Raw genomic sequence first — 57,671 nt, forward strand, 5'->3', positions numbered from 1 at the left:
TTCTCCGATAAGCAGAGAAACAAAAACGAGCGGATAGATGCCAAGAAAGCTGAAAATCATCAATAGGAAAGGATCAGGATCATCCATGGTCATTAATTGTTGGAGATATCCGTGACTACCTTCAGGAGCTAGAAAAATGGCGTACAGTACAAAAGCAATCCAACCGATTACAAATATTCTTTGGCGCAAGCTCATTTACCTTCACCCGTCCTTCTTTTAAATGGAAAGAGCATTGAAATTTGTTCCCATACTTAGAAGTTAAAACAACTACTCTACGCATTACCCCGCTACAAAAATTCCAAAAAATGCGCAGCACCCATCTGCGAATGCTGCGCTGTTCTCTAATTATCCAAATAAGCGTTGCTTTGAACATCTTATCCGAAAAACAGGAACCAACAGGTTCTGCTCAAAACCGGACTCCCTGCTAATTCTGCCAAGGCTCTCATCTAGTATCTGAATCCATCTCAATAACTTTCTCCTAAGACGGATTTAGTATTTCAAATAAACTTTACACAAACAGGTTCCGGAACATGAACATCCGATTGAACGAGGGAAAGCTTCCCTGTCTCTTTGTCTCTTTCAAACAATGTCATCGTGTTTGATTTCTGATTCGTAGCAATTAAGAATTCTTCCGTAGGATCCAACACAAAGTCACGCGGCCAGTTCCCTTCTGTGGACGTCCATTCAACAAAGGTCAACTGACCCGTGTCTTGATCGACTTTATAGGAAGCAATGGAGTTATGTCCGCGATTTCCGGCATACACGAATTGTCCATCTGAAGAAATATGGATGGCACTTCCGTCATTGGTTTCGTTAAAACCATCCGGAATCGTTTTAATCGCTTGGTGTTCTGTAAAGCTACCATCTTTCTCGTCATAATGAAGCACGAGCACTTCTGAACTCAGCTCGGTCATCACATAAGCGTATTTTTGATTCGGGTGGAAGGTGATATGTCTAGGTCCACTGCCAGGAGCTGTATTGAACACTTGGACTTGAGTTAAATCCCCTTGATCAGCGGCGTATGTGATCACGCGGTCACTTCCAAGGTCAATCGCGATCACATATTTTTCATCCGGAGTAAAACCTGCGTAATGCATGTGTGGTTTCTCCTGTCGTTCATGTGGGCCCGTACCCTCATGTTCCACGACGGCAGTTGCTGGATTCAGAGATCCATCTTCCTTTGTTAAGTAAGAGACAATATTCGTTGTATGGTAATTCGCTGTTACTACTGTGTTGTTCTCGTGATCGACACTTACATGACACGGAGGAGATCCTGCAGCCGTTTGCGTGTTTAATTTCGTTAACTCTCCCGTTCCCTCTTGAATGGAAAAAGCCGTTACGCCGCCATTTTCTCCTTCTTTAGCCACCGCATATAGGTTCTTATGATCGTCACTCACGGTTACATAAGTCGGGTTGGCCAGCTCAGCCGCTAATTTCACATCTTTCAATTCCTTGTTATCCGTATCCAGGGTAAATTGATAGACACCTTTACTATCCTGTTTTGTATAGGTTCCTACATATCCAACAAACTTTGTCATTAAGAAAACTCCTTTATATCGGTTGTAGTGGACGATCCTAACAGACCGCCGCTTCCTTTCATTATCTCATAAACGGCTTTGCTTCTAAATCACTGCCATCTCCCTCTTTTCTATACCCGGATTCTCATCCCTTTAATGATACATCCATATCTTGTCCTTCCAGTAACGGGAACGTATGATGAACATACAAAGGTTCAACTGAACAACCAGGGAGGTTAGGAGCATGAGATATAAAAGGAAAGATTACTTCCGCTATGAGTTCAAAAAACCGATCGAGGCTTTCTTCCGCATACATAGAATAGGAAGAAAAGAGGTGCATACATCAAAAGGTGAAGCCCACATCATAGATATCAGCCCCCAGGGAATGAAGTTGAACACAAACCTGGACCTTCCTCACCAGGATGGACAAGAGGTCAAATTGTCCATCAGTTTCTACCTGAATAGCCAGCATTTCCTCCTACCTGGGACCATCGTTTGGAAGAAAAAAGTCGCCCAGTTTAATTATGGGATCTATATGGACTTGGATGAAACGGAAAGTAAAGGGCTGGTGGAAGCACTCAAAGTTTACGCCAACAATCATGATCATAGGAATGAAGTATAAACGATGACCACTTGGCCGAACAAAGTCCCCCCGTCTCAAGGGGACCATACCATTTCCTATCACACAGAATATCTTTCCCTACTCACTTTGAACAATCGTGAGAAACTCAAAAAAATCGAATGATAACTAGGACGAATAAGCGAAGGGCAAACGGACTACCGTTACCCTTCGCTTTTTTATACCTTACATACATGTAAACGTACGCTCATTTTAAAGCACTACCCATTTGTGTACAATTTTTGAACAAGAAATCGCTTACTTCTTATGTATATTGTTATTTTGTGAAATACTTCACAAAAACTATTGTATCTTCCGATGAAATATTGCACAATAAATATGTGAAATGATTCACAAACATAATGCGATTGTATGGAGGAATTCAAATGACTACAAACCGTGTAAACCGTGTGGCCTTAATTGGAGCTGGAGCTGTGGGAAGCAGTTATGCTTTTGCAATGTTGAACCAATCTGTGACGCAGGAATTCGTCATTATCGATTTGGATGAAAACAAAGCCATGGGAGATGCCATGGACCTGAATCACGGAAAAGTATTTGCTCCAAACCCAACAAAAACCTGGTACGGAAATTATGAAGATTGTAAAGATGCAGATATTGTTTGTCTATGTGCAGGCGCCAACCAAAAGCCCGGCGAAACTCGTTTGGACCTTGTGAAAAAGAACTTATCAATTTTTAAAACGATTGTGGATCAAGTGATGGCGAGTGGATTCAACGGCATTTTCCTTGTCGCAACGAACCCCGTGGATATTCTTACTTATGCAACATGGAAGTTCAGCGGACTTCCGAAAGAACGTGTGATTGGAAGTGGAACAATCCTTGATTCCGGAAGGTTCCGTTATTTGTTAGGTGAATATTTTGATGTCAATCCGACAAACGTTCATGCCAATATCATAGGAGAGCATGGAGACACAGAACTCCCTGTATGGAGTCAAGCGACGATCGGTGGAGTACCGGTACTTGAACTGGTCCGGCGCCACGAACCTTACACTATGGATGACCTTGAGGACATTTTCACAAATGTAAGGGATGCCGCGTATCAAATCATTGAGAAAAAAGGTGCTACTTATTATGGCATAGCTATGGGTCTGACACGGATTACGAAAGCCATCCTTCGTAATGAAAACAGTGTGATGACCGTCAGTGCTCACTTGAATGGGGAGTACAATCTTCAAGATGTTTATATCGGTGTCCCAGCCATCATCAATCGCCAGGGCATCCGTAATATCGTGGAGCTCAACTTAAGTGAAAAAGAACAAACGCAGCTGGAATACAGCGCGGATGTACTCCAGAATATCCTGGCCGATCATTTCGAAGTGAAACCTACTTACTAGACTGTACAGAAAGAGTGATAACGGATGTGGTTACAACAATATGATCCATTTTCAAACGTATGGCTGAGCGCTTTGGTCGCTGCGCTGCCGATTATTTTCTTCTTTTTAGCCTTGACGCGTTTCCGGATGAAGGGCATTCTCGCTGCCCTTCTCACCCTTATCTTAAGCGTCCTGTCTTCTGTACTATTCTTTGAGATGCCGGTCGGGAACGCGATAGCTGCTTCTTTTCATGGAATCGCCAATGGGCTGTGGCCCATCGGTTACATCGTCATTATGGCCGTTTGGTTATACAAAATCGCAGTGCGCACCGGAAAATTCACGGTCATCCGTTCAAGTATAGCCAACATCTCTCAGGACCAGCGCCTGCAGCTTTTGCTCATCGGATTCAGCTTTAATGCCTTTTTGGAAGGTGCAGCCGGGTTCGGTGTCCCTATTGCCATCAGTGCCGCTCTCCTTGTCGAGTTAGGTTTCCGACCTTTGAAAGCCGCCGCTTTATGTTTGATTGCAAACGCAGCTTCAGGAGCATTCGGAGCCATTGGTATTCCTGTCATTGTTGGTGCACAGATGGGGAACCTCGAAACGATGGAATTGTCCCGCACTCTTGCTTATCTTTTACCTTTGATTTCTTTCATCATTCCTTTTTTACTCGTGTTCCTTCTTAATGGAAGAAAAGGTGTCAAAGAAACCTTACCTGCACTTTTCGTCGTGAGCGGAATTTACACAGGCGTTCAGATTTTTACCATCCTGTTCCTCGGCCCTGAACTTGCCAACATTCTTGCCGCTCTTGCAAGTATGGCTGGACTCGCCTTGTTCTTACGGAAATGGCAGCCGAAAAACATTCACAGAGAAGAGAATGCTCCAGCTGTCCAGCAGACGGAAACTTACAGTATCAAAGAGATCATTAAAGCCTGGTCTCCTTTTTATATTTTAACGGCTGTCATTACCGTTTGGAGCCTTCCTGCCTTTAAAGCCTTATTCAGTGAAGGCGGGTTCCTGGCAAAAACAACACTCATGATTCCTGTTCCTTTTTTACATGAGGAAATCCAGAAGGCACCTCCGATTTCACCTGAAATCGTTCCCTTAGATGCCATCTTCCAATTAAATTTACTATCTGCAACAGGAACGGCGATATTGGTTGCTGTTCTGCTTACCGGATGGTTCAGTTCCGCGATCACACTGCCGGAAGGAATGGATTCTCTAAGAACGACCATCCAGGAACTATGGATTCCTATCCTGACGATTTGCTTTGTCATGGGATTTGCCAATCTATCAAACTTTGCCGGTTTAAGCTCTTCTATTGGACTCGCATTAGCAAAGACGGGAGATTTATTCCCTCTTGTCAGTCCAATCCTCGGCTGGCTGGGCGTGTTCATTACAGGATCTGTCGTCAGTAATAATGCTTTGTTCGGACATTTGCAAGTGGTGACAGCGAACCAGATTATGGCGAACCCAGCGCTCCTGCTTGCTGCGAACACCGCTGGCGGCGTCATGGCCAAACTCATTTCTCCGCAGTCCATCGCGATTGCGACAGCAGCTGTTAAACAGACTGGACAAGAGTCCGCTCTATTCAAAATGACATTGAAATACAGTTTGTGGTTATTGGTCTTCGTCTGCCTCGCTACCTTCGTATTATCTTTGTTTGGAATATAAGGTACGGCCGTGAAATGTTCCCCTTATTTAAAATACCTGACCTCCTGTCGTTATGGGAGGTCAGGGAAAAAAATGCAAGTGAGGCACCCTGCCGATTGGTTAAACAATCTTACCCACCTTCTTCCACTTCACATTCCAGAAAACTCCTAATGTTCGTTCATCTTCATGTAAATCATTACCAAACATATAAAAAACCACAAAAAACTCACTTAATTCGAACGTTAAATTAAAATTTTGAATTAATGTTCGTTTTTTACTTGTTTATTTAAAACGTCTTTGTTATAGTTACACCACAACCAATTACATACCGTACTCGTATATTCTCAGTAATAAGGTCTGAGCGTTTCTACCTAGTTCCCATTGAAAGAACTGGACTACGAGTTGAAGCAAGTCCATCTGCACCTAAAATGCAACATTTTTTAGTGATGCCGTTTACCCTTGTTTTAACTTTTTGTAGTCTGGAAGGTAGCTCGTTACTTTCCAGGCTTTTTTATTTGCGATAAACGATGTACAACTTGTGATTGAGTACTACATCAAGGGAGAGCTACTCATGAAAAACATTCGCAAACTCGCAATCTTACTATTCATCACTCTAACCTTTTCTCTTCTGGCAGGATGCCAGAGTTCAGCAGAGGGAGAAGCATCTGCTGAAGAAAACGACCAGCAGCCCATTCTCATACAAGGTCCAATGCCTATTGAAGCCGAAAACTTCGCAGCAAAGCTTGAGGATGTAGAAGAAGAGACTTCCGGGAACTTCGTCTTTTATAAAGGGAAAGTCGATGGTTATCCTGTGATTGTCATGAAAACAGGAAAAGGTATGGAAAATACAGCTGCCGCTACAGCGATCGCTATAGAAAAGTTTGATCCAGCTGCCATCATCAACCAGGGAACATCCGGTGGTCACGATCCTGACTTGCACGTTTTTGATATCGTCCTCGGAGAAAGAACGGTCAACATTGGTTCATTGAAAACAGGACATCTGGAAGATGGAGAAGGCATCGCTCCGAAAGAGTGGATCCCTATGGATCTAATGGCTTCAGAAGGAAGTGCTGGAGAAGACCCTGATGCTGAAAACATCCGTTATTTTGAAGGAGACAAAGACCTGCTGAAAGCTGCCAAAGCCGTCAAAGATACGCATGAAGAAGGAAAAGTCGTCGAAGGTACGATTGGTTCTACAGATGTCTGGAACAATGAAGTCGACCGCATCCAGTGGTTCCATGAGAACTTCGGAACTTCTGTCGAAGAGATGGAAGGCGCTGCCGGTGCGCAAATCGCCAAAGCCTACGATGTACCATACCTCGGCATTCGTACACTATCCAATAATAAAACGAATGGCGGAGAGTATAATCCGGACACAGCTGAAGCAAACCAGGACTATGTCTATGAAGTGGTGAAAGAGTATCTTTCTACTACAATAAACTAATGAAAAAAGCGCAACTCGTTTAGGAGTTGCGCTTTTCTAATCCATACCTTTAACTCTTCTTGTTACAGAATTATGGCTTCATCGTCTGGTAGCTTTGATATTTATGAATTGCCTGACCGGCATAAGAAGGTTCATTCTCATAAAGTTCATCTAATATTTGAAGCTGTTCATTCATATAGGCTTCCCCTTCTTCGAAGAAGGAGACCTTCTCATATGGCTCCAAATATTGAGTTTCTACTCCAAGTATGACCTTGCTATCAATTTGATTGGCATATTGGATTTCATGCTCGGTATGATACGAAATAGAATCTCTTCCTTCCGCAAAATCACGGTAAGCCATGATGGCCACACCATCAGTCACGGTATCCATGACATGATCAGAAAGAGGCTTGGTTACGCCTTTATACGTGGTTTCATATTTTTCTCCATCAAACCAGAACGGCATAGCCACCATAAACTCAAAATCACTCTTCATTTTAGGGGATTGCACGATAGAGTCGATCACGTGCAAGCCTTTCAAGTATTGGTCGATGACATCCGCTCTTTCATCTGTATCCCACTCATCCAGCAAATAGGGTTCAATATCCAATTGGATACCGTCAAACTTCTCGTCTTCTCCGGCTTTCCGGTTATAGTCCAGTACATCGAACAAACGGGATAAGGCGACATGTCTATTCTCAGCTAAAGCCCATTCCGCCGCTCCATCTAACGCGTGGACTTCAATTCCGTTGGCATGGGCAAGCTGGATAAATGCCTGGTACTGTTCGGGATGCTTTTGGATATAGGGCAGATCCTCCCTAGCACCAATATTCAAGTAAATCACGTTCACACCTTTTTCTTCTGCAAAGGAAACCATCTCTTCTCTTGATTCCTCTGTATTAATATCCTCATTCGGAAACCACGCCCACATCGCTTTGTCTTTGCCGGATGCTGTTTCTGCTGAGATGCTCCCGGGGAGAAATACGAAAACGAAAGCCATAGCACATAAACCTGTCAGCCAACCTATTCTCTTAGATAATTTCATCATCAAAACCCTCCTGTATTTTTAATACACCTGCGTCTCAAGAATCGATTTGCCAACCTTGATGATCACACCCTTCTCTATGATCTATTAAAGCGGGTTCGCCGATGCGATCCTCTGATAATCATTGCACCTGACATACCCGTTTTCCCGCGATGAAAATGGAAGCCTTGCTTCTTCGAGTTCAGGAAGGTCTGGAATGTGGCCTCTCAAATAGTCAGACAGTCTACGGATCGCTGTCCGAATCCTCGCCATTAACCCCCCATATCGAATGTCCAAAACTTCCCATCCAAAAGGCTTGTTCACTTTCATCCATTGTTCGTAATGAATGTCTCTTAACCGCTCGACCTCCAGAAATAGGTTGGGCAGAAGTTGTTCTTTCATCTGTTGCAGAGCTAGAGAATCCTTTTCCTCATAAGCGGTCTTCAACTGATGATTGAGTTCGCTTTTCAGGCTTAAGACAGCACAGATTTGACCGGGAACCTCGAGGATCCAACTCCAGGTCCCCACCTTTTTCTTAGCCTCCTCCAATTGACGATGGAGGTCTCCATAATAAGTGTTCAAAGGCAGTCCTTCCCCTTGTTTATCAAACAAACCGACGAATGGGTCCTGCCACAGCAAATATTTAGATGGATTAGCAGGCTCCAATTCCCCCTCCTCATACCCCGGAGGTTGATCCAGCTCTCCAATTTTCAGAAAAGCTTCCATATCTGCTCCTGTGCAGAAAGCAAATCGTTCCCTGACCTTCTTCCTATCCGGCTCCACGGCATAGCCATGTTCAGCAACCAGCTGCAGTCCTAGAAGACTTTGAAAAGGGTTGGTTTCCGCTCCGTTATCCCCCCAAAGGGTGGAGAAGACTTCCTGGATGCCTTCTTTTTTACAAGCGCTGTAGGAAGACTCGATGACACGGAATGTTTTTGGATAATGAATCGAAACACCATTCCAAGTCCAGATTCCGCCAGCAAACAAAGGTTTTGCCCCGAACGATTGATGCTTCTGCAGGAATGTCCGGTAAAACTCCTCATCCTCATGATAGTAATCCCAGTAGACATACTGGACATCTTTCGGCATCTCCTCGATGACATCTTCCGGGATATGTGCACCCAAATCATAGTAGTGCCCTTTCTCAGAACCTAACCGGAAGTACATATCACTCCATATCATCGGATCAAGGCCTTTCTTCCGAGTGATCTGCAAGACTTCCTTCAAATGATCATTCATGATCTCGAAGCTTGGACGATATCCGTACTTCTTCAAATATTGTCCTCTACCTAACAAATGCGCCTCATCCATACCGATATGAATACGCTTCGTCCGGAATGGCTGCATCACAGAGGTGATCATCTGCTCAATCAGTTCGTATGTTTCTCCTGCTCCTGACAGCAGGATATCGGATGTATCTTTCAATGCCTCATTCCCATCCCACCGCAAGAAGGTCGCCAGGTGAGCAAGCGTCTGAATGCTCGGAATCAATTCAATCCCGAACTGATCCGCATAATCGTCCAATTCCTTCAGTTCTTCCTTACTGTAGCGGCCGCGCCTATAGCCAAAGTACGGCTGCTCTTCGATTTCGTATGTATCTTCCATATAAAGCATCAGCATATTCAATCCCATGACGGCCATCATCCGGACCATCGTTTTGATTTGGTCCGGCTTCATGACACCATTCCTGGAACAGTCGAGCATGATTCCGTTCATGGTGAACTGTGGGGTTTCCTCAATGGTGAAAGTAGAGGTGTGAGCGGCTTTTTCCAACAAAAGACCCAATGCCCTGAAGAAATGAATCGGCTGATTGAAAAAAATAGCTCCTTCTTCTTCATTCAAGGTGACCTTCAGGTTCTTATGCTCCCACCGCTTCACCCGGATCCGCAAACCACCCTCGTTATCCAGCTTGCATCCATAAATTTCTGCAAGCTCATCCAGGGCTGCTTGAAATTCTTCAATATCGCCTTCCAACCTTATGTTCAAAGAAGTTCCTCCTTCCCTTGGAACGAATGAGATAACCGTACAGACTTCGCTTCCTGATCTGATTGATAGATGGATTCAATGACTTGAATAATAGACTTGCCGTACACCCCCGTATTTTCAATAGGAGCTTTTCCTGTAATCCCATTTACCAACTCAATCAATTGCTCTTGAAAAGGGTGGTCCTGATTGGATGCATACACTTGTTCATACTTTCCATCTTTACTGACCCACACCCCTTTTCCTATCTCCACCTTCATCATACCGTTGGTGAAAACAAATTCCGTCACCTGCTTGGGGACCGGGTTGTATCCTGATATTGAAATGCTGACGGGAATCCCTGATTCTGTCTCCAAGTGAAGCAGTCCAGCTCCCTCAATCCCTGGTGATGCATAGGATAAGTTGGATATAACTTTCGTAAACGGCTCATTCACAACCCATTGAATTTTATCAATGCAATGAGCTCCTATGTTCATAATGATGCCTCCCCCGGAGCAATCCGGATCCAGAAACCATTTCGGGCGGTCATCTGTAAAGTAGTGGAGATGACGGGTCTCATTAATAAACACCAATTCGCCCAGCTTCAGCTCCTGGATCACCCGCTTCGCCCACTTGTTTTCCTGGAAATAGTGTTGAATATGTCCGACCAGCAACTGTACGTTGTTCTCCGCTGCAGCTGTCAGAATCTCCTTACACTCTATAGAATTCAGAGCCATCGGTTTTTCAAGAAGAAGGTGACAGCCTTGCTCGGCAGAGAATAGCGCCGCCTCCTTATGTAAGTGGTGGGGCAGGGTGATGATGACAAGATCCGGCGTGGTTTCCTGAATCATTTGTTTATAATCCGTGTACCCGTTCAGCCCGAACTCCCTGGACAAAGCGTCTCTTTTAGAGGCGTCAAGCTCCGCCAATGCCACCGCTTGAAGTTCATCCAGGGATCGAATGGCTTCCAAGTGTTCTCGCGCGATTATCCCTCCACCGATGACACCGACGTTTAACATCACCTTTGCACCTCCTGCTTTTGTAGTTGTCTCTTTAAATAAGAGACGTCTTTTACCGCATGCGTATAAATCTCTTGTGGTGTCTCATCCGCTTCAGCTACTCCTTTGGTGAATTCCATCGAGAAACTTCCACGGTAATTACTGTCCTTTAGAATTTGAAGACGTTCCTGAATGAATTCAGGTTCTTCTTCCAAGGCATGAAACACATGGTTTTTAAAGAGACTTACATGAGCATGAACGATTTTTTCTTCTAAGTGATCGAACCATCCTTTCAGATCCACCTGGGCATGGAAGGGATGGATGATCGCTTTGACGTCCATTGGTCGGAGTTGTTCAAGAACATCCCGGGCAGTCTCAGGATCTTCCATGACCGTCCCTGGGTGACACTCGCATAACAGTTCGCAATCTTCAGGGAGCTGTTTCTCCCACTCTTTAAGATTACGAATATACACATCCAACGAGGCTTCCGAATCTCCAAAATTAAACTTCACCTGCTTCGGCTGTAACCGGTGAATCATGGCTGCCGCTTCCTCTCTCTCTTTATCCTGATCGTCATCAAAAGAGACATAAGAATTATAGATTTCAACCGACAATGAATGAGCTTTGAGTGCTTCTATTTCTTCGTCCGAGCTTTTCAATGCATGGTTCTCCCATAATTCAATGCCATCAAAACCATCCTCCTTCATCCTTCCCATCCACTCACTGACACTCAGGGATGGGTTGCGACCTGGCTCCCAGCGATTTCTTTCGAACAGGACGGTATTCATTAAAAATCGGCTCATCGTACACTTCCTTTCATAAACCATCCACTCACCCAAGAGCAGACAGGGAAGTCAGTCCTTCTTCAAACGATGATAAATCCACTTGATAGACATATCTCGGACGTCCTCTTCCTCCGAACTGCTCTTCTCCGATGATTTTGGCGAGACTATGGTTTTCCAGTGTTGTAAGAATACGGCGTGCACTTCTCAAGGTGATGGAGAACCCCTTCGCTAATTCTGCGGCTGTCATTTTATCTCTGCCTAAGGTTCGGCATAACCCGATCAGGCGATAGATGGTCGCTCCACTGATGCCTATATTTTTCATGTGTTTTAGTGACTTCTGACCTTCCAGCCTGTAAGGAAACGAAGGCTCCAGAGAACTCCATCGATCAACAAGTTTTTGTATTTCTGTCCGGATGCAGGAGTGGGTGGGTGTGATCAAATGGACCTCCTCCCCCATCGCCTGAAAAGCTTGGAAGACACGAGGGTGAGTGGTAATGATGTTTGTATCATGTTGATTTTCCAAACCACGCTTATGGTGAGCGATAATGTCGTTCACATTCATCTCTTTCCTATGTTCAAAGATTTCCAGGTTCTCAAGCGGAAGGTTTTCCTCCATGACCTGCATACGGATTTCTTCCCTGCTCCTATAGTCAATGCTCCACTTACCTTCTGAATCCTGGTTTTGGCTGAACAACCACTTGCTCAAGGCAGCGTTTAAAGCCATTGGAGAGCAAGTCAATTCATAAACCGTTTTTTCAGGGAACTCCCTCTTCAGGTTCTCACTTTCAAACATGGGAGTCAGAACAGCATCAAAGGTAGATAAAGAGAGGCCATCAAAGCTTGGATCTCTATCCGCCTCTTTTAAAAGAGGGGTCACCTTGAGGAGAGGAAATTCCTCAGCTACTCGTTCTACTTTATTCCAAATCTCTTTTTGTCCGACAAACAACAACCTTTTTTTCATATGAAGTCACATCCTATGAACGGGAATCGCCAAGCTTTTATTTCAGACCAGATGAACTGGCTCCGCGTACGAAGAACTTCTCCGTGAACAGGAAGACAATCAGGATAGGGATCAATGTCATCAATGCCGCGGCCACCAAGTACTGCTCCTTACCGAACCAGGCACCGGACATCGACAATACCCCAATGGGCAGCGTGAATTTGTCTTCTGAAGATAGGTAGATGACAGGGGCCATGATTTCGTTCCATTTGGTCATGAATGTGAAAATCGTCAGTGTCGCTAACTGCGGCTTACACATCGGCAGGAAGATTCTCCAATACGTTTGAAACGGAGAACATCCATCCAATTTCGCAGCCTCCTCATAACTCTTAGGGATTGATAGGAACGCCTGCCTCATCAGGAACACCCCGAACGGTTGGGCGAGCCATTCCAAAATCCATAAGGGAACGAGCGTATCTAAAAACCCCATATTCTTAAAGATGATAAATTGCGGGATGATCATAACCACCGGCGGGATCATCAAGGTACCAAGGACCATGACGAACAAAGAATTTTTAAAAGGAAAGTCCAGACGGGCAAACGCATACGCGACCATGGAACAGGAGAATAATGCACCAAGGACAGACAGCACCGTCACGACCAGACTGTTCCACCCATATTGAGCGAAGTCCGTCATCCGCCAGACTTCAATATAATTCTCCCATTTAAAAGGATTGGGAATCCATTCGACCGGTATCGCCGTATATTGTGTGTAGGATTTCAAAGAGTTCAGTGCCGCCGCCACAAATGGCGTCAGCATGATCAGCGCACTGAACGTAATGACTAGATAACTGACAATCTTCCTTTTCCTATTGGGATTTTTCATAGATAACACCTCTAGATCCTCTATTTCTCATAGTGCACCCACTTGTTCTGCAGTTTCACTTGGACGAGCGTAATGGCGAATAAGATCAGGAACAGCACCCAGGCGATGGCGGAGGCATAGCCCATCTTCAAGAAGGCGAACCCTTGCTGGAACAAATAAAGCATCAGTACCATACTTGCATTATTCGGACCACCTGCGGCCGTAATGTCACCGGAGTTCCCTGTCATGACATAGATTTGTTCAAACGCCTGGAAAGTTGTGATGGTACTCAGGACAAGAACAAGGAACGTGGTACCAGAAATCAAGGGTACCGTTACGTGCCTGAACTTTTGCAGCACCCCTGCACCTTCGATATCCGCTGCTTCGTAAAGATCTTCCGGGACGTTCTGCAACCCGGCCAGGAAAATGATCATCATATAGCCGATCCCTTTCCAAACGGCGACGGCGACCAGCACTGGAATAACAAGGGCTTCATCGTTCAACCACTGCTGCGGCTCCATTCCCAGTTTCAATAGCAGGTCATTCGCTAATCCAAAACGAGGATTAAAAATGGCATCCGCCACATACAACACGACCGTCCAGGACGAAATGACAGGAATGAAATGGGCCATCCGGTAAAGCTTCAACCCTTTCAAACTTTGATTCAAAGCCGTGGCTAAAATCAAAGCGAGGATGGTCTGAGTCGGTACAAACAGGACAGTGAAATAAATCGTGTTCCATAAGGACTTCCAGAAAACCGGATCGTTGATCAATTTGTCGTAATTATCAAGTCCGATCCATTGAGGCGCATTGAGCATATCGTACCTGGAAAAGCTGAAATATAACGACGCAATCAACGTAAAAGCAATAAAGACGATGAACTGAATGAGGTAGGGGGAAATCATGAAAAGCCCCCATTTCCCCTCATTCGTCAACCACTTCTTCTTCGGTGGTTTCGGTTTCTTCTGCTTGGCTAATGTCAACTTGGATTTCTTTTGCTTTTTCTCCCCTTGCTGCTCAGGGAATTCATTTTTCGGATTTAAGTTATCGCTCATATCAGCCACACACTTTCTTCTCTATTGGTTTTCGTAAAATTCATCCAATACTTTCTGCACTTCCTCGTCTGCGTTTTCCAGCGCTTCCTCTACACTCGTTTCATTAAGAAAAGCGCGGTTGATATTGTCACCGAATTTCTTCACCCATTCAGACCAAACGGCGTTAACATCTAATGTTCCCGCATGCTCAAAGCTGTCAAGGAATGCCTGCTTATTGGCTGGTTTATCCCCGGATCCTAAGAACAGTTCAGAGTTCGCCACAGATTTCTTCACAGGCACTGCTTCACCCAGAGCCGCCCATTCTTTTTGGACTTCATCTTCCTGGACCCAATACTTCACCCATTCCCAGGCCGCTTTCGCTTTTTCATCGGACGCACTGTCACTGATGACCCATGAGTTCGCAATGGTTGGTGAGAATCTCTCTCCATCCGGGCCTTTCGGAAGCACCGTGACATCATAATTCACGCCTGTTTCGTTAGCGGCGAGTGTCCTTGCATAAATCCCGATCCGCATCGCAGCTGTTTCACTCGGGAATGGAGACATCGGGCTTTGGAATGCCTGAAGGTCAGAAGGATCTGTGAAAATTCCCCGTTCCATTCCATCCACGATATAGTTGATCGCTTCTTTGTTTTCTTCCGAATCAATGATGGAGTTCCGTAAATCTTCCCCGAGAACTCCTCCACCATATGACTTCATCACTGGCATCCAGCCTTCGGTAATATTGAAGAACGTCAAACCGTACTGTTTCACACTATCCGGTTTGAAAGAAGCATCATCCGCTTTCTTTCCATCAGTATCAATCGTCAACTTCGCACCGGCTTCTTTCAGGTCTTCCCATGTCCAACTTTCATCCGGATAATCGACACCCGCTTGATCAAACATGTCTTTGTTGTAGAAAAGGGCACCGATTTGTATTCCTTGAGGGACGCCCCAATACTTTCCATCGGAGTCTTTATTGAAATCCAAACCATAGTATTCATCTTTGTCTAAATCTTCATTGATCCACTCCGTCAGGTCCTTCGCCGCTCCACGTTCCGCGTATTTCTGAACGAACACCCCGTCAGACAACCAGACATCAGGTGCGGTTCCTCCTGCGATTTGAGTATCCAGCTTTTGGAAGAACTGTTGATATGGAGCATTTTGTGTGTTGACCTTGATGTCCGGATGTTCTTCCTCAAATTTCTTGATCAGTTCATTCATTTTCTCATCCGCACTTCCTGAGGAATAAAACCCTAACGTGATTTCGGTTTGATCAGAATTTGCACCGGCCTCACCACCCGATTCATCCGAGCATCCTGTTAAAATGAATACAAAAGCCATAATAAGTACAGAAATCTTCAACCACTTGCCTGCCATCTTGTTTCCCCCTCTATGTTTGTTATCGCTTACAACCCTTATTCTAAAGCTGTTGGTAAAAATAAAAAATGTCATTCCATTTGAAAGTTTGTGTTTTTTTCAATAAAATTATAAATATTCAAAATATTAACGGAGGAGGGGGAGCATGAACTTTGTACTGTTGAAAAAGAACTCGATTCATACGAAGCTTTTTATGATCATTCTTGTATTTGTATGTATCCCCCTGCTGATCCTCGGTTTTTTCTGGTATGGAAAATCAACAAAAACGATTGAAAATAACGCAGTCCAAAACAGCCAGCATCTCCTCGCTCAAACGAATGAATACCTGGACTTTTACTTGAATGATTTAGAACAATCCACCGCCCCGATCGTTTCGATGTCACCGATTCAAAGATACTTGGATTTACCTCCAGGCTCCACCAGCCGTTATGAACGGTTTACATTGGATAAAGACATCAAAGAAGAGGCCTTTTCCAGTATTTTAGAAGGAAGGTCTGATATTTTCGGCATTTCCCTCATCAACCAGTTTGGAATGCAGATCAACAATTACAGCCAGGTCAATCACATCCTGAATATGGACCGGATCCGAAATAGAAACCAAGAACTTCTCAAACAAACCGAACAGTTGGACGCTTATCAAATCATGAATATCGACTTCATCTATGACACACCTGTCTTAACTGTGGTCCGTAAAGTCTACGATGTCCAAACCTTCGAGACTTCCGGTTTACTTATCATCAATCTGCGCCTCAATCAAATCGATAACATTATCAATGAAGTCACCGAAAGCCACTTCAACCGCGTCTGGATTGTCAACGAGAATCATCGAATCATCTTCCACCCTGACCAGACAGAGCTTGGCCAGACTTTTGATTACGAAGAGAATCAGACGGAAAGCCAGAACTTCCTGATCAACCAGATCGAAGACAAACGGACCCTCATGGTCATGGACCGATCCGATCAATCCAACTGGACGATGATTGCCAATGTCCCGATGCAAGCCGTCATGACCAATTTGATGAGTTTCAGAAACCTCACCATCTGGATCGGCCTTGCACTCATTGGTGTAGCTTTACTGTTTGTTGGAGGATTCTCCTTCTCTTTGACCTATTCATTGATCAACCTGCAGAAGCTTATGAAAAAAGCGCAGTCCGGCCGATTGAAATTCAATAAAATCAAACCCCTCCGCTTCTATCGGAATGATGAGGTCAGTGATTTATATGAGAGCTTTTACAACATGACAGACGAGCTTAATCGATTGATTGAAGAGGTCCACCACTCGAAATTGAAGGAAAAAGAACTGGAGATCAAAAACAGGGAATCAGAACTGAGAGCGATGCAATCGCAGATCAACCCGCACTTTCTTTACAACACACTCGAACTCATCAACTCTCATGCCATTATTGAAAATCAGTGGATGATCAGCCGGATGACGACCTCTTTAGCAGACATGTTCAGATATAATGTCAGCAATTCTAAGAAAGTCGTCACCCTGAAGGAGGAAATCCAGCAGATTCGGTCGTATCTTGATATTCAACAAGAGCGCTTCGAAGACTTGAACGTCGTCTACGATTTCAAGGAAGAGGATATCAAGGAAGTCCTGGCTGCACGCATCACTTTACAGCCGATCCTCGAGAATGCCTTCATCCATGGGTATGAAGATCATGGATTAGCTCCCTCCTTCATCGGCATTTACGGGAAAAGGAATGAATTCGGTTACTCCCTGTATATTGTAGACCATGGGAGCGGAATGGATCAGACAACAAAAGACACCTACAATCAGGCTTTCCAAACCAATGAACCCTCGGAAGAGAAGAAAACGACGAAGAGAATCGGTATGAACAATGTCCACAGACGTCTTCATGCGACTTTTGGACAACCGTATGGTTTAACGATTGAGCGATCCAATGAGAAAGGGACGGTTATCGTCATCACCCTGCCCTATTTGACTCATGAAACGAAAAAGGAGGCTTGACCATGTATCAAGCGATTACTGTAGATGATGAAAAGTTGATAAAGAAAAGCATCGCTGCGTTGATCCGCGGGAATGACACAGGATTTGAAATAGCAGGAGAAGCCAAAGATGGGCAGGAAGCGCTGCAATTGCAGGAGGAAACCACTCCGGACCTGGTTATTACGGATATCCGAATGCCGAAGATGAATGGGTTGAATTTTATAAAAGAGGTGAAGGAAAGAAACCCGCATACGAAATTCATCATCATCTCCGGATATGACGAATTCGAATATGCGCAGACAGCGATTCGCTATGGTGTGGTCGATTTCCTGCTTAAACCGATCAAGCCGGATCAGTTTTTATCTTCTTTAAGGAAGGTTTACCGGCAGCTTGAAAATGATCACACGTCCTCTAAACAGCGAAGCGAATGCCTGCTTATGATCAAATCGTATGCGGAGAGTCTAGGTGAGCACCTTTGGTTACTCGAGGAGGATCAAGTCTTCCAAACGACCGAGGAGTTATCGAAGAAGTTGAATCACCTACAGGTGGATCCGGATGTGATGCGAGGGATGTACGCAGATTTAACGGTGTACTTACAGGGGGAGCTCGAGGCTCATCATTCACCTTTTCATTCTCATCCGTTATTCACTGATGTCGATTTTTCACGGGAACGGATGGAGATGACGGCCGAACTGAATCGTTTGTGCAACAAGGTTCTCGAGGAAATCAAATCCTTCCGGAACATCGGTCATCGAAACAGCATTCGGACGGCTGTCCGATATATAGAAGCGAATTTTACAGAAAAGAACCTCACGTTAAGTGAAGTGGCGGATACGATCAATATGTCTTCCTCGTATTTCAGTATGGAATTCAAATCAGAAGTCGGTGTGAGCTTCAAGCAGTACCTGACGAATTTGAAAATAGAGAAAGCGAAAGAACTGCTCAATAACCCTTTATATAAAACCTATGAAATCGCTGAGAATCTAGGGTATAACGACTACCCTCACTTCACCAAGACCTTCAAAAAACAGTTGGGAATGACACCGACGCAGTACAGAAAAAGAAAAGGAATCAGTTGAGAATCCTGTATCGTATTGGGGTGCTTCAATCACTTCATACCATTCATGGCTCCCTCAAGCGATCCGGAAATAAAACGCCTCCTGCGGCAAAGGTGTAAGTTCGGAAAGTTTACACTAAAGCCTGCAAGAGGCGAAAGGATTCCTTTTTTAAATCAAGTTTTAGACTTTAATTATAAACGATGCTTCTGCATCACAACTGCGTTTAACCAAGAGCACATCTCCGGTCATTTGTGTATCTGCAAATTGAAAGCTCTTCGGGCCATCATGAGAGAATAACAGGACCTCGTTTTCTTCTCCCCTTTTCACTTCAAAGGCTGTAACCTCACCCTTCGACATCTTCTCTGAACGCGTGTTATAAACGTCCACTTCACGGATTTCCATATCAGGCTTTTCATGATCTCGATAAGGGTTCAGTATGGTGACGAACGTCGTCTGTCCGCTCCCTTTTTGTCGACTTACCATTTTCATAGCCTTCGATTTTTGGTTGTAGTCTCTGGAAATCCAGCAGTCTTCTTGAGTAATTGAGACATCCTGAAGATAGGTCATATCCAAATGCGCCCCTTCTCCTCCCTTGACTTGAATCTTACCTTTGGAAGAATCATAATGAAGGCTCGTATGTTCAGCGAAATGGAAGTGCTGGGCAAATTCATGGACATGCCTGGACTTGAACGTATCGACCAGCACCCAATAATGTGGCTTGACGAACAGCATCTGCCGCTTGACCTGGACAGGGTCCTCAAGCCTCAAATATCCATTGTGACCACACTGGACGTAATCGAACTCCTTATTCCCTCTCCAGAAGCTGTCCACAGGCTGTGCGACATCTTCCCAATGCCATGAATCAAAATACGTGGAAATCGAGCGCCCATCCACACTACAGGTGTTGTGCTGGAAAGACTCTTTGAAATACTGACGGTATTGATCCTCCTTGTACGTGTACCGCCCTGGATCAATGATCATATCCGATCCATGCGCAACTAAATCGAAATGGAGAAAATCATCGTGGCCATGGGCCCTGATGATATCCATTTGGCCACCATCAAAAAGGAGGTAATGCTCGTCAGGAGACCATCCATTCCGCATGATGGTATATCCACTTTGCTCCAGATGAGTCGAGCAAAAAGCTGGTTCAGCTGCATCCATTCCCTCATACACATCAAAGCCCTCTTTCCCGTAATACCAAAGGCCTTCAAAATCCAGGACGTCATAACCCTGATGCTTCAAATCACTTCTTTCATACAACAGGGCACCGCGGCTCAACACATCTCGGATGTCCGTATGGTCACTGTCACTTGTCATCGGTTGATAACCACTCGGCTTGACGAAAGAAAGCGAAGCCGTAAACATTCGATTCAGCGTATCCTCCATGATGGCAGGAATGGACCGTTGATTTTTTCTTGCCAGCAGGACCGTTTCAAATAAACAGTGCAGGACTTCATGATGATACATAGGGCTTTGTTCATTGTGCATTCCATCTTCAAAAACTTGAAGCTGACACATATTGACCATCCGCTTCACAGCTAGCTCCATCCATTGGTCTGAGCATTCAATCTGAGGAAATAACAAGGCGATTTGGAACAAGCCATTCGTCTCTAAAAATCCCCAGTTGCTTTGCTGATCATGAGCGGTATAGGCGATACTCAAATATTTTCCATGAAGAGCCAACGCCTCCTGGAACAGCTTTTCTTCGGCCTCTCCCCACTCCTCAGATTCTCTGACACAGAAATACCCCTTTATCCAGTTGCATATTCTGATGCCGCTGTCGAGTTTCCTCCAGGTATCCTTGACATTGTAATGACGGGACCGACTCTCGAGTATTTCTTTTTCTGTCAATGGGTTCTGACGGATCCAGTCTTTCATCAGGCGGATATAATGGCTCGCAAAGCTCTTTTCACCGGTTAACCAATAAGCCTGCCCGAGTTCTGCCATGAAGCGCGCGCGGTTCAAGTTCACCGTCCACTCGAAATCGTTCTGAAACTGAAACGTCCAATCGATGTTAATTGAAAAAGTGACCGGTGTTTCACAGCGTTCCATGTCCCACCGGTGAGTAAATACAAACGTGTTTTCACTAGCCAGACGAGCCCGTTCAATCACTTCATCCGATTCACCTCTCCAGTATTGGAGAGTCAGGTCCTTGATTTCATTGCGATCTTCACTTGAATAAAAAAATCGCCGTACGTCTGTGGATGGATGGATGCGTCTCTCATTTGAAAAAGTCGACATTATAAAACCCCTGATTGAATGTGATTTCTTACGAATGCATTATCATGTAAATGGGGGTAGTCTTCATGAATGCGATCGATTTCTTTTTCCTGCCCTGGGCTGAGCCGCTCGTGTTCCATTAGACATATACGTTCACGCAATAAGCCTTGGCGTCTCAATATCTCATTGATCCCGGCAATACTTCCTTTAAAACCATTCGCCGCATCAAAAATAGCCGCATTCGCATCCGTCAGTTCCGCCCCTGCCGTTAACAACTCAGCAGGAATGAGCCCGTCCTGTTTCGCTTCTTTTGCTTGCTCAAGCAGCGTAACTGCTTTAGAGGTCCAGACCGCCCATTGTCCGAGGAGCCCGCCGACAATCGGTTTCGATACAACGTTTCCTTCGACCCTAAATCGAAAAGTCGTCAAAAGATCATCCACAATATGATCATCATTCCCGGTGTACAAAGCGATGTCATCCCTTCGTTCCGAATGGCACACGGCTCTCACTACATCAATGGTTTGATATCGGTCAAAGGGAGCCAATTTGATGGCATACACACCTGGAATATCGGCGAAAGCACGCCAGAATTCATAAGAGAAAACACGCCCGCCTACAGCCGGCTGGAGATAAAAACCGAAGACCGGCATGGTCTCTGCCACGGTCTTTACTCGTTCTAAATGCTCTTCTTCACTTAAATGGGAAAGACCTCCCATGCTGACAAGCGCAAGGTCATACCCCAAACCTTTGGCTATTTTCGCTTCTTCCTGCACTTGATCCAGCTCTCCTACGACGCCAGCCACTTTAATGAACGGGCGAGTCAGCTTGGCCTTATTGATTTCTTCAATGGCCATCCGCAGCACCGTTTCGTACAAATCAATGCCTTCGTTCCTGATTTCAAATTGAGTCGTATGGACACCGACCGCGACTCCACCGGCCCCGCTTGAGATGTAGTAATTCGTCAAAGCCCGCTGCCTTTCTTCGTCCAGCGTACGATCTTTGTGCAGAGCAAGCGGGTGGGCCGGAATGACCGTCCCTTCATGAAGCAACGTACGAATGGAGGATGATAAGTTTTGTGCCATCAGTACTGCCCCTTTCGTTCTTGAAAGTGGGTCGGTTTATCCAACACCTGTCCCTGACCTTTCACCCAATCCGCCGTCCAATCCAGCATTTGACGGATGCCGATGTTCGGGTATCCGAAAACCTCATGAGCTCGAGAAGCATTGCTCAACAGGGCCGTCTCCTGCTCCTCCCCAGTAAAAACCGGCTGCTTGTGGAGCTTTTCACCAAATCTCTCTGCGAGCCATCTGACAGATAGTGTCTCAGGCCCCGTAATATTCAAGGTGGCGGGAGGAGAGTCACAATGTAAAAGGGAACGAATGGCAACCTCGTTCGCATCCCCCTGCCAAATGACATTCACATGCCCCATGTTCAAATCGATCGGAGTGCCTTCATTCACCGCCTTGGCGACTTCCAATAAAACACCGTACCGCAGATCAATCGCATAATTGAGACGGAGATGTAACAAAGGCGTTCCATATTTATGAGAAAAGTGCGTGAAGACACGCTCCCGCCCTAAAACGGATTGGCCATATTCGCCGACTGGTCCTGTGGCATGCTCCTCCGAAGCCCCGCCATGACCGACCGGAGTCTGAGGATATACATTTCCTGTGGAAAAGGAGACGATCCTGGAATTTTTGAACTTCTCCGCCACTCTCCCAGGTAAATAAGCATTCATCGCCCATGTGAAATGTTCATTGCCGGTCGTCCCAAATTTGTTCCCTGCCATGTAGATGACATTTTCTATATCAGGTAAGGCCTGAAGTTCTTCCTCTTTCAATAAATCCGCAGCAATGGTCTCAATTCCATGTTCATGAAGCTCTTCCTGCAACGTTTCATTAGAAAACCTCGAAACCCCTATCACCTTTTTCTGCACTCCTGCCTGGTCAATCGCATGTTTAGCAAGTTTCGCTAACGTAGGTCCCATTTTTCCTCCTACCCCTAAAATCAATAAATCTCCGTTGATCTTCGTAATATCTTCAACTAACGCTTCTGACGGCGTACACATGACTGATTCGAGTTCTTCTATCGTTTCCACATTGAAACCTCCTCATAATATTCAACCTCTTATAAGAAAGTTTAGATAACCGCATTTGTTAAAACAACGACTTAAATATGTCCTTTTTTATTCAATGAAGAAAGACAGGTGTGTCGTACACCAAAAGAAAACCCGTGATTCATATCATTCATGAACCACGGGTTTTCTCATACTGCTTTCCATATTCCTTCCTCATATGAAAATAATGAACAAGCCGGATTGTCGGGCGGATGAGCATTTGAATACTTCCGAGGACAAAGAGCGTCACACCCCAGGTTTTCAAATGTTCAAAGTAAAAGAAGATACTACCGATCAAGAACCATAGTCCAAGCAACACATCATTGATGGTATAAAGAATATCGTATGTTTTCTTAAAAAAGACATCATGTTTCCCTACATGAAGATCGATGTATTTCTGTTTTTCTGATTTTTGGTTCGACATCCTCACACCTCCTATTAGAACCCTTCCCTCTACCAATTTGTTTTATAACGAGAAAATCCTTCATTTGTTCATTACACACAAATGTAAGCGCTTATATTTTGTTGTTTCAACGAATGTTTATGATTGAAAACGTGATAGGGTAGAACATGGACATTATCAAAGACCGCCCTACATAGACGGTTGCAACAGGATTAGGAGGGTAATCATGCTAGAGATATTGAACCAGATCAATGATGTTCTATGGGGAACTCCCAGTTTGGTCCTGTTATTCGGGACAGGGTTGTTTTTGACCATTATGTTAAAAGGGCTGCAGTTCAGTAAGCTGTTTTATGCCTTTAAACTCGCATTTACGAAAGAGGATAAAACCGAAACCTCCAAGGATTCCCAGGGGGATATCAGTAATTTTAAAACTTTAATGACAGCGCTATCAGCAACAATCGGAAACGGAAATATCGCGGGTGTCGCTACAGCCTTGACGCTTGGTGGGCCCGGGGCAATTTTCTGGATGTGGATCGTCGGCTTGTTAGGAATGGCAACCAAATACTCGGAAGCCCTCCTTGCGATGAAGTATCGAGTGAAAAATGAAAACGGAGAGTATTCCGGTGGGCCAATGTATTATGTAGAACGAGGGATCGGCAAGAAGTGGAAGTGGCTTGCGGTCGCCTTCGCGTTATTCGGTGCCTTTGCTGCTTTAGGAATCGGAAACAGTGTGCAGTCCAATACCATCTCAGATGTTATGACGGAAAGCTTCCATATTAATGGCTGGTTTACAGGGGCTGTGCTTGCGATTTTGACGGGGCTGATTATTTTCGGGGGCATCCAGAGGATCAGTACAGTGGCCGGATTTTTTGTTCCGATCATGGCTTTTCTTTATATTGGTGGTGCTCTATTCATCATCATCGCCAATTACGAAGCGATCGTCCCTGCTTTTGAAATGATCTTCCAATACGCATTCAGCCCGGTTTCCGCCGCTGGTGGATTCGCTGGTGTTGTTGTGATGGAAGCCGTCAGAAGTGGTGTATCACGAGGGATTTTCTCAAACGAAGCTGGTTTAGGTACAGCCGCATTGATTGCTGGAAACGCCAAAACCGATCACCCAGTAAAACAAGCGCTCGTTGCCATGACAGGTACATTCATCGTGACGATCGTCGTTTGTACCATGACCGGACTTGTCCTGATCATGACTGGATTCTGGGATCCTTCCGGTGGAGCGATATCAGGAGTTCAACACGCGACCGGCCTGGACGGCGGCGCGCTCACGAGTGCAGCGTTTGGACACGCACTAGGAACTATAGGTGAATACATCGTAGCCTTTTCCGTCATCTTCTTCGGCTTTTCAACGATTGTCGGCTGGTACATGTACGGAGAGAAGTGCTTCGAATATCTCTTAGGCTTGCGCTACATCGTACCCTATCGTTTCATCTACATCACTGCAACCTTTATGGGTGCCGTTATGCAGCTTGACCTTGTATGGGCGTTTGCGAATATGGCCAATGCCTTGATGATGATTCCGAACTTAATCGCTTTATTGCTTCTTTATAAAGTGATTGTGAGTGAAACAAATGATTACTTTCATAATTATCTCCACCATCAAACGTACACGCGTTCCAAAGCAAGCTAGGTGGATATTAAAACAACCTGTCTACGGACAGGTTGTTTTTTTCTTTCTATATTAAATATTATGAAGACCCCTCTTCTACTTATCCCTTTAATCCATCTCTCCAACCAAGAGAAAAAGCAAAAGGGCATGCACCGAAGCTACGAATACCCCTGTACTACTCTTCAAAAGTAGAACCCTTCCCATTTCGTTTCTAGCATGTATCAGCAACTAGTCGGGGTGGTCCATCACCTAGATCTCAATATTAGTAGATCTTTTTGAGTGGACGCAGCACATCTCTAACTGCATCTGCTGAACGATCTAGTGAGTCTTTCTCTTCATCCTTCAGCGGCAATTCAATGACACTTTCAATGCCGTTTCCACCAAGAATCGTCGGCACGCCTAAGTAGATGTCCTCATAGCCGTATTCTCCTTCTAAGTAAGCAATCGAAGGCAGAATTCTCTTCTTATCCTTCACAATCGCTTCAGTCATTTCTACAAGAGAAGCGGCTGGTGCATAATAAGCACTTCCTTGACCGAGAAGGTTAACGATCTCTCCTCCCCCTTTTCGCGTACGTTCTACGATATCTTGGAGTTGGTCTTCTCTTAATAGTTTATCGAGTGGGATACCGCCCGCATAGGAATAACGGACAAGCGGCACCATACTGTCCCCGTGACCCCCTAGTACGAAGCCTGACACATCTTCAACAGAAACGCCTAGTTCTTGAGAGACAAAGGTGTTAAAGCGTGCCGTATCCAGGACGCCAGACTGACCGATCACGCGGTTCTTTGGAAAGCCCGTCGTCTTGTAACAGACATAGGTCATCGCATCGACAGGGTTACTCAGGACGAGAATATAACTATCGGGTGCATATTTTTTCACGTTTTCAGAGACGTCTTTCATGATTTTCGCATTGGTTTCTACAAGCTCATCCCGGCTCATTCCTGGCTTTCTTGGAATCCCTGCGGTGATGATGACCATGTCGGCATCTTGAATGTCTTTATAATCAGAGGTTCCTGTAATATTTGAATCAAACTTTTGTACAGGGGATGCTTCCAACATATCAAGCGCTTTCCCTTTGGTTGGGTTCTTCATCGATGGGATATCAACGAGGACAACGTCGCCTAATTCTTTTTGTGCAATCATGAGGGCCGCCGTGGTACCCGTATAGCCTGCTCCGACAACGGCAAATTTATATCGCTTGAATGTCATGTCTCCTGCCTCCTATCACTGTGCTTCACTTTCTTCGTTGTTTGTTTCATTCCCTTGGTCTTGGGATGTTGCTTTCTTTCTTCGCTTCGGAGCTGCCTTAGGTTTTGGCTTTGAAGATGGACTGGAAGTTTGATTTACGCTTTCCTTCCCGTCCTTTGTGAGAATCACCCCAGTTTCGTCGTCCGGATGTGGAATGACGTGATATCCTACAAGTTCCCCTACACGATTCACTGCTTCTTTTCCTGCATCGACAGCTGCCTGAACAGCACTCACATCGCCTTCAACGAGAACCGTTACCAACGCAGCATCAATTTTCTCCTGCTTCACAAGCGTGACATTGGCCGCTTTTACCATGGCATCTGCCGCCTCAATTGAACCAATGAGCCCTCTCGTCTCAATCATGCCTAAAGCTTTAGCCATTTGCTCCACCCCTTTCTACTTCGACGGAATCGATAATACCAATAATTAATGCATCAATAGGAATAGCCGGGCCCTCCTGCAAATGAGAGCTTGCACTTCCTCTTGTGACCATCACCTTATCGCCCACCCCAGCTCCAATCCGGTCAACCGCTACAAAGGTTGAAGCTTCCGGAGTGCTTGCTGGGTGATCAGGCTTCACGACTAAGAATTTGAGACCGACGAGTCCGTCTTCTTTTCTTGTCGCCCAAATATTCCCGATAACTTCTCCTACAACCATACATCCAACCTCCTAGGACTCCTCGATAGAAATGGTAAGGTTTGCTTCTCGTGCTGCATCTTTTGCTAGAGGAGTGACAATCGTTTCTTTTGAGATGTGAATGTCGTTGTAAAGCCATTCACTCACTTCCTTTTGAGTCAGCAGCTTCCCAGCGTAATAAAAGGGAGAACTTGACGTTTCCCCGGGAGGAAATAACACGTCTCCTGATGGCAATACAGAAACCCTAAACGAAAGCAAAACTTCTTTATAGGACCGCAAACGTTCAACATAAGGAGCGGGGATTCCCTCCGAAGGTGTGAAAATCCAGTCCAACGATCGATCCAATCGAAAGTGAACCGTTGTTCCGCTACTCACCAACTTCGAAAAACAACGACTTTCCGCTGTATCCGCAAGGCCGAGCGCGCTCTTCACAAACAAGTCCTGATCAACGTGAGGGAACAACGCATGAGAAGGAAAATCAAGACCTTCTACATCCTCAGGCTTTATCCAGTTCAAATGCCAGCTGGATTTCCACTCCTCTAAATCTTCCGTAACCCCTTCTGATGTAATGACATGAAGTGTGGGTTTTGAAACAGGATCATGACCTTTTTCCTTTAGAATCTCCGCCACAATTTCTTTAATCAGCTTTCGATCATACATAGGTGGGCGCACCCTTTGTGAGTATTCCTTTTTGACCAGTCTGGATTGCCCCTGCATTGGCTTCATCTGTATCGATATGCATCTCTAATTGATACTTATCCGAAACACGGATCACCGTTTTAGAAAAACGGACAGCACGTCCTTGGTTATTGACCGCAACCTCTACCACTTCCCCGTCTCTCACTTGAAAACGATCCGCATCATCTGGGTGCATATGAATGTGTGCTTGAGCTAAAATCAACCCTTCTTCGAGATACAAACTCCCTTTCGGACCTATAATTGTGAAAGGACTCGAGTTCTTTGTCTGTCCGGATTGCCTGATCGGAGGTTTCACTCCCAGCTTAAAAGCATCGGTTTGACTCACTTCAACCTGCGGTGAGCTACGTAGCGGTCCAAGAATTCTTACCTTGGCTATACTTCCTTTCGGTCCTGCGATCGTTACCGTTTCGTTGGCAGCAAATTGACCGGGTTGAGAAAGAGGAGCTTTTTCACTCAATTCATACCCTTGGCCAAACAGGGTTTCTAAACTAGCCTTGTCCAAATGACAATGTCTAGCTGAGACCCCAATCGGGACCTCGCTAGACGTATGGTTCGAATGCAAGAGTTCCTGCATCACTTCTTCTACAATCGATTCTAAGTCTTCTCGAGCCATTTTGTTTCCTCACTTTCCTTACCTATACTTAAAAATAGGTAAGTAGATGTTTGAAAATCTATTTATTGTGCGGCGTCGATTTTTGGAAGAATGCTTTCCAATTCGTTGTGTGGACGTGGGATAACGTGTACGGATAGTAACTCTCCTACTCGTTGAGCGGCTGCGCTTCCCGATTCAGTAGCCGCTTTAACGGCTCCTACATCCCCACTTACTAGAATCGTCACAATTCCTCCACCTACATGGATTTTTCCAACTAAGTTTACGTTTGCTGCTTTCACCATTGCGTCTGCTGCCTCTACGGATGCTACTAAACCTTTCGTTTCGATCATGCCTAATGCGCCATTCAATGCCATTGTAAATTCCTCCTAAGTTTTATTGATATTTTTGTAATACTTTACCTACAATTGCAGAAACCTTCTGTGGATCAACCTCTTCACTATCGACTTTCTTTAACACTTCAGAAATCACTTTCTCTAAATCATTCTCTTTAGGATCCGCTTGTTTAGGTGGCTGCACAGATTCGGATGGCTTCGGAATCTCCACATCTTTCACTCCATAAGCGAGCCTCTTGATATTTACTAAATGCCGGGCTGTAATGTTATCTGACGTGATATTCCCTCCATAAGAGCCACACCCCAGCGTCAACGAAGGTTTTAAATTCGTTGTCGCCCCGACCGCTCCTATACTGGAAAGAGTATTAACCATCAAGCGGGAAACCGGCATTTCATGTCCAAACATTTCAGCAATTTGATCATCGCTTGTATGGATGGAGAGACTGTGACCCCGCCCTCCTAAATTCAAAAGCTCGATGCATTGGGCTTTCGCCTGATCCACATCTTTCACCGTATATAAAGCAAAAACGGGCGAGAGCTTCTCTAGTGAAAAGGGGACATCTTTTCCTACTCGCGTTTCTTCTGCGATGAGCACCCTTGTATCGCTTGGGACTTTCACCCCTGCCATTTGTGCAATGGTAGTCGCCGGACGCCCAACGATTTTCGGGTTGATCTTCCCAGGTGCTGGAGAGATGACGGCCGCTACTTTTTCTTTCTCCTCACCCTCTAAAAAATAAGCCCCTTGATTCTTCAATTCTCTTACCGTCATTTCTTTAATATTTTGATCGACGACTATCGCTTGTTCGGTGGCACAGATCGTTCCATTGTCAAATGTCTTACTATCCATGACCATTTGGACCGCTTTTTTCACCTGACAGGATTTCTCCAAATATACAGGGACGTTTCCAGGACCAACCCCATAGGCTGGCTTTCCTGAACTATAGGCAGCCCTGACAAGTCCACCTCCACCTGTAGCCAAAATGACACTCGTATCTCTATGCTGAATCAACTCTGTCGTCGCCGGCATCGAAGGCTTGGAAATCCAACCAACAATGCCCTCAGGTGCGCCCGCTTGGACGGCAGCCTCATGACAGATCTTCAACGCTTCAATCGTGCATTTAACAGCGGAAGGGTGAGGGCTGACTACAATCGCGTTCCTCGTTTTTAATGAAATCAATGTTTTATAGATGGCTGTCGATGTCGGATTCGTAGTTGGGATGATCGCTGCAACGACACCAAATGGATAAGCAAACTCAGTGATTTTTTTTGCAGAGTCTTGATGGATAATCCCAACGGTCTTTTCATTTTTTATGGATTCATAGACATCTTTCGAACCAACCTGGTTCTTAATGGTTTTATGCTCGACCACCCCCATGCCCGTCTCTTCCACGGCCATTTCAGCAAGGTCTCTCGCTTTTTCGTGGGCGGCTTCCGCTACCGCGGTCACAATACGGTCGACTTGTTCCTGGGTAAACGATTCATATTCTTTTTGAGCAGCTTTCGCTCGTTTTAAAGCGGTTCTCATTCCTTGGATCGACTCTAAATCATAATCCAATTCCATAAATCCTACACTCCCTTCTGATCCTTACGTACGCTTGGGTTGGTTGGCGATTTCCAACACGGCCTGACGAAACGCGTCAGCTGCAGCCATACAGGAGGATTGTGATCCTGTGAGTAACCCGCCCCCGAAGTTGGTTTCTGTTGGCGGTCCATAAAAACAGGCCAGCTCAACATCAGAAGCTTTTAAAGCTGCATCCAGCCCGTATGTCGCTTCCAATGGCGGAGCAATGACATAAGCAAGGGCCTGTCCCTCAGGAATGCCAGCTTCTTTAGATAAGAATGTTCCTGTACTTGATACCACATGGGCAAACAAACTGTGCGTTTTTTCTTCATTCAATGCCTCAAAATAAGCTCCACCATCGATAACCTGATGAATAGCCTCCATCGCACTCTTGACTTCATCAGGATCTGGTCCAGCAACGATGCCCAAGAATTCTCCAGACAAAGGACCGGAGGCGTGATCGGCCCCTGCGTAAAAAGATCGGGCGTAGACGACATCAACCGCTGCCTTTTTCGTCGCTTCATCCAAGGCGGTCACTCCAACATCATCCATGGTGACAGTGAATAATCCGAGGCTGTTTTGTGAGGTTGATAGATTTAATTTCTTGGAAAGCTGTGGATCAACATTTGGAATCACCCGGGCTGAAAGAACTTCTGCATAGATAGGTTCTAACTTCATCGTCTCTCCTACCTTTCCTTTTTCACAAGCTCGACGCCACTTGCTTTGTAATTTAAGATCTTTTCAACGACTCCCCCTAAGTAAGCTCCCGCCTCCACCGGCGGAATGCCTCCACGGTGGATGTTTGAAACCACCTGACGTTGGGATTCGATCGTACCAACCCTTGGTTTATAGCAGAGATAAGCACTCATCGATTCTGCACTAATCAATCCAGGGCGCTCTCCAATGAGATAGACAATGACTTCTGGTTGAAGTTCTTCTCCTACATCATCCATAGCTGCCACGCGTCCTTTCTCTATGAAAAAGGGAGTCCCAACATCAAGGCCGAGGCTCTTTAAAGACTGTTGCAGCGATAAATACACATCCTCTAAGTTCTCATCAATCGCTTTTGAACTTAAACCGTCGGACACGATAATTTGAACTTCGGGATTTTTCAGGCACTTTTCTCGGATGATCTCTTTCGACTCTTCCGAAAGCTTTCGTCCATAATCCGGTCTTCGGATATAGGTTTCTTGGTCCGTCACCTTCGTGTTCACGACAAACAAATTCAGACTTTCTAACAGGCTGCGATCAACATTGCCGTAGACCGCGTCTACCGCTGCCGCATGGTCGTATCGGAAGCGAAGCCAGGTGTCCGTTTTCGGCCTTACGCCTGCCCGTCCCACGCCAATTCTGGCAGGAGTTTTACTCTTCAATTCTTTCAAGTCGTCCTTTTCATCACTTTCCGGAGTCGAAGAGGTGTCGGGTTCGGGTTTTGGCTTCTTCTTCTCTGATTGATTGGGAAACTTTGAAAGGACCGCTCTTCCTTCGACCTCATCATCAGCATCGTCTGCAGACGCTATAGACTCAAACTGGTGGTTGGCGGATGTGTGATCCCATATTTTCACTTCCGATGTTCGGGAGTAAGGTTGTGTTTTTTTATCCTTCATTTTCTCCATGACAAGCCGAGTGACTTTTTCAATGGTTTGCTGATCCATTTCCTTCACCTCCTATCGAGTGAATAACAACGGGTTACCGGCTTGGCTGGTTAAACGGCCACTTTTCATGATGCCCATCAGCTCCAGCCACTTCTCAAAACTCGGAGACGGCCTTTTGCCGAACGTTTCTCTCAAAGTCGCGACATCATGATAGCTCATCGATTGATAATTCAACATGCAATCATCTCCCATAGGAGTGGCAATGATGAAATTGACCCCGGATGTCGATAATAGGACCCCTAAGTCTTCCATATCATTTTGATCTGCTTTCATATGGTTCGTGTAGCAAATATCCACACCCATCGGAATCAAGTGCATTTTACCCATGAAATGGTCCTCAAGCCCTGCGCGAATCACCTGTTTCGTGTTATAAAGGTACTCAGGGCCGATAAAGCCGACAACCGTGTTGACAATGAAGGGGTCATAGTCCTTGGCGAAACCATAGTTTCTTGCTTCGAGCGTCATTTGATCAATGCCGTGATGCGCTTCCGCAGATAGCTCGGATCCTTGACCGGTTTCAAAATAAAGATGCTGAGGTCCTGTGCCGGTTCCTTTGCTTTTAGCTAGGTCGTTCGCTTCCCCAAGAATAGCAGCATCAATACCGAAGGAGCGGTTCGCTGTTTCTGTGCCGGCAATACTTTGAAAAATCATATCGGCCGGTGCTCCTTGCTCAATCGCCTTCATTTGGGCGGTGACGTGAGCGAGCACACAGTTTTGTGTGGGAATCTCCCATTCTTCCATGAAGTCTTTCGTCCCATGAAGAAGGCGTTTCACACTTTCAACGGATTCTTCCACAGGGTTGATGCCAATGACCGCATCCCCGATGCCATAAGAGAGTCCCTCTTTTAACGAGGCCATCATCCCATCGATATTATCCGTCGGGTGGTTCGGCTGTAAGCGGGAAGCGAGCGTTCCTTTCTGCCCAATTTCAATGTTGCATTTGGTTACAACCTCTAATTTGTCGGCGGCGTGGACAAGGTCTAAGTTTGACATCAGCTTCGCCGTTGCCGCGATCATTTCACTATTCAATCCACGGCTGATTCTTTTCAAATCTTCCCCCGTCGTTTCACTAGAAAGAATGTATTCCCGAAGTTCGGCTACAGACCAATGCTGAACCTTTTGATAAACAGGCTCATTGATCTGGCTATCAATGATTCTGGAAACCTCATCTTCTTCTGGAGAAAGCAACGGGTTTTCCCGAATGTCTTTCAACAACAGTTCACTAAGGACCGTTTTTGCCGCAATTCTTTCTTGGACACTTTCAGCCGCTACTCCAGCGAGTCGGTCGCCGGATTTTTCTTCGTTGGCTTTTGCGAAGAGTGTCTTCAAAGAAGAAAATTGATACGTATGATCTAAGTGGGTAGTCATTAGTTTCAAAGGATGCTTCCTCCTTCCTATTCATGAAATGTCAGTGTTTTGATGACGACAGGGACAACACCTGAATCAAGTTTCGATCCGATGTCCAAGTAGTCGCCATGTTCAACTTTGATTTGGTCGATACAGACCATTTCCCTTTCACCCTCCAGGACTTGAATGGCCTGCCCTAATGATTTAGCAAGGTCCCTCTCCAAAATGATCACTAACGGTTGGGCCGGACGATGCTCGTCAAAAGCGGTGACCAGGGCTTTAGCTAACCTCTGGATATCCTTGAATCCGAGAAGCGGGAGGTCTGATAAATAAATTGCCATGGTCATCCCCTCTTCATGAGGATCAAACACGCGGCTTCCTGCTAGGATATGGTCTGACATGGAGGAAAGAACGGATTCAAATTCTTCCTTAAAATCAATCATGTGAACGGGCATATCCCGGAGAGGCAGGGTTGCGTTATCTACTTGAATGGTTGCTCCACTGATTTCTGTCGTTTGAGTCCCTGCACCTAAAACAGTCGCTCTTACCGTTTCTCCAGGTCTCTTCCACTCTTTTAGCTGCAATTGAGGATTTTCAAGGAGCGATTGAGCAAGACTTATGCCAATGTCGTTATAAAGATGATTGGATGTACACCCTTCTGGATGGTAAATGCATTCGGACACCCCACCGGAAAACATGACGACATCGATCGACCTTGTCCATTGTGGAAGGTTGCCTAGCAGCAAAGGCTCATTTTCTTCAATCTCCCCATCGAGCATTTTCCGAATGACTTCTGCCATATAATCGGTGAGCTTTGAAATCGTCTTCTCCTCCGGCTGCATCCCGATGGTCAGATCTAATCCCAGTTTTTCATTCACCTTCTGAACAGCGGGTGATAGATAATGAATCGAGTCATGATCAAACTCCATCAGCTTGCCTCCGACATGAAGCGTGCACGTCCCGACAAGTTTTCCATATCGATAAACGGCTGTATTGGCGGTTCCACCTCCAATATCGATGTTAGCCACCGTTTTGTTTGTTTTCTTTGATAATTCAAAAGCTCCCGATCCTTTGGCTGCGATGATTGATTCTAGATCTGGTCCTGCCGTCGCAACTAAGAACTTACCCGCATGGTCAGAGAGATGACTGACCATTTCTTTGGCATTGGACTTGGTTGCCGTCTCTCCTGTAATAATCACCGCGCCGGTCTGGATATCCGATGCCTGTATGCCAGCCTTTTCGTACTGATCCCGGACCATGGCATCGACCTTCTCCATATCGATCTCTTTACCATCGAGCAGGGGTGTACGAAAAATTGGACTTTCATAAATCACTTCTTTATCCGTAATCTCAATCCGAGGCATGTGGGTCATCCCCGCCGTATTTCTCAGTGATAAGCGGCTGATCACAAGTTTCGTTGTACTTGTTCCAATATCGATGCCAGCACTTGTAATCACTTCTTTATTTCTCTTGTTCATGAAGCGCACCTCCACATAAAAAACAAAGCGCCTTTCTTATTCCAAATCCAAATAAAAAAAGACGCCTTACACAAACCATCCCTCTCGGATAGTTGTATAAGGCGCCTTTGCCCATGTACCATTCATTTGTAGCATTGCTCTTATTCAGAATATTAATTTATTCGACATCATTTGTAAAGGGTTTCATGGAAGATAACGTCCTCATTTTCCATTTCTTTAACCCAACATTTCATTTCATCCAGGCTGGAACAGTTAACGAGATGGCGAATGACATCCAACCCTTGCCCCTGAACAGCGGATGTAATCACAATCGGACCTTTAGGCATCACTTTCTTCAACTGTTCCACCGCTCGATCGACATCCGCCTCTTCATCATCGGCTTTCGTTACAACTCCAATCGGCATTTTATTCAACCCCTTACTGAACCCCGGGGGAAAAATGACTTTCTTTTTCGTTGCATCTTGAATAAATAAGACATGCGTCACCTCAAGGGAAGTGGCCATAATATTTTTATAGAACATCGGATTTTCTGTGTATTCTCCAGGCGTATCGACAATCCAATCTTCATAGGTAAGGGACTGGGTCTTCATCGCCTTTGCTTTGTACCCCAGTAAGGCATGGGTGAGGGTGGACTTCCCTGCTCGAATCGACCCAAGCATCATTGCACGGTTTCGCTTTGCCATAGGAGTTCCCCCTTTTTTCTTAGGATTTCGTTATTTTTGAAGGGGTATAACCGAGCGTCTCTGAAAGAAAGCGGTTCACTTCAATCATCGATTGTTCCACTTCAGAAACACTTCCAACTATGACAAGGCTTCCAGTAAAGCGGTCCAAAAAACCAATGCCGACATGAGCCGCTTTCGTTGCATAATCCCCTGCAATAATGACCGTTTCACTCGGCGTTAATGTTAAGATTCCCAAGGCTCCGGATTTTTCAATGCCCAACATTTCAAACATGTCTGGATCTGGGTTAGCGATAAGGTGACTGAGAGTCAGTTGTTTCCCTGGTACAAATTCTTGTATAAATCGCTTTTTCTCCTCATGCATTCGGTATCCCTCCTGATCGTTGTCTTCTTCTTACGCTTCCTTCTGTTGGTCAGAGGCCACGACATCCCCTTCGAACGCTTCTTCCTCTAAGTATTCATCTTTACCAATAACGCCGTTCTCACGATCGATTTGTTCAAGTTCCCTCGCTTTTGGAACGGACAGCCAATAAGCGAAGCCAATGGCTATGACTCCTGCCGATAATTTTCCGACGATAATCGGCAAAATCAAAGTGGGTTGGAAGTTCGCAGTAAATGACAAGTGATCGCCGAGTAAGAAGGCTGCACAGACGGCAAACGCAATGTTGATGACTTTATCTTTTGGAGGCATGTGACGCACGAGCTTGAACATGGCAAGGATATTAGCAATCGTCGCTACTAGTCCGGCACTACCTACAGAGCTTAATCCAAGCTTTTTGCCAAGTGCCTCAAGTGGAGTTGCCGCATATTTCCTCAGCAAGTACACCATTGGGAAGGCACCCGCCAGCATAATTCCGATATACCCGGCGGTTTCAAGCGCACGGAATTGATCGTCGGCATCTGCCATAATCGGATCGAATCCCCACGCTCCAAAAACATTAGTAAACACCCCAGTAAAGATCTCCACAATGGAAAAGACGAGTACGAGTTTAATCGCAGCATCCAGGATCGTCCCAAACCACATGAAGCCTTTGATCATAATATCTGGTAAGAAATAAAGACCAGCAGCTAAGATCACGACAAAAATCAATAATGGCGTAAGGTTCATAAAGATTTGCAAATAACTTAACGTGAATTCGTACGTCGACTCCGTATTCGTAGCCACAACGTCTCTTACTTTCGAGTTTGTCAGCGTAATGATGACACTGGAAATGAGCACGCCTATGGGGATCGTAAGCAGCCCTGACATAATTCCAAGAGCCATGAACTTATGGTCCCGCTTATCCAACATCGCAAGTCCCATCGGAATGGAGAAAACGATGGTCGCCCCAGCCATAAATCCGACAATCAGAGCCATAATCCAGCCCTCATAAGATTCTTGCAGCGCTTCGGCTAATTGATAGCCCCCCATATCAGAAGCAAGAATCGTCGTCGCCGCAATTGCAGGATCCGCTCCAATTTTCTCAAAGAACGGACCGACGAATTTGTCAATCGACCAGGATAAATAAGGAATGGAGGCCATAATACCTGCCGCCGGAACGAAGATGTGTCCAATGGAGTGAACCCCTTCCATGAACTGTCCCCCAATCCCATCTTCACTGTTTTTGATGGAGGCGATCGCACCGATGACTGCACAAATCATAATGATATAAATAACAATATTACCTACTAACACCATTCTGCATCCCTACCTTTTTTTATTGTGATCATCAAACTTTTCTATAAAAAAAGATGCTAGAAAAACAGTAAGGCACCCTCACTGCTCTTCTAGCATCTTTGCTAGTTCTATTCACTTGGAAGTGGTCATCGGCTCTTGCGAATATTTCTTCAGGATCTTTGTCGCCACTTTCTCGAGCGGCCATTGCTTGTTCATGCTAATTTCTCTCATCTTCTTATACGAGACCTCATCCGTATAACCGAATTGATCCATAAGGAGCCCCTTGGCCCTCTCCACAACTTTCCGCTTCTTCAGACGATTGTCCGCTTCTTTCACTTTGACACGGTATCTTTCAGAAACCACCCCTTGATGAAGAGCGATTTCTACTGCCGGAATCAAACGATCTTCTGATATCGGTTTAACGATATACCCAACAATATTTGCTTCCTTCGCTTTCTCGATGAATTCCTGCTGACTATAAGCGGTGAGCAATAAGATCGGAATATTAAATTTCTGTGAAATCACCTTGCTTGCTTTCAACCCATCCATCTTCGGCATTTTGATATCCATGATGATTAAGTCGGGCTGTAATTCATAAGCGAGTTCAATCGCTTTCTCGCCATCCCCTGCTTCACCAACAATGTCAAATCCGCTGTCCTGCAAAAGTAGGGCAATATCCATCCGCACAATGGACTCATCCTCCACAAGCAGTATCCTCTTACCCATTTAACCCCTTCTTTCTCTTGGGAATGTCAGTTTCGCTTCTGTACCTTTCTTCATTCCTTCAATTTCAAAGACTCCAGACAAATCATGTTCCACCATGCGGCGCACAATATCGAGTCCAAGAGAAGATGTATTCTTTTTCTTATAACCGATTCCATCATCACGGACGATGACTTCCATGACGTCCATCCGATGTTCGAAGATGACATCAATATGACCGCGCTGTCTTTCTAAAAAAGCATGATTGACACAATTTTGAATGAGTTCGTTAATAATCAATGCGATGGAAACCGCACGATCGGACTCCATATTCAAGCGGTCTCCTGTGTAATTGATGGTAATCTTCGTGTTGGAGAGCCCCGTATAAACAAGCATATCCCCAATCCGTTCGGCCAAGTCAAAAATGTCGACTTCATCGATACTACTGTTGGATAATATGACCTCATAAACGGATGCAATACTCAATATCCGGTTCAAACTCTCTGTAAAATGGATTTTGCTTTCTTCCGGTATGCCCCGCCTCATCTGAAGGCGAAGAAGACTGGCTACCGTCTGTAAATTATTTTTCACACGATGATGGATTTCCTTAATGGCGACAGATTTGATAATCAATTCTTTTTCCTTTTCTCTCAAATCGGTCAAATCCCGTAAGATGATGAACATGCCATTGTACTTGTCATTCAGTGGCAGGCGGATTTTTTTAATTTTGAATGATTTATCGAACGCTTCCACTTCTGTCACGAGCAGCTCTTCTTTTTGCTCCACAATCTCAGTCAATATAGGCAGGTGATCAAGGATATTCTCTCCATAATCACACGTTTCCCCGATGAGTTCGTCGAGTAAATTAATCGCCGCCGGGTTTGAATAGAGCAACTCCCCCTCAAGCCCTACAAAAAATAAAGCTTCCTCCATCAGTTCAGGCACTATAGGCTGGCGATCGGAATGGCTTAATAATAGTCCACTAAGTGACTCCGTGGTTTTCGAAAGGGTTTCGATTTCTTCTTTCTTTTCTAGTTGATCGCTGATGTCTTTTTCCATAATCAAGACACCGACCACTTTCTCCTCGTTCCAAATCGGAACGACGCTCTGCTCGACCTTTTTCCGCTCTTGAGTGATTGCGCGATTGGATGTAAGCGTTTTCCCTGAACGTAAACAATAAAGAACCGCAGGCTCGAACGTTTCATAGGCTGTATTTCCTACCACTTTTTTCTGGTAGATCGCTGGAGCTGTTGAGGGTGCAGCTTCTGCTACGACAATCGCATGTTTTTCATCGGCTAATAAACAGTCGATAAAAATATGAGCCTTCGAAAGATCAGCCATCATTTGCATGCTTTGGCTTACTTCTTTGACTTTTTCGATATCCGCTGCTTCTAAGGTTGTCTTTTCGTTACATAGAGACTCGATCTCTGCCATATCTACCATGGATCCTACTTCCTCTGTAAAAATGTTTTCTTGCTGATTTTCTAGTAAGAAACTATTTGAATTATAGACTTCATCGAAAATTCTGTCAATATTCTGAATAATCATTGAAATTGTGAAAACTTAACCCCGCTCGCCTTTAATTGAAGCATTTTCTCGATAATATCCGCTAAATATGCGCCTGCTTCGACGGGAGGGACTCCACCTTCATGAATGTTTGAGAATACGGTACGATCCGCCTCTACACTATCTTGATTCGGTTTGTAAATTAAATACGCACTGATACTCTTCGCCGTCGCAAGTCCCGGGCGTTCCCCAATTAAGGAGATGACCAATTCGCAATCAACTAATGAGGCCACTTCATCTTGAATCCATACACGGCTTTTCCTTATGAAGATAGGATCGTTCATGCTGATATTTTTAGACTTCAACCCTTGAACCAAGGATGGCAACAAATCAGGTATGGTTTCTTCAACACCCGTCGAGCTTAGCCCATCAGAAACGATGATCTGTACCTGCTTCCCTGTTTCCATATGATCCTGTAACCATTGGACGGATTCTTCGTTCAATCTTCTTCCTACATCCAAATTCATCAAGTATTCGTTCATGGAAGAAGCTCTAGAATGAAGAATTGGTAGTTTCATAGATTCTAAAACGGAATCGGGAACATCTTTAAATACCGCATCCTGTGCAGCCGCATGATCGACCCGAAAGTCTAAATAATTTTTCGTTTTCATCCTTGTCCCTATGCGGCCGATCCCTATACGTGCGGGAGTCTTATGAATCACCTCATCAATATACTCATAGTCATTCGGTTGATCGACGCCCACTTGCTTTTTCTTTTCATAAACCAAGTGTTTCGTTCGGTATTCGTGCGTATAGGATTTTTTCTTGTTCGGTTTTTCCTGGATTTCCGATAGTACTTCTTTGACAATCTGTTCAATATCCACACGTTCACTTCCCTTCTTAATTGAAAATAGATAAATCGCCTGCACGTTTTGTAAGGATACCGTTTTCCATGATGCCCATTTTCTCTAACCATTTCTCAAATTCAGCTAAAGGTCTCAAACCGAGCATTTCACGTAGACTCGCATCATCATGATAGCTCGTATCCTGATAGCTCAACATGACATCATCACCACCGGGAACTCCCATATAAAAGTTCGCTCCGGCTAATGTCGTCAGCATTCCCGCAATCTCCTGATCATTTTGATCGGAACTCATATGATTGGTATATGTCGGGGCAATTCCCATCGGGAGGTTGTGCATTTTGCCCATAAACAAATCTTCTAAGTCAGCACGAATCATTTGTTTGCCGTCAAACAATGTTTCTGGACCGATAAAACCTGAGACGTTATTGACCATAAAAGGCTTCCACTTGCGAGCATAACCATATGTGCGTGCTTCTAGTGTCTGCATATCGACCCCTTCATGTCCGTCTAATGAAACTTCGGACCCCTGCCCCGTTTCAAAATAAAAGAAGTTCGGTCCCGCAGACGTTCCTTCTGTCTTCATTAATTCATAGCCTTCATCTAACAACTCTTGATTGACGCCAAAATCATCATTCGCCAGCTGCGATCCAGCTAGACTTTGGAATAAAAGAGCGACAGGTGCTCCTTTTTTAAGCGCTTGCATTTGTGTGGTCACATGAGCAAGGACACAGTTCTGTGTTGGGATCTCCCACTTTTGCATAAACTCATGACTCATCGTCAAAATCCTGGCAACCGAATCGACCGCTTCATTATTCGGATTGATGCCTATGACCGCATCACCGGATCCATAAGAAAGCCCCTCTTTAATTGATGCCATAATTCCTTCTGGGTTATCAATCGGATGGTTGGGTTGACAGCGAAATGCCAGCCTTCCTGGTTCCCCAATCGTGGTGTTGCAATGAGCCTGATGCTTCATCTTCTGTGAAGCGAGCACCAAGTCAATACTTGACATGAGTTTTGCAACCGCAGAAATCATTTCACTAGTTAGGCCTCTACTCAGTCGTTTCAAATCATTGGCGGTGGTTGAATGACTAAGGATATACTCTCTCAATTCTCCAACCGTCCAACCCTGAATCTCTTTATAGATGAATTGACTGACCTCATCATAAATGACTCGACTCACTTCATCGGTTTCATAAGAAATGACAGGGTTTTCATAAATGTCTTTAAGTAGGAGCTCACTCAGTGTGTACTTCGCAGCCATTCGTTCCAGCGAAGACTTCGATGCAATGCCAGCCATTACATCTCCCGACTTTTCCTCACTTGCTTTAGCTAAAACATCTTTCAATGAATGGAAATAATAGGTCTCATTTTTTAATTGACAAGAAAACTTCACCATCATTCACCTTCTTTTCTAAAATAAAAAACGCCCCTATTGCTAGTTATAAACTAACCATAGAGGCGTCTTTGCCGTGTTTATTCACTTACATAGCATTATATCAGAACATTCTTTTTATTTACAGGTGTTTCTATCTGTATTAGTGTTGGAAGATATTTTAATTATATGCTTTTTGTCCTATACATTCTTTAAAAGTTTCTTTCCCTCATTAACCTAATTATTCGGCAATACAGTTATTATATTAATGGAGACAAGGGACAAGGAAATGAGAGAGAAAAAGAACGATCAGGCTTCTTCTTTCTTCTCACTTGACAGCTTCAATGCTTGTCCATGATTGAACATTTCACTACTACCTGCCCCCTTCAAGTAAAGCTTTAACTTATGATCATCCAACGTCAATTTCTCCCGATAAAAATGTACCTTCCCTAAAACCTCCACCACTTCTAAAAGCAACTCAGCATTCGATTTCATCTCCGTCCTTAGTCCAGCAATGCTATAAAACAGAAGTAAGTCCGCTCTATTCTTAGGTCTTTCTATTATTTTTCTTATTTGAAGTAATTCAGGACGTTGAAAGGGTGAACCTAAGTACCCTAAATCACTGAACCTTTTGAGGACATTTAAGTTATTGGAGGAACAGTAATCAAACAACACTTTATCCTGGTGGACAATGCGCTGGACTGGAGTCCATGAGTTTCCAAAGTTCATAGACTTCCTGTAATAGCAGAAAACACTTTTCATTATTCTCCACATCCCAAATAAACATATTTAATAGAAAACAAAAAAAGCATATGCATCCATTGATCTGGATTCATATGCTAGTATGGCCTCATTAGCCTGTAGCGTATTCATTTCAAACGGGGGTCACTGGAACCTATTTCTTTTGGAGATTCCCCTCTTTATAAATACATAACAAAGCAAACCTAATAGATGCTTTAATCATTTCCTTGTGTTTTAACAATAAACTCCTAATGAATGTTAAACTGCTAAAAGACCAGCAGAAGAGGTGTATATATGAAAAAATACATATTAGGTACCCTGTTAGTGATAGCTTCACTAGGTTTGTCATCCATATTCTTCTTAAATGAGGGTGCGGGAGAAGGAACTCAGGAGGGAGTCGATCGGAAGTGGTTAGTGCCTGAAGGTTTTAGTGGATGTGCTGTGATCCGCTATAATGTTGAGGGTGCGGAGCCTCTAACGATTAACGAAAACAACGAATTCGTTTTTGAAGTTCCTCGAGATCGAGTTATTGAGACATCCTCACCCCAAGATTACGGATGGGTCAACGAAGACCACGCAGGACCCTTCCAGATTTCGGCCTATTATGTGGATGAGGATGGCAAAATCATCGAGGAAATCCCATGGGAAGACATCGGGCCAGGTTCTAACGGTACATTTGTAGATGCTGATGGGACTGAATATCATCATGCCACCCAATATTTTAATGCGGATCGAAGTCCATTCACAAAGTGCCCAAAGATTGCACAGTAGAACGTAAGCAATATAAAGAAGCAAAGTCAATTGCCTCTGCTTCTTTATATTGTGTACTCAGGTTACTTTGACGTGCTCGTTTTGTTCATAAACTTAAGTAAGTCTGTCAACAACGTACTGAATGTAGACAAATGCTCCTGAACGCGGCCTGGGAATTCCACTTCAATAAAAGCCAGCGTATCTTTCTCTGTATGCCAAATTTCTCCGTGTTCTACAGTCTGCTGATAACCGTCTAAATCCCCAATCTCCCAATTAGTCGCTTCCAGGTACCCATAAGGAATGCCCTTCGCCTTAAACGGGGCGTGGTCGCTCCAATCCCCTGTCGTACCCGCTGGGTAATAAGGATTCAAACCTGGGTTGGTTTCTACGTCTAATTTTTTCTTATCTGCTATAGCCAAAGCCTGATCACGGATGAATCCATCTTCTCCGGCATTCCCATACACATACATTTGATCACCCGCAGCCAGACTGTCTAGGTTGATCATTCCAATCGTATTTCCGATCTCTTTCTCCGTCATCTGATCGGCATAATACTTAGACCCTTGTAATCCCACTTCTTCCGCACCAAAAGCAATATATACGATGGAATACGGCGTTTTTATGTTCTTTAACACTTCTGCTGTTTCCAACAGGACACCTACACCTGAAGCATTATCATCCACTCCTACTCCAGCAGAGACGGAATCATAGTGAGCCCCGACAATGATCTGTTTTGTGGATTTTCCTTTTTTGTAAGCCACCACATTAGACGAATTCTTCGAACCAGAATAGTTAAACTCCTGAACGTCTGTCTGTAATCCCATCCGTTCAAACTGCCCCTGAATATAGCGAGCCGCTTCTCTTTCATTGTCTGTCCCCGCTACTCTTGGACCAATTTCATCAGCCAGGTACTGCATATGTTCATAAGCCATGGCCCCGTCCTTATGTACGAGTGAAGGATGGTAGGTAACTGGATCGGCCGATACACTCCCTACGAATGGAAGCAACCCAAAGACGAACGTCATCAAGATAAGTGAAATTTTCTTTTTCATTGCAAAACTCCTTTAACCAAATTGGTTTATTTTGTCATATATTAATAGATGATCAGTGATAAAGGAATAGATTCGACAAAAACACAGAAAACTTTCATGAAAGGATGTCCTCTAGATCATCACAAAAAGAGCGCGATATCCAACCATGGATCCCACGCTCATCTATTATTCTCGTATTGGAGGATAAACATAGAGTTTTAAAAGTAACTTGCCCGCCTTCTGACTTTTTATTTTATTTGTTCAAGCAACTCTTCAGAAACCGTCTCATCAATGGCTCCCGTTCCACCTAATAAGGTGAAGTGGTGTACACCTAGCATGTTCGCTGCATCAGTAATAGAGTCATCCACTCTAGTAGGAGGGACAAGCAGGAACGTGCTATTTGTTTTCGCTGCAAGGACGGATCCTGTAAGAGCATCAGCAAAATCGGCACCTGTTGCGATAAATGCTTTATCTGCAGGATTTAAGGTTGTCGCGATCTCCGCAGATGTTTCGTAACGGTTTTTCCCATTATAGCGAACAGCGTCGGGTAGTTGATCAAGAACTCCATCGGACACAACGCTGCTTCCGCCAACGACAATACTTGAATGGAAGTCAGATAAAACGGTCTCTGTTACTTCAGGAAGTTCGTTTGGACGGGTTAATAAAATCGGGTAGCCATTTTCTGCTGCATGAGAAGCGATGGATAGAGCATCAGGGAAGTTCAATCCGTTTGCGACAACCGCTTTCGCCGGCTCTCCATCTAAAACGGCTGCAATGTAGGCGGCTGTCTCAAAGCGGTCTTTTCCGCCAATCCTCTCTGTTTCAAGACCCATGCCTTTTAGTTGGTCCTCCACGTATGCGGTTACTGCCCCTTCTTCTCCCAGAATAACTGCCTTTTTCGCATCTAATCTATGAATCTCTTCTTTCACAGATGATGGAAGCGTAGAACCCGTTAGTAAGATCGGTGCATCCAACTTATAGGCAAGTGGCGATCCAGCAAGCGCGTCAGGGAAGTCGTCTCCACGCGCGATGATGACCGTTTCGGCTGTCTCCCATCCATGAGCGGATACTTTCACTGCGGTTTCGTATCGGTCCATGCCTGCAATCCGTGCAGATGAGATTGGGATGATGGGTTTAATCGTTTGCCAGAACTCTTCCGCAATTCTCCTATACCCTTCTTGTCCGGGATGGACGTTCTCTGGATTCGGCAGGTATTCTGAATAGTTCTCAGCAATGGCATCGAATGTCGGGACATAACTGCTCCCCGACTGTGTAGCAATCGTCTCAATGATCTGGTTTAAAGATTTCATCAACTGTACAAAAACTGCTTGCTGCTCGGCAGGGTAAGCATAGAAAGGGTTGTAATACCCCATCACAACAACTTTGGCTTCAGGATTCAAGGTATGTATAGCACCCATAATCCCAATATAATTATCTCTCACGCCTTCAAGCTTATCTTTAACAAATTCAGGATTCTGCAAATCTTCAGGGTTATTCCTAAGCACTTCGAGAAAGTCATTGGCTCCTACGCTCAACGTAATAAGGTCTGCGTTTCTAACAGCAGCTTGAGTCTCTGTATCGTTTTGCAGCTGTGTCAATAAACCTTCGGATGTTAAACCCGGCACTGCGAAATCTTTCGTAAATGAACCCAATCGATAGATGTTCTCTAAATCCTCCGCAACGAAATCAGCATAGCCTAAACCTGCCGTATTATCCGATTGAATACCAAAAGCTAACGAGTCTCCAAGCGCGACATAGTTCCAATCTTTTACGGAATGATCATTTTCTTCTGCAAAAGCGAACGACGGGGCTAACATTATGAAAACGAGTGACAGAATAACAAATAACTTTACCTTATTCCTCCACATAACTCTTTGATCCAACATGTCCCCTCCTTTTTGTGTTCTTTAACAAACACGAACAAAATCCAATAAAGAACACTACCTTATATAATTAGACCTTTTCTTGTTTATTCCTGCAAATTACTCATGATCAATCTCCTAATCTTTTTATTTTTAAGGACCCTACGATAATCCTTAAACCACAGCATTTGGTGGATAACCAAGCAGGCGAGGGGGTATAGGTTTATACATGATTCAACCCAAAACTTATTAGGATGTGTGAATATGGATAAACGTTCCATGAAGGAAAAGCTAAAATGGTACATCCCACCTCTATCCTTTGTGTCGTTTTTGATGAGTTTATGGTTTATAAACTATAAAATGGAAAATAATCCATGGAGTTTTGTCTTATGGATTATTGCTTTTATAGTCCTCCTTCCGGCCTACATGGATATAAACAAAGCAATGAGAAGAAATAAAGAAAAGTGAGCAGGCTTATTTAAGCCTTGCTACTTTCACAAGAAGAGTTAAGAGGAAGCATCTCGATGTATTCAAGTGAGAGTAATTCTTTCTCCTATCTCCAGAGAGGAGCTACGACGCACAGGTCGATAAGCTAGTTTTTCACTAAAAAAGTTAAGAAAAGGAACAGGTGCTTTCATTTTAAAAAAGCTCATCAAAATAAGACTTCCATGGATGTGAAAGCCTTATTCATTCGATACATATCAAAAGTAAACGTAAATAGTTTCTAAAGGCGTTACAACAAGCACCATTCTTTCACTGTACTTCCTGCACTCATCGCTCTTCTCTTTTATTTCGTGCTTCTTTCAGAACATGCAATGCTTCATTGTAGTGATAGTTAATTTCTGCTTTTGATTTTGCTTTTTTCATTTTTTCTACGTGCATTTGGAATTTCAGAATAGCATCATCAAGCTTTTTATTTCCAGTCCGTCGAAAAGGAATTAAATCCCCCATATCACTCTCTCCCATCGTATTGGTTTACCTTCTACAATACGAATCGATATGGAAAAGGTGTGGATGCGGGCAATTGTACTAGGGAAAGAAGGACATAAGCTGAGAGATGGTTGAGTTTACCACGCGTAAAGGTTTTGTAGTCTGGCGTGTGTACACCTACGGACATTCACTCCCTTATACTTTACCCACTACAAGGAGAAAAAATTATTTACAACTTCTAAGACTAACTTTCTTCCCTTCATCCACCGCAGTTGAGATAATATAAGAACATCAAATAGAAAAATGAGGGGAAGTCTATGGATTTTCAAATATTACGAAAAACTATAATGAGAAAACTACTTAGCAGTTTATTTGTTTTTTTCTCTATACATGTGTATTTAGTAATGGCGTTCTTCTTATTTCATGGTCCACAGAGCGTCCATGATTATGTCATTGTTTTTTTAGGAATCAGTATCCCATCCATATTCATCTATGCTCCCCTATGGTCTTTACTAAGTGACTACTTCACATCTTTAGTTACAACACAAAGCAAAACCTCTGTAAGATCTCGTGGTTATTCCCTTTTATTTCACCTGTTAGGAGGTTTAGTCGTACTATTTTTTATCAGTCCAGTTTTCATCGTGTTTTCAATCATTGGTGCTCTTATTTTCTGGATTTTTGATTCCTATTTATTAGAGAGTACAAAAAGACGCTGTAATCCTGAGACTTGAAATTCCACCAAAAAGCCTGGTAACAAACGTTAACCGTTGTTACCAGGCTATCTTTCCTGCACTGACCGACCGTGGGCAGGCACACCATATACTAAAGTAGACAAACTTAGGATAGGTTCGAACTAAACCCATATAAATACGCGACCAACTTATTAAATTCTTCATCAGAGGAACACTCAATCTGCAAATCAATAAAGGTCATCACGACTTCTTCATCCTCAAACGGAAAATGACTATTATCTACATTAGTCAAGATCTGCCGCTTGGATAGCCCTTTTTGTAGTAATACATCTACAGCCTGCTTCATTGAAGATACTTCTGCCATTTGTGTATGCCCCCTTCATTTAAATCATCCATTCCTTATACTCACTCGTTGAAACGGTGTACACAGGACTCATAACATGAACTGAAAGATATAGATTCCTATATGTATTTAATACTACACACCCCTATTACTTTCCTGCTTTCATACATAGAGCAACCACATGAAATACATTGGACACGCGATCAAGCCCAGAATCAGATGAGAGGTCATCAATAAAAACAGCGCAACACCAATGGAATACCAATGGTGTTGCGCTGTTTTTCATCTTTACACAGGCCGTTCATATAAACTCAGACAGAAAACCTAAGGTTACCAATAGACTGATCACGCCGAAAAAACCAGAGGCAACTGAGAAAAACAGCGGCCGCTCCCTTCTCATCCAAAAGCTGAGACAATAAGCGAAGGCTGGAAATGGAAATAGAATGCTGGCAATCTCCCAACCGGTGAATAAAAAGGTAATAGCAAGAAACAAGGACAGGTATCCTGAAACTTTCCTAAGATCCAACAGTCCTTTTAGTTTATCGGCTTCCTTCACTTCCCAGGAACCAAGTGCTTCTTCTGTACGCTTCAACTTGTGTGGTTTTTCTGCTTGATAATAGAAATACATCGGCTGGAAGTAAGGAATGGTGCCATGAAGTGAACTTTTACCCCACGCAAACGATTCTCCAGCAAGTGGGAATGTTTCGTATGGATGACTCCCCTTCGTCTCCTCCTTTGGATAGAAAGGTGTCGGTACGTGCTCGGTATCAATGGAAAAAACAATTCGTTGGTTTTCCGTTTGCCCAAAGTATTTGCGCCAGCGTAAGGTTCGAATGGAAGAGAAAAAAAAGCGCCACAGTTGTTTACGTACCGTGTAAGCCATACTCGTATCAACAGGAATCCACCCTTCCCCTTCCAAGTAAACCTCATTCCAAACGTGCGCCTGATGTTTTCCCATCGCAAATGCACCCACCATTACGCGGCAGGGAATGTCTAAGGAGCGGCAAAGGGAAGCATACAGGAAAGAGTACTCGCCACAATCGCCTTTCTTTGCTTGAAGAAAATGAGCGACCCCACGGGCTTTGACTGGGAATTTGTATGTATAATGCTTGATCATGTGCTGGAACAATAACCAGGCTTTCTCTTTATCGTCAGAGGATTTTTTCGTGATACCCAATGCCATTTTCTCCATATCCTCATTCACAGGAATCATGGCTGTTGAGCGTGTGTACCTTTCTTTTTCCTCATTCGTCAAAGGGGAGCTTGCAGCTGCCCCTTCCTGTAACCCAACATGATAAGAAGCGTGGATCTCTTCCCCCGGGGCTAACTCATAATAACTGATCCGGTTGCCGATATCATCCTTGAATTCCTGCTCAGGTGTCCGCTTCTCTTCAGAAAGGAGGGATTGTGCGTATGTTTCAGGGGGATTGGCCAACCACACCTGGACATTGTCTGATGTTTGATTTTCGTATTTAAAAGAATAATGAACCTTTTTCACCACTTCACCTACTTTTCTGCTTTGGAATGGAACAGGAGTCTCCGTCGCAACCTCCAATCGGAAGAATCGTCCTGCGGTCAGCTAACCAGTCATAAAGCCCAGGCCCCGCTCCTGCCCAGATCGAAAGCTGGATAAAAGGGACCAAAACCCAGAAGAAAGGGATCTGTTTCATAATTCTTAGAACACTGAAGATCCCTGTTTCCATTTTTCGATCCTTGAGACGGATGGTGTGCATCCTTTTTTCAGCTTCCTCTTTATTTATATGATACCGCTCCAGGATTCGATTGTCTCTAATCGTTTCATACTGGAACTTATCTCCTGTATCGAGCTTTGTAAGGATACGCATGCTTTTCGAACAGACTGGACAAAAGGAATCATAAAAAATCATGACTTCCCGCCGTTTACTGGACTTGTTTGGTCTCATAACTTTTCACCTTCCGCCTCTGGAATTTCGCTCTGACTTTAGTTGCTGTGCGCCCTACATAAGCAAAGACCTTTTCGTATTCCCGGTCACTCAACATGAGGAACTGCATGGTGATCATAGCAGCGGAAAACGTAAAGAGCCCCATAACGACAGCAATACCTGCATGTAATGCGAAGACATTGAACATGGCCAAATACTTTGTGTATCGATTGAGCAGCAAAAATGGAAAAGACAGTTGAATAATAATGGCACTATACGCACCAATCATTAAAATAATGTCAGAAGATGAGATGATTGATTGGAACAATGGATGGGTGTACTCTCCGACTTGCAGGATATAGTAGAGTGCCGTACCATTCGTCCACATCTCCCCCATGACCTTGTGCAGGCCGGATGATAAATACATCAAGCATAATTGGAGGATAGATGCGAGAACGGCAAGGTTATGTAGCGCATTCGATAAGGGTTTGGGTTTCGATAATTTTCCTGCTTTGAGCTTGGAATCGATAGAAAAGTAACTTGCTGTATGCGCAAAAATCAAATACAACAGAACGATCCTCATGATGTTATCTCCACCGTCCAGAATGAGCACATTGGCATGCTGCAAAGACCATAAGAAAATGAAATTCAGTATAGACACCGTCCGGTTCATGAAGCCTACCGTAAACAAAAGCGCAAATAGGATTCCTAAATGGAAGATGATTTCAAAATAAACCACGGAATTGGAAACCTGGTACAAAGAAAAGTTGCTTGTAAGCGTCATTTGGTCCAGCAAACTTTCGTGACTCTGCATGCCATTCGGGCCCCATAGGAATCTCCTCTGTGCATAATGAATCAGATACATATACAGGATTAATAATCCAAATGAAATTCTCAGGATACTTGTTCCAATCAACATGTATTTTTTATTTGTCAATTTATTAAATAACAGATTCATGGACCTTCCCTCCTTGAATTCATTAATCAAAGACAGGTGAAACGGCAGTGTAATTTTCCCACTCGAATTTGTGGAGGTTCACTTCTCTTTCGTAATCCTTATTATCCTTTTCTGAGAAAGGCTTTGCCTTTGTTTCCTGCATGATGATTTGTGTTTTCTTAATATCCCGATTCGGATAGACGCTTCGGACATAAGACTGTGCATATCGATTCAATGCGTCCATGGCATATTCATCCTGTTTCTTCGTGCGTTCATTCTCAAGCATATGTTCATAATCTTCTCGGTCTAAATTCTTTTCTTCGATCGTTTCAGAGATTTTCAAAGTCACTTCGTCCGTCTGGTAGAGAGAAGTAAACGCGCCTCTTTGGATTCTTACTAAACGATTATATGGAGTGAATCGATTATCCTGGTTTTTTTCAATCATGAATGTCGTTAAATCAAGCCAGTCGGTCTTTTCCCCACCCTTGAATTCAGCCCGCACTAGGAATTTATTATTCGTCGAGGCAGGGTTCGGAGCAAACAACCGCCAGTTTTGTGAAAATACCGGCTCCATGTAACCATTAATGGCGAAACTGTATTTTGCTTTGACTGGGTTAAAAGGCGTGAGATAAAGGACGGTAAACATCAAATGCCCCGCAAACAGGAAAAGAGATAAGATAATGAGAACTTTTTTTATCATAAGGTCACCTCTTAAAAGGCCAAGCAACCCGCCCTCAAGGAGGGCGGTGCATGGCTTGCTTTATTTGTGAACATCTAAGTATGGATGATTATTGATCAAAGACGACCTTCACGTCTTCATAATTTTCATGAGAAGACTGGACTGAACTTCCTCCCAATTGAGCTTTAGCCCAATCGTAAGCATCTGCCCCAGCTTTAGCTGTGACACCAGCGACAAAAGCACCACCTGCAACCGCTGCCCCTTTCAGTGCGTATGCTCCGACTACCGCTGGAATCGCTTCAGGATTAGCGCCCTCTTCTGTTACCTGCTCTACGTCAATGGTAGACTGGGACTTGATATCATCTGTACTAGCCAGAGCTGATGTAGCGGTTGTTCCTCCTGTAAATAACCCCAACGCTAATGTACCTGCAATCAATTGTTTTTTCATAATGATTCTCCTCCTTCATTAATATTCAAATAGCCTGGTTATCCCTAAACGACAAACATCATTCTTTCCTATCCATCCCCCCTTCCAAGTTGTCCTAATTTTTCAACATTTATTTCTAAATCAATGGTATCATTGAACTGTTAAAACCTGTATTTCGCATGTCACTGAATTTTTTTGACGATTTGTGCTTTCATTTTCTATACCTTGCGCAATATGAATGAAGGAAGTGAATGACTATGGAAATGGGAAAAATATTAAAATACTACCGATTGAAAAAGGGAATGAGTCAGGAGGAAACAGCCGAATCCATTGTTTCCCCGTCTTATCTTTCAAGGATCGAGAACAATAAAACCACCGTAGAAAAAGAAACACTTATCCTGCTGTTGCAAAGAGTAGGGGTAGATTATGAGGAAATTCAGGCAGATGAAGGAAGAATAAAAAAGCTCCTCCACCAATGGGAAGAGCCTCTGTTAGATAATAAAAAAGATGAATGCGAACGCATATATAAAGAATTGCAGCCACTGATCCATCCCGTCACCCATACCCAGCTCCAAGCAGAGTTTCATATTAAAAAAGTCCGAGCAGCCATCATCCTGGACTTCATAGACGAGGTCGATCATTCCCTCAGATTCATAGACGATTTCTTCGAGACATTATCATCAAGAAACCGCTTCTTTTACTATAAACATCTCGGAAACTACTATTGGGTTGTAAACGAACCAGATAAGGCTAAAGGCTACTTTGAGAGAGGTTTAGCCGAGTATTCTTCCATCCACCTTAGTGAGTTGGAACAAGCCGATCTATATTTCCTGTATGCCTTATCCTTATACGTGCTTCAAAAAGAAACTGTAAGCTTTTCCTATGCGCAGTCCGCCCTTACGGTTTTTCAAAACAACTATAAACCCAGGCAGTGTTTGAAAATCCACATCCACATCGGGATCTGCTTCAGCAGCATCGGGGATGTGCATTCGGCCCTCTCCAACTTTGAAAAAGCGAAAACATTAGCAGAAGAAATCGATGATCGTGATCACCTCGGGGTCATTTACCATAACTTAGCGACCATGCATTTACGTAAAAAGGAGAGGGATCTTTCCATCACCCATTTAAAGAAAGCCATGTACTATAAAGAACAGACCAGCCTCAGTTACTTCAAATCGCTCGTGCTGTTGTTATTCGTATACATACAGGAGAAGAAAAACGAGGAATGCCTGCACGAACTAGACAGTCATACAAAGATTGCAGAACAACTCCCCAGTGACAATGTCTTAACCAAAGAGTTCTGGTTTTTCTATTCCTTTTTTAAGGCAGAGGAAAAGAAATGGGAGGAATATGTCAAAAAAGAGTTCATGCCGACACTAAAAAAATATCGAAAAATCCAGGAAGTGGAAAGGTATTCGAGATTTTTAGGAGAATACTATGAGGCGAAGGGAGGTTATAAAAAAGCAGCAAGCTATTACAAATTAGCGTTGGACTATACCAATGCCGTCGATCATTGACCAATACTATGAATTCTAAGAGGGGGATTATAGAATGAAAAAATGTGTCATCATGTTTGGTTTAGTTTTCTTAATATTGGGAGGTTCCGCTTCCGTTGTGGCCGCAGATGCAGGGAATAATAACAGTCAGAATGGAAAGGGAAATAGTGAGGAAGCCCAAAACGATCACCCGGCACCTCCTGCCACCAATCCGCACGGTGATGAATTACCTTTCAGTAACTAATACTTACCACGTCTTCCAGACTTCAAATAAAACATAGATTCGAAGAAAGCAAATCGAATAGACAATTGATTATGAATCACTTGTTCTTAGACTCCCATTGATGACCTCGGTAATGGACCGGGGTCATTTTATTTGGACAATAAAAAAGGGTTTATAAATCATAAAGCTTTTGAAGTCGATATTTGTCATAAAAAATAGATAGCTTTACTTCGAGGACTGATTTATAATCCTTTTAGTGAACTCGAATGGAAGGTGATGAGAGAAGTATAGTAAGCGGTTGCACTGTTGCTTAAGTCCTAATGAAGTTAAAAGTAAAGGGGAAAATGAAACGAGTGAAAAAATTTGTTGGTTTTACAGTTGCTGCTCTATTAACGTCTACTTTATTGACCACACCTGTCCTGGCCACAAGCGAAACACCATTTAAGAGTTTGGAAGATTTCAAAAAACAAAAACAGGTTCCGAATGCTCAGGAAGTTAAACTGCTCGGCTATAATGAATGGGGAGAATTTGAAGAGGAAGAGCCGAATAACACAATGGCCCAAGCCAATCATATAACCACGGAGGATCTCGCCGTAGGTACATTCACTAAGGGTGATAAGGATTATTACAAGATTGAAATCAATGGAGATGAAGAAGTGGATCTCTCTGTATCTCTCTTCTCTATGGATGTAGATGAAACCAACATGCAGCTGAATGTAGATGTTTATAGCTCCTCCGGTGAAGAAATGGATAGCTATTTTAAAGACAGCGACGAGTATGGATTTGCGGGTGGGTTTTATTTGAATCCGGGAGTCTATTATCTTGAAGCTTCTGATTTAGCTGACTTGAATAATGGAGAAACGTATATGCTGAGTCCTTTTGTTATCGAAGAGGAACCATACATTGACCGTATAGCCGGAGAAGACCGCTACCATACCGCAGCAGCGATCGCTGTACGTCGAAGTGGTGGGTATCCAAACGATCATATCATCCTGGCAACAGGAGCCGATTTTCCTGATGCACTTGCAGGAGCACCGCTTGCCTTCTACTATGATGCGCCGATTCTTTTGACCAGGAAAAACGCTCTTTCGCAAATTACAAAATCGACGATTGATGTGTTAGGTGCCAAACATGTCACGATCCTTGGTGGCACAGGTGCCATTTCCAAAGACGTCGAAAACTCCCTTGTGAAATTAGGATTGGATGTCGAAAGAATTTCAGGATCTGACCGGTACGAAACCGCAACAGCTATTGCTGAAGTGCTTCCACCTAGTGATGGAGCCGTGGTCGCATACGGAAGAAACTTCCCTGATGCCCTTTCCATTGCACCTGTAGCGGCAAGCAACATGATGCCGATCCTTTTGACAGAAAAAAGTAAACTTCCGGAAGCTACGAAGCAGGCCATCAACGATTACGACTTCACCTATGTTGTAGGAGGTTCCGGGGTTGTCGATCAAAAGGTTTTCTCTCAACTTCCTGATCCTGAGCGAATTTCAGGGAAGAACAGATACAGCACATCGATTGCTATCGCTGAGCATTTCGAACTGGAACCGACGTTTGTGAATATCGCGACTGGAGCGGACTTTGCAGACGCTCTTGCAGGAGCCACTTATACGTATGGTGAACCGTTATTGTTAACTCCATCCAATTACCTTTCGCCTGAAGTGAAGGATTATTTTGTTAAGAACGAAACCTTCTACTTCACTATTTTTGGTGGCACGGCAGCTGTCAGTGAAAATGTGGAGGATGAGATTCTGGAGCTATTTGAATAGGAGTCTACTACTCTTCCATGAGCAGCCTTACAAAACTCCAAAAACAGATCATTAATTAAGAACAGATCAAACACCACCAAGTAGTCAATCATGACTTGATGGTGTTTTTCTATGGATGATCCTGAAAAACTCCAAAAGTTCCTCATAGATTGGTTAATCACTTACTAAAACAGAACCCCAAATATAATAAATTTTCACACTTTTCTATAAAATGCATTGACACTTATCCTTTCCCTTGCTAACATGGCACTTAACCAAATAACGAAAGAACATCTTATCCAGAGAGGTGGAGGGACTGGCCCTGTGAAACCCGGCAACCGCTATTTATATAGCATGGTGCCAAATCCTACTGAGTGAACGCTCAGGAAGATAAGAGATTTACATAATCTCTAGCCTCTCTATCACTGATAGAGAGGTTTTATAATTTCCAACTGAATACCAATTTCTTATCCAGAGAGGCAGAGGGACTGGCCCGTTGACGCCCGGCAACCATCAAGCAACCGCTTGAAAAGGTGCTAATTCCTGCAGGAGATGATCCTGGAAGATAAGAAGAGCCAAGAGCCCTCTTCTTATTTTTTGTGAAGAGGGCTCTTTCTATTTTACAAAAAGGAGTGGCTACATAGATGAGTACTGTACTTTTAGATGGCATTCGTACCCCGTTCGGAAAATGGAAAGGGGCTTTGAAAAAGAAATCCGCAGCAGAACTTGGATCGCACGCATTAAACGCTCTAATTAAGAGAAATCCCATAGCCAAACAGGCAGATGGCGCGCTGCTTGCCCAAGTCATCCAGGCTGGGGGCGGCCAAAATCCTGCTAGGCAAGTCGCTTATAAGGCGGGGGTGGAGATCAATACACCTGCCATCACATTGAACAATGTCTGTTTAGGCGGGATCGCTACGATCGCAGATGCCTCCCGAAGACTGCAATTGAACGAAGGAGAATTATACATCGTCGGTGGCTTCGACTCGATGACGAACGCTCCTCATACTGCTCCTGTACGTGCTTCTTCAGGACTCGGCCATAGCATCCTCAAAGACACCTTACTGAACGACGGTTTGTGGTGCGCCTTAACGGATGTATCGATGGGAGCTCTTACCGATGAGAAAAACCGCTCCTTCGAAATTAGTCGAGAGGAGCAGGATGAATACGCCGCCCTTTCCCAGCAACGAGCAGCGAATGCTCAAGAAAAAGGGTGGTTCCAACCTGAAGTCGCTCCTTTTTCAGGTTTGCTTGAAGAAGATGAAGGTATCCGCAAAGGTACAACAGCCGAGAAGTTATTGAACCTCTCACCGGCTTTTTCCAACGAAGGCACAATTACGGCAGGCAATGCGTCGCAGATGACGGATGGGGCGAGCGTTGGGATCGTTACCACGAAAGAGAAAGCTGAATCACTCGGGCAGAATCCGTTGGCGGAAATCATCGACTGGTCAGAGATTTCCGGACCAGATCCGAGCTTGCAAACGAAACCATCGCAAGCGATCCAGGAACTATTAGATAGACACCAATTGACGACTGACGATATCGATCTGTTTGAAATCAACGAGGCTTTTGCCAGTGTCGTGATTGCCAGCTGCCGGGATCTTGGCATTGATTATGACCGGGTCAATGTGAACGGTGGAGCGATCGCTCTTGGTCACCCACTAGGCGGCACAGGATTCCGGCTTGTTTTGACCCTTGCCCATGAACTGAAACGGCGCGGCGGTGGAAAAGGCATCGCGTCCCTTTGTGGCGGTGGCGGACAGGGCATGGCCCTATTGATTGAAGTGCCTCATACATAACTCGAAAGGAGACAATTCCAATGAATACATCAATCACAGCTCAGCGTTCTCCTTATCTATGGGAGCCATCGAGCGGAAGAATAGAACAATCACATATCAAAGCTTTTGCTGAATCTACCGGCCAACCGCTTTTTCCATATGAACGGTTCCACCGCTGGTCCGTTTCTCACCTCGCTGAATTTTGGTCAGCCGTTTGGGATTACGCCGGAATTATCGGAAATAAAGGCGACCGTGTTTTTGTCCCTGGCCCTTCGATGCCAGATAGTACATGGTTTCCGGAAGCACGATTGAACTTCGCTGAAAACATGCTAAGGGGTTCTCTTGATCGAGTGGTTGCCTATGAAGCAAATGAAGAAGGTGTTCAACGAAGCATTCATTTACAGGAGCTAAAACAATCCGTTGCCAAAGCCCAGGAAGGTTTAAAACAATTAGGTGTTCAAAAAGGCGATTGTGTCGCCGGGGTCACGAAGAACGATATCCAGGGATTAGTGGCCTTGCTTGCAACCACTTCATTAGGGGCGACATGGACCTCCTGCTCCCCTGACTTTGGGACGAAAGGAATCGTCGACCGCATTGGTCAGGTGAAACCGAAAGTATTGATCTCTACTCTCTCCTATCAATATAAACAAAAGCCGTTCCAAATCGAGGACAAAATCAAGCAGACGACGGAACACCTGGAAGGACTATCCGCACTCGTCTCGTTCGAAGGGGAAACGTATATTGAAGGGATTAAATCTCTTTCATGGAGCGAGCTTTGTAACAATGAAGCAGAAGAGCCAACGTTCGAACCCGTCCCTTTTAACCATCCCTTATATATTTTATATACATCAGGAACGACGGGGCTGCCGAAAG

General features: G+C 44.3%; 56 protein-coding genes and 3 riboswitches (2 of these 59 running past the window's edge). Of the genes, 14 read left to right on the forward strand and 42 right to left on the reverse strand.

Annotation, left to right across the window (positions count from 1 at the left end; all coding sequences use genetic code 11):
- Positions 1–195, reverse strand: the 5' portion of a protein-coding gene (locus tag VKA52_RS09695; RefSeq protein WP_326315442.1) for a hypothetical protein. Its footprint begins 420 nt before the window's first position; 195 of the gene's 615 nt are visible here — the first part of the coding sequence; its start codon is at positions 193–195; its stop codon lies off the left edge, out of view.
- A 302-nt stretch (positions 196–497) separates the two neighbouring features.
- On the reverse strand, positions 498–1,538 hold the full coding sequence (locus VKA52_RS09700) for a lactonase family protein (protein WP_326315444.1): 1,041 nt from the start codon (positions 1,536–1,538) through the stop codon (positions 498–500).
- A 223-nt stretch (positions 1,539–1,761) separates the two neighbouring features.
- On the opposite strand from VKA52_RS09700, the gene VKA52_RS09705 reads away from it, so the two are divergent.
- The 4 genes from VKA52_RS09705 to VKA52_RS09720 all read left to right on the forward strand — a co-directional run bounded on the left by VKA52_RS09705 (position 1,762) and on the right by VKA52_RS09720 (position 6,561).
- Entirely contained in the window at positions 1,762–2,139 is a 378-nt protein-coding gene (locus VKA52_RS09705) for a PilZ domain-containing protein (RefSeq protein ID WP_326315446.1), read from the forward strand.
- A gap of 383 nt (positions 2,140–2,522) precedes the next feature.
- The gene (locus VKA52_RS09710) at positions 2,523–3,488 is read left to right on the forward strand and encodes an L-lactate dehydrogenase (RefSeq protein ID WP_326315448.1); all 966 of its coding nucleotides are present in this window, start codon (positions 2,523–2,525) and stop codon (positions 3,486–3,488) included.
- Positions 3,489–3,512: 24 nt separating this feature from the next.
- On the forward strand, positions 3,513–5,138 hold the full coding sequence (locus VKA52_RS09715; RefSeq protein WP_326315450.1) for an L-lactate permease: 1,626 nt from the start codon (positions 3,513–3,515) through the stop codon (positions 5,136–5,138).
- Between the two features lie 293 nt (positions 5,139–5,431).
- Positions 5,432–5,535, forward strand: a riboswitch (purine riboswitch).
- A gap of 153 nt (positions 5,536–5,688) precedes the next feature.
- Positions 5,689–6,561, forward strand: coding sequence for a 5'-methylthioadenosine/S-adenosylhomocysteine nucleosidase (locus VKA52_RS09720; RefSeq protein WP_326315452.1), 873 nt, complete (start codon positions 5,689–5,691; stop codon positions 6,559–6,561).
- 70 nt (positions 6,562–6,631) lie between these two features.
- On the opposite strand, the gene VKA52_RS09725 is transcribed toward VKA52_RS09720, so the two are convergent.
- The 8 genes from VKA52_RS09725 to VKA52_RS09760 all read right to left on the reverse strand — a co-directional run bounded on the left by VKA52_RS09725 (position 6,632) and on the right by VKA52_RS09760 (position 15,525).
- Entirely contained in the window at positions 6,632–7,585 is a 954-nt protein-coding gene (locus tag VKA52_RS09725) for a hypothetical protein (RefSeq protein WP_326315454.1), read from the reverse strand.
- Between the two features lie 87 nt (positions 7,586–7,672).
- Positions 7,673–9,550 (reverse strand): beta-N-acetylhexosaminidase, encoded by a 1,878-nt coding sequence (locus VKA52_RS09730; RefSeq protein WP_326315456.1) that lies wholly within the window; start codon positions 9,548–9,550, stop codon positions 7,673–7,675.
- A complete protein-coding gene (locus tag VKA52_RS09735) occupies positions 9,547–10,545 on the reverse strand; it encodes a Gfo/Idh/MocA family protein (RefSeq protein WP_326315652.1) in 999 nt (332 codons plus the stop codon). Before VKA52_RS09735 ends, VKA52_RS09730 begins: the two co-directional genes overlap by 4 nt.
- Positions 10,545–11,327, reverse strand: a complete 783-nt coding sequence (locus VKA52_RS09740) for a sugar phosphate isomerase/epimerase family protein (protein WP_326315458.1) — start codon at positions 11,325–11,327, stop codon at positions 10,545–10,547. The genes VKA52_RS09735 and VKA52_RS09740 overlap by 1 nt, the downstream gene beginning before the upstream one ends.
- Before the next feature lie 28 nt (positions 11,328–11,355).
- Positions 11,356–12,270 carry a hypothetical protein gene (locus VKA52_RS09745; protein WP_326315460.1) on the reverse strand — a complete coding sequence of 305 codons (915 nt, stop codon included), beginning with the start codon at positions 12,268–12,270 and terminating at the stop codon, positions 11,356–11,358.
- Between the two features lie 37 nt (positions 12,271–12,307).
- Positions 12,308–13,135 carry a carbohydrate ABC transporter permease gene (locus VKA52_RS09750; protein WP_326315462.1) on the reverse strand — a complete coding sequence of 276 codons (828 nt, stop codon included), beginning with the start codon at positions 13,133–13,135 and terminating at the stop codon, positions 12,308–12,310.
- Between the two features lie 20 nt (positions 13,136–13,155).
- Complete coding sequence (locus VKA52_RS09755) at positions 13,156–14,169, reverse strand: carbohydrate ABC transporter permease (RefSeq protein ID WP_326315464.1); 1,014 nt, start codon at positions 14,167–14,169, stop codon at positions 13,156–13,158.
- A gap of 21 nt (positions 14,170–14,190) precedes the next feature.
- Positions 14,191–15,525 (reverse strand): ABC transporter substrate-binding protein, encoded by a 1,335-nt coding sequence (locus VKA52_RS09760; protein ID WP_326315466.1) that lies wholly within the window; start codon positions 15,523–15,525, stop codon positions 14,191–14,193.
- Between the two features lie 145 nt (positions 15,526–15,670).
- On the opposite strand from VKA52_RS09760, the gene VKA52_RS09765 reads away from it, so the two are divergent.
- On the forward strand, positions 15,671–17,500 hold the full coding sequence (locus VKA52_RS09765; RefSeq protein ID WP_326315468.1) for a cache domain-containing sensor histidine kinase: 1,830 nt from the start codon (positions 15,671–15,673) through the stop codon (positions 17,498–17,500).
- Positions 17,501–17,502: 2 nt separating this feature from the next.
- Entirely contained in the window at positions 17,503–18,558 is a 1,056-nt protein-coding gene (locus VKA52_RS09770; protein ID WP_326315470.1) for a response regulator transcription factor, read from the forward strand.
- Between the two features lie 159 nt (positions 18,559–18,717).
- Here VKA52_RS09770 and VKA52_RS09775 read toward each other — a convergent pair whose 3' ends face one another.
- From VKA52_RS09775 to VKA52_RS09790, 4 genes are all read right to left on the reverse strand, one after another.
- Positions 18,718–20,781, reverse strand: coding sequence for an alginate lyase family protein (locus VKA52_RS09775; protein WP_326315472.1), 2,064 nt, complete (start codon positions 20,779–20,781; stop codon positions 18,718–18,720).
- Entirely contained in the window at positions 20,781–21,842 is a 1,062-nt protein-coding gene (locus VKA52_RS09780) for a dihydrodipicolinate synthase family protein (protein WP_326315473.1), read from the reverse strand. The genes VKA52_RS09775 and VKA52_RS09780 overlap by 1 nt, the downstream gene beginning before the upstream one ends.
- Positions 21,842–22,858: an NAD-dependent epimerase/dehydratase family protein gene (locus VKA52_RS09785; RefSeq protein WP_326315475.1), complete on the reverse strand. Its 1,017-nt coding sequence runs from the start codon at positions 22,856–22,858 to the stop codon at positions 21,842–21,844. Before VKA52_RS09785 ends, VKA52_RS09780 begins: the two co-directional genes overlap by 1 nt.
- 148 nt (positions 22,859–23,006) lie before the next feature.
- A complete protein-coding gene (locus VKA52_RS09790; RefSeq protein ID WP_326315477.1) occupies positions 23,007–23,300 on the reverse strand; it encodes a YrhK family protein in 294 nt (97 codons plus the stop codon).
- A 205-nt stretch (positions 23,301–23,505) separates the two neighbouring features.
- Here VKA52_RS09790 and VKA52_RS09795 point away from each other — a divergent pair, with 205 nt between their 5' ends.
- Positions 23,506–24,921 carry an alanine/glycine:cation symporter family protein gene (locus VKA52_RS09795; protein ID WP_326315479.1) on the forward strand — a complete coding sequence of 472 codons (1,416 nt, stop codon included), beginning with the start codon at positions 23,506–23,508 and terminating at the stop codon, positions 24,919–24,921.
- A 241-nt stretch (positions 24,922–25,162) separates the two neighbouring features.
- Here VKA52_RS09795 and mdh read toward each other — a convergent pair whose 3' ends face one another.
- From mdh to VKA52_RS09890, 19 genes are all read right to left on the reverse strand, one after another.
- Positions 25,163–26,110: a malate dehydrogenase gene (gene mdh, locus VKA52_RS09800; protein WP_326315481.1), complete on the reverse strand. Its 948-nt coding sequence runs from the start codon at positions 26,108–26,110 to the stop codon at positions 25,163–25,165.
- Positions 26,111–26,125: 15 nt separating this feature from the next.
- The gene (locus VKA52_RS09805; protein WP_326315483.1) at positions 26,126–26,530 is read right to left on the reverse strand and encodes a BMC domain-containing protein; all 405 of its coding nucleotides are present in this window, start codon (positions 26,528–26,530) and stop codon (positions 26,126–26,128) included.
- A complete protein-coding gene (locus VKA52_RS09810) occupies positions 26,523–26,807 on the reverse strand; it encodes a EutN/CcmL family microcompartment protein (protein WP_326315485.1) in 285 nt (94 codons plus the stop codon). Before VKA52_RS09810 ends, VKA52_RS09805 begins: the two co-directional genes overlap by 8 nt.
- Positions 26,808–26,819: 12 nt before the next feature.
- Positions 26,820–27,446, reverse strand: coding sequence for a hypothetical protein (locus VKA52_RS09815; protein ID WP_326315487.1), 627 nt, complete (start codon positions 27,444–27,446; stop codon positions 26,820–26,822).
- Positions 27,439–28,098 (reverse strand): phosphate propanoyltransferase, encoded by a 660-nt coding sequence (locus VKA52_RS09820; protein ID WP_326315489.1) that lies wholly within the window; start codon positions 28,096–28,098, stop codon positions 27,439–27,441. Before VKA52_RS09820 ends, VKA52_RS09815 begins: the two co-directional genes overlap by 8 nt.
- 62 nt (positions 28,099–28,160) lie before the next feature.
- Complete coding sequence (locus VKA52_RS09825) at positions 28,161–28,451, reverse strand: BMC domain-containing protein (RefSeq protein WP_085028730.1); 291 nt, start codon at positions 28,449–28,451, stop codon at positions 28,161–28,163.
- 19 nt (positions 28,452–28,470) lie between these two features.
- On the reverse strand, positions 28,471–29,991 hold the full coding sequence (locus VKA52_RS09830) for an acetaldehyde dehydrogenase (acetylating) (RefSeq protein WP_326315494.1): 1,521 nt from the start codon (positions 29,989–29,991) through the stop codon (positions 28,471–28,473).
- A 24-nt stretch (positions 29,992–30,015) separates the two neighbouring features.
- Positions 30,016–30,669: an ethanolamine utilization microcompartment protein EutL gene (eutL, locus tag VKA52_RS09835; RefSeq protein ID WP_326315496.1), complete on the reverse strand. Its 654-nt coding sequence runs from the start codon at positions 30,667–30,669 to the stop codon at positions 30,016–30,018.
- An 8-nt stretch (positions 30,670–30,677) separates the two neighbouring features.
- The gene (gene eutC, locus VKA52_RS09840) at positions 30,678–31,646 is read right to left on the reverse strand and encodes an ethanolamine ammonia-lyase subunit EutC (RefSeq protein WP_326315498.1); all 969 of its coding nucleotides are present in this window, start codon (positions 31,644–31,646) and stop codon (positions 30,678–30,680) included.
- Between the two features lie 12 nt (positions 31,647–31,658).
- Positions 31,659–33,014, reverse strand: a complete 1,356-nt coding sequence (locus tag VKA52_RS09845) for an ethanolamine ammonia-lyase subunit EutB (RefSeq protein ID WP_442788839.1) — start codon at positions 33,012–33,014, stop codon at positions 31,659–31,661.
- Positions 33,015–33,040: 26 nt separating this feature from the next.
- Positions 33,041–34,471 carry an ethanolamine ammonia-lyase reactivating factor EutA gene (locus tag VKA52_RS09850; protein ID WP_326315502.1) on the reverse strand — a complete coding sequence of 477 codons (1,431 nt, stop codon included), beginning with the start codon at positions 34,469–34,471 and terminating at the stop codon, positions 33,041–33,043.
- A 167-nt stretch (positions 34,472–34,638) separates the two neighbouring features.
- Positions 34,639–35,154: a EutP/PduV family microcompartment system protein gene (locus VKA52_RS09855; protein WP_326315504.1), complete on the reverse strand. Its 516-nt coding sequence runs from the start codon at positions 35,152–35,154 to the stop codon at positions 34,639–34,641.
- Between the two features lie 19 nt (positions 35,155–35,173).
- Positions 35,174–35,515, reverse strand: a complete 342-nt coding sequence (locus VKA52_RS09860) for a BMC domain-containing protein (RefSeq protein ID WP_326315506.1) — start codon at positions 35,513–35,515, stop codon at positions 35,174–35,176.
- A 30-nt stretch (positions 35,516–35,545) separates the two neighbouring features.
- Positions 35,546–36,829 (reverse strand): ethanolamine utilization protein EutH, encoded by a 1,284-nt coding sequence (eutH, locus tag VKA52_RS09865; RefSeq protein WP_326315508.1) that lies wholly within the window; start codon positions 36,827–36,829, stop codon positions 35,546–35,548.
- A 111-nt stretch (positions 36,830–36,940) separates the two neighbouring features.
- Positions 36,941–37,534 carry an ANTAR domain-containing response regulator gene (locus tag VKA52_RS09870; RefSeq protein ID WP_326315510.1) on the reverse strand — a complete coding sequence of 198 codons (594 nt, stop codon included), beginning with the start codon at positions 37,532–37,534 and terminating at the stop codon, positions 36,941–36,943.
- The gene (locus VKA52_RS09875; protein WP_326315512.1) at positions 37,535–39,058 is read right to left on the reverse strand and encodes a sensor histidine kinase; all 1,524 of its coding nucleotides are present in this window, start codon (positions 39,056–39,058) and stop codon (positions 37,535–37,537) included.
- Positions 39,055–39,900, reverse strand: a complete 846-nt coding sequence (gene eutC, locus VKA52_RS09880) for an ethanolamine ammonia-lyase subunit EutC (protein WP_326315514.1) — start codon at positions 39,898–39,900, stop codon at positions 39,055–39,057. Before eutC (VKA52_RS09880) ends, VKA52_RS09875 begins: the two co-directional genes overlap by 4 nt.
- Before the next feature lie 16 nt (positions 39,901–39,916).
- Positions 39,917–41,284, reverse strand: a complete 1,368-nt coding sequence (locus VKA52_RS09885) for an ethanolamine ammonia-lyase subunit EutB (protein WP_326315516.1) — start codon at positions 41,282–41,284, stop codon at positions 39,917–39,919.
- A 282-nt stretch (positions 41,285–41,566) separates the two neighbouring features.
- A complete protein-coding gene (locus tag VKA52_RS09890; RefSeq protein ID WP_326315518.1) occupies positions 41,567–41,986 on the reverse strand; it encodes a recombinase family protein in 420 nt (139 codons plus the stop codon).
- 306 nt (positions 41,987–42,292) lie between these two features.
- On the opposite strand from VKA52_RS09890, the gene VKA52_RS09895 reads away from it, so the two are divergent.
- A complete protein-coding gene (locus VKA52_RS09895; protein WP_326315520.1) occupies positions 42,293–42,769 on the forward strand; it encodes a DUF6843 domain-containing protein in 477 nt (158 codons plus the stop codon).
- 62 nt (positions 42,770–42,831) lie between these two features.
- Here the strand turns inward: VKA52_RS09895 and VKA52_RS09900 are convergent, their stop codons facing one another.
- Positions 42,832–43,800, reverse strand: coding sequence for a M20/M25/M40 family metallo-hydrolase (locus VKA52_RS09900; RefSeq protein ID WP_326315522.1), 969 nt, complete (start codon positions 43,798–43,800; stop codon positions 42,832–42,834).
- Between the two features lie 227 nt (positions 43,801–44,027).
- Positions 44,028–45,647: a cell wall-binding repeat-containing protein gene (locus tag VKA52_RS09905; RefSeq protein WP_326315524.1), complete on the reverse strand. Its 1,620-nt coding sequence runs from the start codon at positions 45,645–45,647 to the stop codon at positions 44,028–44,030.
- 258 nt (positions 45,648–45,905) lie between these two features.
- Between VKA52_RS09905 and VKA52_RS09910 the strand changes: the two genes are divergently transcribed.
- Complete coding sequence (locus VKA52_RS09910) at positions 45,906–46,109, forward strand: hypothetical protein (RefSeq protein WP_326315526.1); 204 nt, start codon at positions 45,906–45,908, stop codon at positions 46,107–46,109.
- Positions 46,110–46,412: 303 nt separating this feature from the next.
- Here VKA52_RS09910 and VKA52_RS09915 read toward each other — a convergent pair whose 3' ends face one another.
- From VKA52_RS09915 to VKA52_RS09945, 7 genes are all read right to left on the reverse strand, one after another.
- Complete coding sequence (locus tag VKA52_RS09915) at positions 46,413–46,592, reverse strand: hypothetical protein (RefSeq protein WP_160911222.1); 180 nt, start codon at positions 46,590–46,592, stop codon at positions 46,413–46,415.
- Between the two features lie 816 nt (positions 46,593–47,408).
- Positions 47,409–47,627 carry a hypothetical protein gene (locus tag VKA52_RS09920; RefSeq protein WP_160911220.1) on the reverse strand — a complete coding sequence of 73 codons (219 nt, stop codon included), beginning with the start codon at positions 47,625–47,627 and terminating at the stop codon, positions 47,409–47,411.
- 280 nt (positions 47,628–47,907) lie between these two features.
- Positions 47,908–49,161, reverse strand: coding sequence for a transglutaminase-like domain-containing protein (locus VKA52_RS09925; protein ID WP_326315529.1), 1,254 nt, complete (start codon positions 49,159–49,161; stop codon positions 47,908–47,910).
- Positions 49,109–49,528 (reverse strand): thiol-disulfide oxidoreductase DCC family protein, encoded by a 420-nt coding sequence (locus tag VKA52_RS09930; protein ID WP_326315531.1) that lies wholly within the window; start codon positions 49,526–49,528, stop codon positions 49,109–49,111. The genes VKA52_RS09925 and VKA52_RS09930 overlap by 53 nt, the downstream gene beginning before the upstream one ends.
- The gene (locus tag VKA52_RS09935) at positions 49,506–50,465 is read right to left on the reverse strand and encodes an HTTM domain-containing protein (protein ID WP_326315533.1); all 960 of its coding nucleotides are present in this window, start codon (positions 50,463–50,465) and stop codon (positions 49,506–49,508) included. Before VKA52_RS09935 ends, VKA52_RS09930 begins: the two co-directional genes overlap by 23 nt.
- Before the next feature lie 22 nt (positions 50,466–50,487).
- Positions 50,488–51,144 (reverse strand): DUF5819 family protein, encoded by a 657-nt coding sequence (locus VKA52_RS09940; RefSeq protein ID WP_326315535.1) that lies wholly within the window; start codon positions 51,142–51,144, stop codon positions 50,488–50,490.
- An 88-nt stretch (positions 51,145–51,232) separates the two neighbouring features.
- Positions 51,233–51,571 (reverse strand): hypothetical protein, encoded by a 339-nt coding sequence (locus VKA52_RS09945; RefSeq protein ID WP_160911210.1) that lies wholly within the window; start codon positions 51,569–51,571, stop codon positions 51,233–51,235.
- 236 nt (positions 51,572–51,807) lie between these two features.
- On the opposite strand from VKA52_RS09945, the gene VKA52_RS09950 reads away from it, so the two are divergent.
- The 5 genes from VKA52_RS09950 to VKA52_RS09970 form a co-directional block, all read left to right on the forward strand.
- Complete coding sequence (locus VKA52_RS09950) at positions 51,808–53,067, forward strand: helix-turn-helix domain-containing protein (RefSeq protein WP_326315538.1); 1,260 nt, start codon at positions 51,808–51,810, stop codon at positions 53,065–53,067.
- A gap of 34 nt (positions 53,068–53,101) precedes the next feature.
- Positions 53,102–53,290, forward strand: a complete 189-nt coding sequence (locus VKA52_RS09955; RefSeq protein ID WP_160911206.1) for a hypothetical protein — start codon at positions 53,102–53,104, stop codon at positions 53,288–53,290.
- 332 nt (positions 53,291–53,622) lie between these two features.
- Complete coding sequence (locus VKA52_RS09960; protein WP_326315540.1) at positions 53,623–55,041, forward strand: cell wall-binding repeat-containing protein; 1,419 nt, start codon at positions 53,623–53,625, stop codon at positions 55,039–55,041.
- Between the two features lie 271 nt (positions 55,042–55,312).
- Positions 55,313–55,417: riboswitch (SAM riboswitch) on the forward strand.
- 67 nt (positions 55,418–55,484) lie between these two features.
- A riboswitch (SAM riboswitch) is annotated at positions 55,485–55,592 on the forward strand.
- Positions 55,593–55,664: 72 nt separating this feature from the next.
- Complete coding sequence (locus VKA52_RS09965; protein ID WP_326315542.1) at positions 55,665–56,819, forward strand: acetyl-CoA C-acyltransferase; 1,155 nt, start codon at positions 55,665–55,667, stop codon at positions 56,817–56,819.
- Between the two features lie 20 nt (positions 56,820–56,839).
- On the forward strand, positions 56,840–57,671 hold the 5' portion of the coding sequence (locus tag VKA52_RS09970) for an acetoacetate--CoA ligase (RefSeq protein ID WP_326315544.1). Its footprint extends 1,112 nt past the window's final position; the window shows 832 of its 1,944 coding nt (coding positions 1–832); it begins with the start codon at positions 56,840–56,842; its stop codon lies off the right edge, out of view.

The organism is Halobacillus sp. HZG1 (assembly GCF_035818575.1).
Taxonomy (GTDB): Bacteria; Bacillota; Bacilli; order Bacillales; family Halobacillaceae; genus Halobacillus; species Halobacillus litoralis.

Bases quoted from the DNA above. Each gene is read 5' to 3' on its own strand.
- VKA52_RS09700 (WP_326315444.1), bottom strand. From the start codon at position 1,538: ATGACAAAGTTTGTTGGATATGTAGGAACCTATACAAAACAGGATAGT.
- VKA52_RS09705 (WP_326315446.1), top strand. From the start codon at position 1,762: ATGAGATATAAAAGGAAAGATTACTTCCGCTATGAGTTCAAAAAACCG.
- VKA52_RS09710 (WP_326315448.1), top strand. From the start codon at position 2,523: ATGACTACAAACCGTGTAAACCGTGTGGCCTTAATTGGAGCTGGAGCT.
- VKA52_RS09715 (WP_326315450.1), top strand. From the start codon at position 3,513: ATGTGGTTACAACAATATGATCCATTTTCAAACGTATGGCTGAGCGCT.
- VKA52_RS09720 (WP_326315452.1), top strand. From the start codon at position 5,689: ATGAAAAACATTCGCAAACTCGCAATCTTACTATTCATCACTCTAACC.
- VKA52_RS09725 (WP_326315454.1), bottom strand. From the start codon at position 7,585: ATGAAATTATCTAAGAGAATAGGTTGGCTGACAGGTTTATGTGCTATG.
- VKA52_RS09735 (WP_326315652.1), bottom strand. From the start codon at position 10,545: ATGTTAAACGTCGGTGTCATCGGTGGAGGGATAATCGCGCGAGAACAC.
- VKA52_RS09740 (WP_326315458.1), bottom strand. From the start codon at position 11,327: ATGAGCCGATTTTTAATGAATACCGTCCTGTTCGAAAGAAATCGCTGG.
- VKA52_RS09745 (WP_326315460.1), bottom strand. From the start codon at position 12,270: ATGAAAAAAAGGTTGTTGTTTGTCGGACAAAAAGAGATTTGGAATAAA.
- VKA52_RS09750 (WP_326315462.1), bottom strand. From the start codon at position 13,135: ATGAAAAATCCCAATAGGAAAAGGAAGATTGTCAGTTATCTAGTCATT.
- VKA52_RS09755 (WP_326315464.1), bottom strand. From the start codon at position 14,169: ATGAGCGATAACTTAAATCCGAAAAATGAATTCCCTGAGCAGCAAGGG.
- VKA52_RS09760 (WP_326315466.1), bottom strand. From the start codon at position 15,525: ATGGCAGGCAAGTGGTTGAAGATTTCTGTACTTATTATGGCTTTTGTA.
- VKA52_RS09765 (WP_326315468.1), top strand. From the start codon at position 15,671: ATGAACTTTGTACTGTTGAAAAAGAACTCGATTCATACGAAGCTTTTT.
- VKA52_RS09770 (WP_326315470.1), top strand. From the start codon at position 17,503: ATGTATCAAGCGATTACTGTAGATGATGAAAAGTTGATAAAGAAAAGC.
- VKA52_RS09775 (WP_326315472.1), bottom strand. From the start codon at position 20,781: ATGTCGACTTTTTCAAATGAGAGACGCATCCATCCATCCACAGACGTA.
- VKA52_RS09780 (WP_326315473.1), bottom strand. From the start codon at position 21,842: ATGGCACAAAACTTATCATCCTCCATTCGTACGTTGCTTCATGAAGGG.
- VKA52_RS09790 (WP_326315477.1), bottom strand. From the start codon at position 23,300: ATGTCGAACCAAAAATCAGAAAAACAGAAATACATCGATCTTCATGTA.
- VKA52_RS09795 (WP_326315479.1), top strand. From the start codon at position 23,506: ATGCTAGAGATATTGAACCAGATCAATGATGTTCTATGGGGAACTCCC.
- mdh (WP_326315481.1), bottom strand. From the start codon at position 26,110: ATGACATTCAAGCGATATAAATTTGCCGTTGTCGGAGCAGGCTATACG.
- VKA52_RS09805 (WP_326315483.1), bottom strand. From the start codon at position 26,530: ATGGCTAAAGCTTTAGGCATGATTGAGACGAGAGGGCTCATTGGTTCA.
- VKA52_RS09810 (WP_326315485.1), bottom strand. From the start codon at position 26,807: ATGGTTGTAGGAGAAGTTATCGGGAATATTTGGGCGACAAGAAAAGAA.
- VKA52_RS09815 (WP_326315487.1), bottom strand. From the start codon at position 27,446: ATGTATGATCGAAAGCTGATTAAAGAAATTGTGGCGGAGATTCTAAAG.
- VKA52_RS09820 (WP_326315489.1), bottom strand. From the start codon at position 28,098: ATGGCTCGAGAAGACTTAGAATCGATTGTAGAAGAAGTGATGCAGGAA.
- VKA52_RS09825 (WP_085028730.1), bottom strand. From the start codon at position 28,451: ATGGCATTGAATGGCGCATTAGGCATGATCGAAACGAAAGGTTTAGTA.
- VKA52_RS09830 (WP_326315494.1), bottom strand. From the start codon at position 29,991: ATGGAATTGGATTATGATTTAGAGTCGATCCAAGGAATGAGAACCGCT.
- eutL (WP_326315496.1), bottom strand. From the start codon at position 30,669: ATGAAGTTAGAACCTATCTATGCAGAAGTTCTTTCAGCCCGGGTGATT.
- eutC (WP_326315498.1), bottom strand. From the start codon at position 31,646: ATGGATCAGCAAACCATTGAAAAAGTCACTCGGCTTGTCATGGAGAAA.
- VKA52_RS09845 (WP_442788839.1), bottom strand. From the start codon at position 33,014: ATGACTACCCACTTAGATCATACGTATCAATTTTCTTCTTTGAAGACA.
- VKA52_RS09850 (WP_326315502.1), bottom strand. From the start codon at position 34,471: ATGAACAAGAGAAATAAAGAAGTGATTACAAGTGCTGGCATCGATATT.
- VKA52_RS09855 (WP_326315504.1), bottom strand. From the start codon at position 35,154: ATGGCAAAGCGAAACCGTGCAATGATGCTTGGGTCGATTCGAGCAGGG.
- VKA52_RS09860 (WP_326315506.1), bottom strand. From the start codon at position 35,515: ATGCATGAGGAGAAAAAGCGATTTATACAAGAATTTGTACCAGGGAAA.
- eutH (WP_326315508.1), bottom strand. From the start codon at position 36,829: ATGGTGTTAGTAGGTAATATTGTTATTTATATCATTATGATTTGTGCA.
- VKA52_RS09870 (WP_326315510.1), bottom strand. From the start codon at position 37,534: ATGGGTAAGAGGATACTGCTTGTGGAGGATGAGTCCATTGTGCGGATG.
- VKA52_RS09875 (WP_326315512.1), bottom strand. From the start codon at position 39,058: ATGATTATTCAGAATATTGACAGAATTTTCGATGAAGTCTATAATTCA.
- VKA52_RS09885 (WP_326315516.1), bottom strand. From the start codon at position 41,284: ATGATGGTGAAGTTTTCTTGTCAATTAAAAAATGAGACCTATTATTTC.
- VKA52_RS09890 (WP_326315518.1), bottom strand. From the start codon at position 41,986: ATGAACTTTGGAAACTCATGGACTCCAGTCCAGCGCATTGTCCACCAG.
- VKA52_RS09895 (WP_326315520.1), top strand. From the start codon at position 42,293: ATGAAAAAATACATATTAGGTACCCTGTTAGTGATAGCTTCACTAGGT.
- VKA52_RS09900 (WP_326315522.1), bottom strand. From the start codon at position 43,800: ATGAAAAAGAAAATTTCACTTATCTTGATGACGTTCGTCTTTGGGTTG.
- VKA52_RS09905 (WP_326315524.1), bottom strand. From the start codon at position 45,647: ATGTGGAGGAATAAGGTAAAGTTATTTGTTATTCTGTCACTCGTTTTC.
- VKA52_RS09910 (WP_326315526.1), top strand. From the start codon at position 45,906: ATGGATAAACGTTCCATGAAGGAAAAGCTAAAATGGTACATCCCACCT.
- VKA52_RS09915 (WP_160911222.1), bottom strand. From the start codon at position 46,592: ATGGGGGATTTAATTCCTTTTCGACGGACTGGAAATAAAAAGCTTGAT.
- VKA52_RS09920 (WP_160911220.1), bottom strand. From the start codon at position 47,627: ATGGCAGAAGTATCTTCAATGAAGCAGGCTGTAGATGTATTACTACAA.
- VKA52_RS09930 (WP_326315531.1), bottom strand. From the start codon at position 49,528: ATGAGACCAAACAAGTCCAGTAAACGGCGGGAAGTCATGATTTTTTAT.
- VKA52_RS09935 (WP_326315533.1), bottom strand. From the start codon at position 50,465: ATGAATCTGTTATTTAATAAATTGACAAATAAAAAATACATGTTGATT.
- VKA52_RS09940 (WP_326315535.1), bottom strand. From the start codon at position 51,144: ATGATAAAAAAAGTTCTCATTATCTTATCTCTTTTCCTGTTTGCGGGG.
- VKA52_RS09945 (WP_160911210.1), bottom strand. From the start codon at position 51,571: ATGAAAAAACAATTGATTGCAGGTACATTAGCGTTGGGGTTATTTACA.
- VKA52_RS09950 (WP_326315538.1), top strand. From the start codon at position 51,808: ATGGAAATGGGAAAAATATTAAAATACTACCGATTGAAAAAGGGAATG.
- VKA52_RS09955 (WP_160911206.1), top strand. From the start codon at position 53,102: ATGAAAAAATGTGTCATCATGTTTGGTTTAGTTTTCTTAATATTGGGA.
- VKA52_RS09965 (WP_326315542.1), top strand. From the start codon at position 55,665: ATGAGTACTGTACTTTTAGATGGCATTCGTACCCCGTTCGGAAAATGG.